Annotated in this window: 27 protein-coding genes (1 of these 27 cut by a window edge); 11 read left to right on the forward strand and 16 right to left on the reverse strand. The window is 70.4% G+C overall.

All coding sequences use genetic code 11. From position 1 onward, the window contains the following. Positions 1 to 376: the 5' portion of an amidohydrolase family protein gene (locus ABZ406_RS09755; protein ID WP_357758082.1), read on the reverse strand. The gene continues 812 nt to the left of window position 1, outside the view; the window shows 376 of its 1,188 coding nt (coding positions 1–376); it begins with the start codon at positions 374 to 376; its stop codon lies off the left edge, out of view. A gap of 105 nt (positions 377 to 481) precedes the next feature. Between ABZ406_RS09755 and ABZ406_RS09760 the strand changes: the two genes are divergently transcribed. Beyond that, on the forward strand, positions 482 to 901 hold the full coding sequence (locus tag ABZ406_RS09760) for a VOC family protein (protein ID WP_357758085.1): 420 nt from the start codon (positions 482 to 484) through the stop codon (positions 899 to 901). A 12-nt stretch (positions 902 to 913) separates the two neighbouring features. Here the strand turns inward: ABZ406_RS09760 and ABZ406_RS09765 are convergent, their stop codons facing one another. The 9 genes from ABZ406_RS09765 to ABZ406_RS09805 all read right to left on the reverse strand — a co-directional run bounded on the left by ABZ406_RS09765 (position 914) and on the right by ABZ406_RS09805 (position 13,211). Then, positions 914 to 1,426 carry a hypothetical protein gene (locus ABZ406_RS09765; RefSeq protein ID WP_357758088.1) on the reverse strand — a complete coding sequence of 171 codons (513 nt, stop codon included), beginning with the start codon at positions 1,424 to 1,426 and terminating at the stop codon, positions 914 to 916. Beyond that, positions 1,423 to 2,442 (reverse strand): hypothetical protein, encoded by a 1,020-nt coding sequence (locus ABZ406_RS09770; RefSeq protein WP_357758091.1) that lies wholly within the window; start codon positions 2,440 to 2,442, stop codon positions 1,423 to 1,425. The genes ABZ406_RS09765 and ABZ406_RS09770 overlap by 4 nt, the downstream gene beginning before the upstream one ends. Positions 2,443 to 2,582: 140 nt before the next feature. Continuing rightward, on the reverse strand, positions 2,583 to 4,712 hold the full coding sequence (locus ABZ406_RS09775; protein WP_357758094.1) for a ThuA domain-containing protein: 2,130 nt from the start codon (positions 4,710 to 4,712) through the stop codon (positions 2,583 to 2,585). A 76-nt stretch (positions 4,713 to 4,788) separates the two neighbouring features. Continuing rightward, the gene (locus tag ABZ406_RS09780; protein ID WP_357758097.1) at positions 4,789 to 7,929 is read right to left on the reverse strand and encodes a carbohydrate-binding protein; all 3,141 of its coding nucleotides are present in this window, start codon (positions 7,927 to 7,929) and stop codon (positions 4,789 to 4,791) included. A 221-nt stretch (positions 7,930 to 8,150) separates the two neighbouring features. Then, positions 8,151 to 8,504, reverse strand: coding sequence for a VOC family protein (locus ABZ406_RS09785; protein ID WP_357758100.1), 354 nt, complete (start codon positions 8,502 to 8,504; stop codon positions 8,151 to 8,153). A 289-nt stretch (positions 8,505 to 8,793) separates the two neighbouring features. After that, a complete protein-coding gene (locus ABZ406_RS09790; RefSeq protein ID WP_357758103.1) occupies positions 8,794 to 9,246 on the reverse strand; it encodes a GNAT family N-acetyltransferase in 453 nt (150 codons plus the stop codon). 249 nt (positions 9,247 to 9,495) lie between these two features. Beyond that, positions 9,496 to 10,710 carry a sigma-70 family RNA polymerase sigma factor gene (locus ABZ406_RS09795; RefSeq protein ID WP_357758106.1) on the reverse strand — a complete coding sequence of 405 codons (1,215 nt, stop codon included), beginning with the start codon at positions 10,708 to 10,710 and terminating at the stop codon, positions 9,496 to 9,498. Continuing rightward, positions 10,710 to 11,093 (reverse strand): YciI family protein, encoded by a 384-nt coding sequence (locus tag ABZ406_RS09800; protein WP_357758109.1) that lies wholly within the window; start codon positions 11,091 to 11,093, stop codon positions 10,710 to 10,712. The genes ABZ406_RS09795 and ABZ406_RS09800 overlap by 1 nt, the downstream gene beginning before the upstream one ends. A gap of 147 nt (positions 11,094 to 11,240) precedes the next feature. Further along, positions 11,241 to 13,211 (reverse strand): translation factor GTPase family protein, encoded by a 1,971-nt coding sequence (locus ABZ406_RS09805; RefSeq protein ID WP_357758112.1) that lies wholly within the window; start codon positions 13,209 to 13,211, stop codon positions 11,241 to 11,243. Between the two features lie 448 nt (positions 13,212 to 13,659). Here ABZ406_RS09805 and ABZ406_RS09810 point away from each other — a divergent pair, with 448 nt between their 5' ends. Both ABZ406_RS09810 and ABZ406_RS09815 read left to right on the forward strand, forming a co-directional pair. Continuing rightward, the gene (locus ABZ406_RS09810; RefSeq protein WP_357758114.1) at positions 13,660 to 14,934 is read left to right on the forward strand and encodes a cellulose-binding domain-containing protein; all 1,275 of its coding nucleotides are present in this window, start codon (positions 13,660 to 13,662) and stop codon (positions 14,932 to 14,934) included. A 266-nt stretch (positions 14,935 to 15,200) separates the two neighbouring features. After that, entirely contained in the window at positions 15,201 to 28,508 is a 13,308-nt protein-coding gene (locus ABZ406_RS09815; RefSeq protein WP_357758117.1) for an amino acid adenylation domain-containing protein, read from the forward strand. A gap of 147 nt (positions 28,509 to 28,655) precedes the next feature. Here ABZ406_RS09815 and ABZ406_RS09820 read toward each other — a convergent pair whose 3' ends face one another. The 3 genes from ABZ406_RS09820 to ABZ406_RS09830 all read right to left on the reverse strand — a co-directional run bounded on the left by ABZ406_RS09820 (position 28,656) and on the right by ABZ406_RS09830 (position 31,809). Continuing rightward, the gene (locus ABZ406_RS09820) at positions 28,656 to 29,084 is read right to left on the reverse strand and encodes a cold shock domain-containing protein (protein WP_357758121.1); all 429 of its coding nucleotides are present in this window, start codon (positions 29,082 to 29,084) and stop codon (positions 28,656 to 28,658) included. 332 nt (positions 29,085 to 29,416) lie between these two features. Further along, positions 29,417 to 30,637 carry an acyltransferase gene (locus ABZ406_RS09825; protein WP_357758124.1) on the reverse strand — a complete coding sequence of 407 codons (1,221 nt, stop codon included), beginning with the start codon at positions 30,635 to 30,637 and terminating at the stop codon, positions 29,417 to 29,419. 83 nt (positions 30,638 to 30,720) lie between these two features. Next, on the reverse strand, positions 30,721 to 31,809 hold the full coding sequence (locus tag ABZ406_RS09830; protein WP_357758127.1) for an alpha/beta hydrolase: 1,089 nt from the start codon (positions 31,807 to 31,809) through the stop codon (positions 30,721 to 30,723). Positions 31,810 to 32,025: 216 nt separating this feature from the next. Between ABZ406_RS09830 and ABZ406_RS09835 the strand changes: the two genes are divergently transcribed. After that, on the forward strand, positions 32,026 to 33,216 hold the full coding sequence (locus ABZ406_RS09835; RefSeq protein WP_357758129.1) for a sensor histidine kinase: 1,191 nt from the start codon (positions 32,026 to 32,028) through the stop codon (positions 33,214 to 33,216). Continuing rightward, positions 33,213 to 33,878, forward strand: a complete 666-nt coding sequence (locus tag ABZ406_RS09840; RefSeq protein WP_357758131.1) for a response regulator transcription factor — start codon at positions 33,213 to 33,215, stop codon at positions 33,876 to 33,878. Before ABZ406_RS09835 ends, ABZ406_RS09840 begins: the two co-directional genes overlap by 4 nt. Here the strand turns inward: ABZ406_RS09840 and ABZ406_RS09845 are convergent. Continuing rightward, positions 33,845 to 34,945, reverse strand: coding sequence for an alpha/beta hydrolase (locus ABZ406_RS09845; protein ID WP_357758134.1), 1,101 nt, complete (start codon positions 34,943 to 34,945; stop codon positions 33,845 to 33,847). The genes ABZ406_RS09840 and ABZ406_RS09845 overlap by 34 nt on opposite strands. A gap of 165 nt (positions 34,946 to 35,110) precedes the next feature. Between ABZ406_RS09845 and ABZ406_RS09850 the strand changes: the two genes are divergently transcribed. Continuing rightward, positions 35,111 to 35,851, forward strand: a complete 741-nt coding sequence (locus ABZ406_RS09850) for an FkbM family methyltransferase (RefSeq protein WP_357758137.1) — start codon at positions 35,111 to 35,113, stop codon at positions 35,849 to 35,851. 106 nt (positions 35,852 to 35,957) lie between these two features. On the opposite strand, the gene ABZ406_RS09855 is transcribed toward ABZ406_RS09850, so the two are convergent. Continuing rightward, on the reverse strand, positions 35,958 to 36,866 hold the full coding sequence (locus ABZ406_RS09855; protein WP_357758140.1) for an alpha/beta hydrolase: 909 nt from the start codon (positions 36,864 to 36,866) through the stop codon (positions 35,958 to 35,960). A 304-nt stretch (positions 36,867 to 37,170) separates the two neighbouring features. On the opposite strand from ABZ406_RS09855, the gene ABZ406_RS09860 reads away from it, so the two are divergent. The 4 genes from ABZ406_RS09860 to ABZ406_RS09875 all read left to right on the forward strand — a co-directional run bounded on the left by ABZ406_RS09860 (position 37,171) and on the right by ABZ406_RS09875 (position 40,909). Next, positions 37,171 to 37,386: an MbtH family protein gene (locus ABZ406_RS09860; protein WP_357758143.1), complete on the forward strand. Its 216-nt coding sequence runs from the start codon at positions 37,171 to 37,173 to the stop codon at positions 37,384 to 37,386. Positions 37,387 to 37,537: 151 nt separating this feature from the next. Further along, positions 37,538 to 39,103, forward strand: coding sequence for a lysine 5,6-aminomutase subunit alpha (locus ABZ406_RS09865; protein ID WP_357758146.1), 1,566 nt, complete (start codon positions 37,538 to 37,540; stop codon positions 39,101 to 39,103). Beyond that, on the forward strand, positions 39,096 to 39,872 hold the full coding sequence (locus ABZ406_RS09870; RefSeq protein WP_357758149.1) for an OAM dimerization domain-containing protein: 777 nt from the start codon (positions 39,096 to 39,098) through the stop codon (positions 39,870 to 39,872). Before ABZ406_RS09865 ends, ABZ406_RS09870 begins: the two co-directional genes overlap by 8 nt. Continuing rightward, the gene (locus ABZ406_RS09875; protein WP_357758152.1) at positions 39,869 to 40,909 is read left to right on the forward strand and encodes a hypothetical protein; all 1,041 of its coding nucleotides are present in this window, start codon (positions 39,869 to 39,871) and stop codon (positions 40,907 to 40,909) included. Before ABZ406_RS09870 ends, ABZ406_RS09875 begins: the two co-directional genes overlap by 4 nt. Before the next feature lie 83 nt (positions 40,910 to 40,992). Here the strand turns inward: ABZ406_RS09875 and ABZ406_RS09880 are convergent, their stop codons facing one another. Continuing rightward, positions 40,993 to 42,189 carry a cytochrome P450 gene (locus ABZ406_RS09880; protein ID WP_357758155.1) on the reverse strand — a complete coding sequence of 399 codons (1,197 nt, stop codon included), beginning with the start codon at positions 42,187 to 42,189 and terminating at the stop codon, positions 40,993 to 40,995. A 241-nt stretch (positions 42,190 to 42,430) separates the two neighbouring features. On the opposite strand from ABZ406_RS09880, the gene ABZ406_RS09885 reads away from it, so the two are divergent. Next, a partial coding sequence (locus tag ABZ406_RS09885; protein ID WP_357758158.1) for an amino acid adenylation domain-containing protein occupies positions 42,431 to 46,149 on the forward strand: 3,719 nt, incomplete at its 3' end.

Here is a 46,149-nt window from a genome sequence, read left to right on the forward strand (position 1 = left end):
CGTCCCGCACCCGCCGACCCCGCCAACGAAGCACCGCGTCACGGCGGTCGCCCAGGTCCCGGACCGTCGTGACGCCGGCCGCCAGGTGGGTACGCAGTGACGCCTCGATGACCCCGTCGAGGTCCGACTCGGGACGCTCGGCGAGCCGGCCGAGCGCGTCGGGCCCGGCGTCGGCGCACAGGTGCACGTGCGCGTCGACAAGGCCGGGCAGCAGGGTGCCGTTCGGCTCCTCGCGTACGGGCCAGCCGTCCGGCGCCTCGGCATCGCCTTGGTGCACTGCCGCGATGCGCCGGTCGTCGAGCAGGACCAGCACCCCGCCGTCGACGAGCCGTTCCCCGTCGAACATCCGGGCCACCCGGACAGCATGCTTCGTCATCGTCACTCCAGCCCTCAGCCACACTTGTTTTCGGCACGCTTTCCGGGGGATACCGACGCCGCCCGACCAACTTGTGCGAGAAGCGGCGACGACAGGAGGACGGCGATGGCGTTGGCCAACCCGGCACCCGACTACTTCGAGCCCGAGGACGGCATGTTCCTCGCAACCCTGCTGATCGTGCGCGATCTGGCCCGTTCCCGGGAGTACTACGAGCGGGTGTTCGGCGCGACCTGCGTCCACGAGAGCAGCCCGCTGATCATGAAGTTCTTCAACACCTACATCATCATCAACGTCGAGGGCGGTCCGACGGACGACAAGCCGACCGTGCAGGCCAAGGCGCCAGCCGACTCGAACACCCTGAGCTGCGCGATGAACGTCCGGGTGCGGGACATCCGGAAACTCTACGAGGAGTGGACGTCCCGGGGGGCGGACTTCCTCACCGAGCCGAAGGACCACGGAACGGAGATCCGCTGCTACCTGCGCGACCCGGACGGCTACCTGGTCGAGGTGGGGCAGGGTCTCTGACCGTCGGGCCGGCTATCGGGACATCACTGCGCGTCGGCCGTAGTCGGCGGCCACGGCGATGACGAGCGGGCCCCACGCGAGCATCGGGGCGTAGTAGCGCAACACCTCCCAACCGGGAGCCGGATGCACCGGTTCGTCGTCGCCGATGCCCACCCATCCGCTGTGCACAAGATGGAACCTCTGGTTCACGAGGAAGTAGACGCCGATGGCGACGAGTGTCCAGCCGCCGACCAGCGCCACGCGTACGACCGGACGGGCGGGTATGCGACGGCCACCCATGCGGGGCACCCGGTGCGGAAGTCGCTGTCCCCACCTGTGCACCAGCCCGAGTGTCGCCAGGGCCAGTCCCATCGACACAGCGGACAGGAAGATCATGTACCACCGGGTGACGGCATTCTCGGTGAACACCAACGACAGTCGCCAGAGAGCCGACGGCAGGACACAGAGCGGTACGGCGTAGGCGGCCCAGACCGCCCAGCGCGGCGGGGCGGCGGTCACGACGTGGGCAGAGCCGGTGGGGCTCATGGTTGCTCCGATCCGTGGAGGTCGGTGATTGCGGTGTCGGCCGAGGTGGCGAAGGCATAGCCGGTGGTGGTGACGGCCAATGCCACTCCCCAGCCGAGGAACACCAGCAGCGTGGCGGTGACGGCCCATCCGTCCCACACGTCGGTCCATTGGGTGGCACCTGTGCGGAGTCGGCTGACGAGAACCGCGATGCTCAGCACGCCGTAGGTGACGAGAGTCAGCGCCACCACGCCGGCCGGGACGACAGCCAGCCATCGGGGCACCTGCCGACCGTGCAGTCCCGGAACCCAGTGCGGGACCTGCTGCCCCCACCGCTGTACCAGCCCGAGGACGAGCAGGCCGGCGAGCGGCGGGACGAGCGTGATCGCCACCCCCGTCCCGGTGGAGAGGTTCCGCTCGATGTCGTTCAGTTCCCGCTCGGAGATGCCGACCGGAACGCCGAGCACCCACAGCGCGTGGGGCACGGCCCAACCGATCACGGGTAGCGCGACGGCGACGTACGCCCAGCGGCGCGTCCATCGGGGCACCGGGCGGTAGCCGACGGTGGCCGGCCCGCGCCGGGGCCCGGCTGCGTTCGCGAGCCCGGCGAACAGGACCCCACCTGCCACCAGCACCAGCCGGGCTCCGAGGTCGCGCCAGTCCGAGGGCCGCCCTGCCAGCGCCGCCGGAATCTCGAAGATCAGGTGCAGTGGGAACGCGACAACCACGAGGAGCGCGGCCGCGGCCCAGCTACCGACCGCCGCCCGGCTGCCGGGAACCCGGACCGTGCACCCGAGCACCACCGCGAGGGCGGCACCGACTCCCACCGCTCCCCAGCCTGACCAGAACGGCAATGACGCGACCTGGTCGGCGCCGCACCCTCCCGTCGGATCGACCAGATCGGTGCGATCGCAGGCGGTGTAGCCCCACCGACCGCCGGCGATCCAGTACAGCCGCTGGGCCACCGCGGCGACGATGAACACGGCACAGGCCAGCGCCCACGGTCTGGTACGTGTCGGTACGTCCTCGACAGCCATGAACACACGATCGCTGGCTGCGGATCGACTCTCCTCCCCGGCAGAAGGGGACATGCTCCCTCCGCCGGGGGACAGGCCGAAGCCCCAGCCGAACCCGGGCCAGGGACCGTGGCATCGCGCCAGGGGGTTCCGGCCCACGGTCAGCTGCCGTACACCTCCACCTCCCACAGCGAGTAGCCGTACGCGGGCAGGGCCCGCTGGGTGCCCTGGACGCGTAGGTAGCGGCCGGTCGCCGAGAGGGCGATGTCGTCCACACCGCCGTCGCCAGTGGTCGTGGTGTGCGCCGGTGACCAGGTGACGTTGTCCGGGGAGACCTGGATCTGGTACGCCCGCGCGTACGCCGCCTCCCAGGTCAGCCGGACCCGGTCAAGGGCGCGGGACGCGCCGAGGTCCACGCTGATCCACTGCGGGTCGGCGTACGCGCTGCCCCAGCGGGTGGTGGTGTTGCCGTCCACGGCGTTGGCCGCCGTGTGCGTGCTGCCCGGCTCGACACTGGACGCGGTGACCGGCCTGCCCCGGGAGAGCAGGGTGCTACCGGCGGCGGTGCCGTAGACGTTGAGATCCCACAGCGAGTAACCCCACTGGGTGGCTCGCTGGGTGCCGTAGACCCGAAGGTAACGGCCGGTGCCGGTGACAGTGAGGTCGTCGACGCCGCCGTCTCCGGTGGTCGTGGTGGACAGCGGTGACCAGGTGACGTTGTCCGGGGAGACCTGGACCTGGTACGCCCGCGCGTGGGCGGTCTCCCAGGCCAGCCGCACCCTGTTGATCGCGTAGGTGGCCCCCAGATCGACGGTGATCCACTGCGGGTCGGCGTACGCGCTGCCCCAGCGGGTGGTGGTGTTGCCGTCCACGGCGTTGCCCGCCGCGTGCGCGCTGCCCGGCTCGACACTCGACGCCGTCACCGGCCGGCCCCGGGCCAGGTCGGTGGCGGGCGGCTCGCTCGGACCGTCGGTCCTGATCCGCACGTTGCGATAGTTGATGTCCATCCCGGCACCGTCGTTCTGCAACCCGATGTAGCCGTTGGCGATGGCCCGGCTGCTGACGTAATCGTTGATCTTGACGCCGTTGAGCCAGATCTCGACCCGCTGGCCGTGCACGCCGATCTCGTACGTGTTCCAGGAGCCGGGTGGGTTGAGCGCCGCCGCTCGCGCGGCCAGGTTGGGTGCCTGGAGGCTGTAGACGCCGCCGGTGGTACGCGTCGGGTCGCCGTCGGTGGCGTCGATCTGGATCTCGTGGCCGGCGGCGACCGGGCCCCACGGGTCGCCCTGCGGATCGGGGAACCCGATGAACACCCCGCCGTTGTCGTCGCCGGGCATCATCCAGTCGACCTTGAGCGAGTAGTTGGCGAAGGTGCGTACCGGGTACCAGAGCAGTCCCATGCCGCCGTTCGACGTGAGGGTGCCGTCGGTGAGCGTGAAACCGCCCGGCCCCGCCTGCCGCCACTGCCCGAGGCTGGCCTGGGTGCCGTCGAACAACGGGGTGTAGCCGGGCTCCGGCCGACAGTCGGCCGCCACCGCCCCGGCCGCCACCCGGATGCCACCGAGCAGCATCCGCGTGAAGTTCGCGTCGGTGTAGCTCTGCTCGGTGTGACCGAGGCCGGTGTACCAGGAGCGTCCGCCGCCGTAGCTGTGGCACCAGGTGATCGGGTGGTCACCACCCATCGACCCACCGGTGTACGACGACTCGTCGAGGCTCGCCAGCACCTTGACTGCCGAGCGGGGGTTGGCCCGGTAGTCGTACCACTCGTCGGTGCGGGTCCACGTCGACGGCAGGTGCGCGGTCGAGGCGTTGGCCCGGTCCTCGACCCGCACTGTCGCCTGCTGGGTGGCGGGGTGCGAGGCGAAGTAGGCGCCGACCAGCCCGCCGTACCACTGCCAGTCGTACTCGGTGTCGGCGGCGGCGTGCACCCCGACGAAACCGCCGCCGGCGGCCACGTACGCCTCGAAGGCACCCTGCTGGCCGGCGTCGAGCACGTCGCCGGTGGTACTGAGGAAGACCACCGCCTGGTACTGGGCGAGGTTGGCGGTGGTGAAGGTCGCCGCGTCCTCGGTGGCCGTGACTGTGAAGCCGTTGGCCGCGCCGAGTTGCTGGATGGCGGCGATGCCGTTCGGGATCGACGAGTGCCGGAAGCCGGCGGTCTTGGAGAACACCAGCACCTTGTCCAGCGGTGCGGCCTCGGCCGGGGTCGAGGCCACCGTCGCCGCACCGGCGGCGAGGGTGAGTCCGGTGACGACAGCGGCGGCGAGTGAACTGATGGTGCGTCTACGCATTGAGGGCTCCTTGTGGGAGGGGTGTGCACGGCAGTTTCGGAGCCGGCGGGCCCGAACGGGCCAGCCGGCTCCGGCGTCAGATGGTGACCAGGTCGAACTTCTCCCACGGGCCGATCGCGTCCCGGTTCGCGATCAGCGCCTCGGCCCCGCCGTTCTCGGCGACCACGTACCTGTTGTTCACCGTCGCCCGCAGGCTGACCGAGCCGTCGCTGTTGCGGACCAGCGCGAAGGTCTCCCACGCACCTGCGGACGCCCGGTTGGCGATCAGCGGGTTGGCACCGGCGTTCTCGGCGCAGACGACCTGACTGTTGACCCGGGCGCGCAGGGCGATGGTGCCGCCGCCGAGGTCGATCTGGTCGAACTGCTCGGAACCACCGACGCTTGTCGCGGACGCGACCAGGTTGCCCGCGCCAGCATTTGTGGCACTGACGTACCGCCCGTTCGCCTGGGCCCGCAGCGCCACCGCCCCGGTCGTCGGCGTGCCGCCGGTGAGGATCCGCAGCGCGTCGACCATGCCCACCGATGTGGTCTTGTTGACGATGCGGATCGTGTGGGAGCCGGTGGCCAGCCCGGTCTTGCGGAACACCACCTGCTGGGCCTGCCGGGCACCGGCGACGTTCAGATTCACGTTCGTCTGCAACACGTTGTCCAGGTAGACGTCCACGTTGCCCATGTCGCTGAACCGCTCGGACAGGTACTCCACCCCGGTGCCGGTGAAGGTGTAGCTGGCCGCCGAGCCGACAGTGGTGCTGTGGTGGGTGTCGTCGTTGTAGTCGCCGTAGCCCCGGGTGGTGGTGTGGTGCCAGTTGGCGTCGTAGGTGAGCATGGTGTCGTTCACCAGCCCACCACCGCCGGCGCCGCCCAGGCCGAGGGTCGAGGCGGTGCCGGCCAGGCTCTTCTCACCCTGGTTGGCGGTGCCGGTGAGCGTGGTGGTCGCGTACGCCGACAGCGGTTTGGCGGTGCGCTCCACCACGTACACAGTGTTCGCCGCGGTGGCGAAGCTGATCTCGGCGGCCGAGGTGGTGGTCAGCACGGCGTTGTCAGAGGTACGACGGACCCGGACCTCCTGGCCGCCCCACGGGTTCACCACCCGGGCCGTCTTGCCGTACTGGCTGCGCAGCCCGACGTACTTGGTCTCGCCGGCCTCGCGCTCCGAGCTGACCAGGAACCCGTCCTTCGCGAGCAGGGTGAACTTCCCGACGAAGCTGGTGTCGGTGGGCGCGGCCGGGAAGACGCGGATCTTGTCGTTGTACGACTGGAGCAACGACTCGTTCATCGCCGTCAGGTGCACGCCCAGGTACTCGAAGACGCCGTTGGTGTTGTTCGTCATCCCGTTGGGGTAGTTCTGGTACTTCTGCAGCATCGTCCGCATGCCCTGGAACGCCTGGTCGCCGAGCCCGAGGCGGGCGGCGTGCACGTGGTCGTTGGACCAGACGTTGCCGTACGGGTGAGGCCGCACGTTCCAGGTGGTGATGGCGGTCTGCTGGTCGGGGTAGCCGATGCCGGTCTGGTCGTACGGCCAGGCCAACTCCAGCGCCACGTTCTCGTTGTTGCGGGTCTGCGCGATCGGTGGGTCGTGCGGCAGGTACGCCCCGTTCTGCACCTGGTACGGGGCCAGGTTGCTGACGATCGTCTGCCAGTTGGCCCGCAACCCGGCGTCGAGGCCGAGTTGCTGGCTCACCTGGATGGTGAGCGGAAAGAGCAGCCGCACCGCAGCCAGGTCGGTGATGGCGTTGCGGACGTCCCAGTACGTCTCGTGGGCGTTCGAGCTGGCCATGTACCACCGGCCGGTGGCGCTGTCGTAGTCCAGCATGTCCTCGTAGAACTTCACCGCCTCCCGCAGGTATGGATAGGCGGTGTTGCGCAGGTACGACTCGTCGTTGCTGTACCGGTACTGCAGGTACATGTTGTAGGCGGCCTCGGTGCCGGTCGAGTAGGTGTCGTTGACGTAGTCGCTGTTGATCGTGCCCCGGGCGTTGCCGTCCCAGCCCATCGTCTCGGGCACCCACAGCCCGTCACTGCCGTACCTGGTGGTGGTGTACGTCTTCAGTGCGGACAGGTTGCGGCTGTAGAGCCGGTTGAAGCCGGCCATCAGGTCGACGTGGTTGCTGGCCAGGAACGAGTTGTAGACGTCCCGTTGGTTCCAGTACCAGTACCCGTTGCTCCACTTCGAGGTGTCCTGGGTCGCCCGGAAGACCCCGTTGATGAAGTGCAGCGGGTAGGTGCCGTAGCCACCCGCGGCGATCATGTAGGTCGCCAGGTAGTAGACGTTCTCCAGGTAGTCGGCGTCACCGCCGGCGTTGGAGTACTGGACGAACGATTTGGCCCAGAAGTCGTGCCACCAGTTGCGGTAGTTGGTGAGCGTGGTGGCGTAGCCCGCGCTCTTCACCGCCGCCAACTGGTTCTTCGCCTGGGCCACCGAGTTCAGGCCCGGCGAGTTGACCCGGCTGGCCGCGGTGAACCACACCGTGTAGCTCGACGTGGGGGTGATCGTCAGCCGGACCCGGGTGCCGTTGACCACCTGCGAGGAGTACGAGGCCCCCTCGACTGTGGCCGCGAGGGTGTACCCGAAGTTGTTAGCGTCGGTCTGCCCACGGCTCAACCCGACGCCGCTGGCGTCGGCGAAGGTCGACACGGTACGCCAGGTGTTGAGGTCGGGGACGTCAGCGATGTTCTGGACCGTGTTCATGTCCCACAGGCTCAGGTCGAGCCCGACGCTGCTCACCCCGGGTCGAGTGTCCTCGACGTGGATGCCCATCACCTCGGAGTTGGGCGCGCCCAGCACCGTGACGGTGCGGTTGTTGTCGTATCTCGTGGTCAGAGTGCCGTCGTACAGCGAGAGGCGTTGCTGGAAGGTGGTGTAACCGGTGTCGAGCTGCGGGTTGCTGTAAAGGTTGACCAGCCCGGCGGCGTAGGTCGACTGCTGCGCCAGGTCGACACCGGAGACCTGGGCGGTCAGACCGTTGTCGTTCCACACCATGGCGCCGGTGCGGCCGTTGCCGACGGTGAGCCCGTGCAGGGGGTTCGTGTTCGGGCGGTTGTAGACGATGTCGTGCTTCGACAGGTAGGCGGCCCGGTCGACGTTCACCGTCCCGGTGCCGGACCCGAACGCGGTGTCAGTGGGTGCCGCGGTCGCCGGCACGCCAGGGCCGACGGCGACGACACCCCCGGCGAGCAGGACGGCGAGCGCAATTCGTAGCGGCGGCGTCAACGTCATCGACACGATCTCCTCTGGATCGTCGCGGATGCAGGTCTCGCACCCCGGAAAGCTTCCCGGGGTGCCCACGTCCGCCGAAACGAGGGCGATGTCGAGACGACGCGGAGCGGTGCCACCGCGCTGCCTTGACGGCAAACGGATGAACATCGATCCACATCGTTGATGTGCAGTTAACATCGGGTGTCCGTGAGGGTCAATCCCTCGGGACTGCCGAGGTCGCCTCAGGGGCGGTGGGCCGCCACGTTGATGACGTTGCCGTCCGGGGCGCGGACGAAGAACCTGCGCACCCCCCACTGCTCGGTGGTCAGCGGGTGCACGATCTCGCAACCGAGCCGCTGTGCCTCCGCGTACGCGCCGTCCACGTCGTCGACCTGCACCGAGATGACCGAGTCCTCGGGTGCGGTCGCGTCGCCGGAGACGAGCTGCACGGCCACGTCGGGGTCGGATGAGGTGTAGCGGGCCACCCAACCCAGGTTGAACGCCTCGGTGCTCAAACCGAGAAAGTCGGTGTAGAAACCCTTCGCGGTGCTGACGTCAGCCACCGGAAGGTTGGGCAGGATGCGGATGACGCGCATGCGGACCCCCAGCTCAGACGAATTGACCCCGTCCGATTATCTGCCTGACATGACCTTCCCCGCGCACTCCGAATCTCGGAGCGGCGGCGGATGGTCCCAAGGCTCCTCGTTGGGCGACGGATCTCTACCGACCGGTGCGCAGCTCGCCAAGAACTCGTACAGCCTCGGCGCGGACCTGCGCCGGGCAGCCCCAGTCGTCGTTCGTCAGCGGCGGATGTCGGCGGCCGAGGCTCGACTTCGTCGACGGGGAATACCGGTCGGCCGCACTCGACGGCCGACCGGTATGCCGTCAGAGGGTCATGTAGTAGCGGACCAGCGGCAGGGCGGTCATGCCGAGACTGTCGTAGAAGGCCCGGGCCGCGTCGTGGAACCGGTCGCCTCCCGTGGCGATCGACACGACATCGACATCGGCGTTCTTCATCGCTTCGAAGGCGTGTGTGCACAGCGCCGTGCCGACGTGGTGCCGACGTTGATCATCCGCCACGGCGATGATGTCGATTTCACCGCTGCGCTTGTCCTGGTTTATCTTCCACGCGACAAACCCGAGGAGCATGTCGCCATCCTCGACGACGACAACGTGCTTGTTGTTCTGTGGGTCGTGCAAACCGACCCACATCTCGCGGTAGTCCTCACGCCAGGTGCCGTGCTGGTTGGCCATGATGGCGTCACCCACGATCGACCGGAATGAGTCCTCGTAGAACGGGCCGAAGGTGGCAATGGTCAGTTCGAGTAGTGGCTCCATGTCGGATGACCGAAACGGACGTAGGTTCATGGTGTTCAGTGCCTTTCGTCTGAGGGTGGGTCGAACAGCCCGACCTGATCGCCAGGTCGGGCAACTCGCGGCTCAGATCGAGCCGCCCCTCAGAAGCGGGTGCGCTCAGCGGCGAAGCACTGCATGATCCGGACCATACTCGACCCGGCACCACCTGGCCATCCCGGACTACTGGATTGACTTGACGTGAGCTGACCTCGCTCAGGAGCGCTGAAACAGTCAGCTCAGCGCGGCTGCCTTGCCGAGCAGCACCGAGCGTTCGCGCTGGTTGGCACAGAGCCGGGCCGCCAACTCCAGGTCGGCGCGCGCCTCGGGCAGCCGGCCGAGGCGGGTCAGCAGCTCGCCGCGTACGGTCGGGACGAGGTGCGAGCCGGGGAGCCGGTTGGAGGCGATCAGCTCGTCGACGATGGCCAGAGCTGGCACCGGACCCGAGGCCATGGCGACGGCGACGGCCCGGTTGAGGTCGACCACCGGCGAAGGTGCGACCCGGCCGAGCGCCTCGTAGAGTCGGACGATCCGGGCCCAGTCGGTCTGCTCGACCGAGGGTGCCGACGCGTGGGTGGCCGCGATAGCGGCCTGTAGACAGTAGGGGCCGAGGCTGCGCCGCGATGCCCTGGCCAGCGCGGCCAGCCCACGGCGGATCGCCGGAAGGTCCCACAACCGGCGGTCCTGGTCTTCGAGGAGGATCGGGGTGCCGTCCGGGTCGGTGCGGGCCGGGAACCGCGCGGCCGTCAACTCGCACAACGCGAGCAGGCCGTGCACCTCCGGCTCGTCCGGCTGGAGCGCGGCGAGTGTGCGGGCCAGCCGGATCGCCTCGTGCGCCAGGTCGGGGCGCAGCAGCCGGTCGCCCGACGTGGCCGTCGACCCCTCCGTGAAGATCACGTAGAGGACGCTGAGCACGCCGCCCAGCCGCTGCCGGCGCTCACCGACCGGCGGTAGTTCGAACGGCACCCCGGCTGCCGCTATCGCCTTCTTGCCCCGGGTGATGCGGGCCTGCACTGTCGACACGGGCACCAGGAACGCGCGGGCGATCTCCTCGCTGGACAGGCCGCCGACGACCCGCAGGGTCAGCGCCACCCGTGCCTCGCGGGAGAGCAGCGGGTGGCAACTGACGAACATCAACGCCAGCACGTCGTCGTCGATCCGGTCGGGGTCGATCTCCTGGTCGAGCGCGGGATCGGCAGCCAACAGGGCGTATCGGGCCTGGAGGGCGGCCCGGCGGCGGATCGCGTCGATCGCCCGCCGCCGGGCCGTGGCCATCAGCCAGCCGGCCGGGTTGGCCGGAGAGGCACGCGGCCAGGACACCAGCGCCTCGGCCACCGCCTCCTGGGCGGCGTCCTCGGCCAACCCGAAATCACCAGTGAACCGGGTGAGTGCGGCGACGATCCGCGCCGACTCGATGCGCCAGACGGCCTCGACGTCGGCCGTACCCATCAGATCTGGCCGTTGCTCTCGCCCTGCGGGACCTCGTCGGCCTCGGCCACCCGCCGCACCTCGATCTTGGAGCCGGGGACCGCCGGAACCCGCGTGGCCCACTCGACAGCCTCCTGTTTGGTGGCGACCTCGAGCAGGAAGTAGCCGCCGAACAACTCCCTCGTCTCGCCGTACGGACCATCGGTGACCAGCGGTGCGTCGCCGCCGAAGTCGACCACGGCGCCCTGACGCGGATCGTCGAGTCCTTCGGCGGCGAGGAGAACACCGGCCTTCATCATGTCCTCGATGAATCGGCCGGTCGCGGCCATCGCCTCGTCGATCGAGGCCATCAGGGCCTTGTTCGTCTCATCGGTGCCCCGCATGATCAACATGTACTTCGACATCGCGTTCTCCTCGTCCGGCAGGGTCGCCTCACGACCCTCGCACGCACTCGTCGAATGAGCGGCCCGCGAAATCGACACCGCCCGGAGAATTTTCCGCCGCGGTCGAGTCCGCTCACCGCGACGTCATCCGGGTGGGCTGATCGGGCTTCATGATCGGGTTCTCGGCTGGGCGAGGAACCGCAGGTACTCCGTCCGATCGAACGGGTTGCCGTCGGTGCGGGGCCGCCGCGGCGGGTCACCGGAGATCGGGCGGTCTCCGCCGGGGACCGACGACCACAGCCCCTCCCCACTGGACAGGTCCGGCAGCCGCCGCTGCGCCTCCGGCTCGAACCGCACCGGCAGCAGCCCACCGATCCGCCAGCCGGCCGCGACGTGGTCCGTGCCGTCGATCCGGGCACCGAGCCGGATCAGGTACGAGGTGACCGGGCCCAGCCGGTCGGCCGGCACCTCGGCCTCGAACCGGCGGCACGGCTCGGACACCCGGGTGCCGGCCTCGGCGAGCGCCTGCATGAGGACGTACGGGGCCAGGTCCCGGAAGTGCCCGGCCGTGGTGATCGGTGACCAGTAGCCGCTGTGGGTGAGGGTGACCCGGATGTCGGTGACCGGCCACCCGTGGCATCCCTGGTCGAGCGCGGCTCGGGTGGCCTCCTCGATGGCCTTGTGGAACGACAGCGGCAGCGAGCCGAGTTCGACCCCCAGCCGGTAGTCCACCCCGGTTGCCGGCTCGACCCGGAAGCCGACAGTGCCGAAGAAGCCCTGCCCGATGATCTCCACCGCCGCGCCGACACCGGTCGGCCGCTCGACGTGCATGAGTCGACCCGGCCCACACTCGATCTCGATCCCGTACGCCTCGGCCAGCGTGGCGGTCAGCACCTCGCGCTGCACCTCGCCGTAGAGCAGCACGCTCGTGGCGCCGTCCGGGGTCACCCGGACCCGGAGGAACGAGTCGGCGTCCGCGATGTCCAGCAGCGCGGAGTGCAGCGCCAGCGTCCGCGCCGGGTCCCGAGGGCGAACCACCACCTCCACTGTCGGTGCCGGGAAGTGCGACCGCCCGTCGAGGCCGGCCGGGCTGCCGAGCTGGTCACCAAGGCGTACCCCGGTCAGGCCGGCGACCCGCGCGATGTACCCGCCGGTCAGCGCGGTCGCCGCGTGCTGCCGTCCGGTCGGCTCGGCCTGGTCGCTCGTCGCGCCGACCACGTCGAGCCGGGTGATCCGGGCGCGGGTCGCGGTGATCCGGCCGTCCGGTTCCCGGCGGTACGCGGTGACCCGCTGCCGCGCCCGCAGCTGCCCGCCGTAGGAACGCACGTACGCCACCCGCTCCCCGGAGGCGTCGCGCTCGACGGCGAAGACCCGGGCCCGTGGCTCGGGCTCCGTCTGCGGGGACGCGGGCAGCAGGGTCGCGATGCTGTCCAGCAGTTCGGGTACGCCGGCACCGGACAGTGCCGAGCCGAACAGCAGCGGATGAACCTGGCCGGCGGCCGCCTGCACCCGAAGTGCCGTGTCGAATTGGTCTGGGTCGGGTGGCAGGTCGTCCACCAGGGCGGCCAGCAACTCGTCGTCGTGTTCGGCGAGGGTCTGGGCAGTGGCGCCGTCGTACCACGTGTCGAAGAGCCGGAAGGCGGCGCCGGGCGTGCCGGGCGCGCGAACCGTTCCCAGCGGGGCGACGGCCGGGGTCAGGAGCCGGCGCACGTCAGCGACCAGTTCGTCGGTGCGGGCGCCCACCCGGTCGATCTTGTTAACGAAGATCAGCGTGGGTAGCCGGAGAGACCGGAGGATTCGCATGATCCGCCGACTGTGTGGTTGGACTCCCTCGACCGCCGACAGCACCAGGATCGCCGCGTCGAGGACCCCGAGCGCGCGTTCGAGCTCGGCCACGAAGTCGCTGTGCCCGGGAGTGTCGAGCAGGTTGACCTGGCGGTCACGGATCCTGAACGCGGCGACCGCGCTGCGGATGGTGATGCCCCGGCGCCGCTCGATCTCGCCGGTGTCGGTCTGGGTGGTGCCCGCGTCGACGCTGCCGAGTTGGTCGATGACGCCGGTGGCGTGCAGCAGGCGCTCGGTCAGGCTGGTCTTACCGGCGTCGACGTGGGCGAGAATGCCAAGATTGACGGTCTGCATGGGCTGACGGGTCCTCGAAAGCTCGCGTCCGGATGGGCGGGAAGGTTTCGAGTCCTCGCATGGCCGTGCTCCCGTCGGTGCGGTTCCGTGCTGGCACCGGGTCGATGGTGGCCCGGCTCCGTCTCGCTCAGGCTGGCACAGGCGGACCGGGCCCTGCCACCGAATAAAACGCTCCGCAGGTCATCACCTGCCTGCACCCCGCGCGTCGACGCTTGATTAGATAGCCGAACATCAATAGATTGAGGTTGGGCGTCGCCGAGGTCCGGGAGACCGGATCGTCGGCGGCTGACAGGTCCACCCCGAGCCGGGGCACGTCGGTCGTACGCACCGACCAGTCGCTGTGGCGCACCGCAGCGCCACACCCAGGGCAGGTTGTCGCACCGCACCCGTTCAGGGCGCACGACGACGCGCCGCCTCCGTCCCAGCTCGATGGCAGAAGGACCCTTTCATGACGAATCTTCGCGCCCGCCGCACGTCGACAGTGCTTGTCGTCGCCGCGCTGGCCGCCACCGCGACCACCACCGGAGCGGCCCTGCTCAGCGGCCCGGCCGCAGCCGCCCAGGGCTGCCGGGTCGACTACACGCCCAATCAGTGGCCCGGCGGGTTCACCGCCACCGTCAAGGTCCTACCCGGGGACGCGGCCGTCTCCAGTTGGACAGTCACCTGGACGTACGTCGGGGACGAGCGGGTCACCAACGGCTGGAACGCCACTGTCAGCCAGTCCGGATCGACGGTGACCGCCCGTAACGCGTCCTACAACGGCAGCATCCCGGCCGGCGGCTCCACCGAGTTCGGGTTGCAGGGCACGTACGGCACCAGTGGCGGCACGCCGACCGGGTTCAGCCTGAACGGCGTACCGTGCAACGGCGCCACCCCGCCGCCGACCACGCCGCCACCCACGACCCCACCACCCACGACGCCCCCGCCGACCACCCCACCACCCACGACGCCCCCGCCGACCACCCCACCACCCACGACGCCCCCGCCGACCACCCCGCCGCCGACCACCCCGCCGCCGACCACCCCGCCTCCGACCGGGTGTGCCGGCGCGGTGCTCTGCGACGGCTTCGAGGGCCAGACCGGTTCGACGCCGTCCGGTGACTGGGCCGTGGTGAGCCCGGACTGTTCCGGCGCCGGCACCGCCACCATCGACACGACCACCACGCACAGCGGCAGCCGGTCGGTGCGGATCAACGGCGCCGCCGGGTACTGCAACCACGTCTTCGTCAGGTCCACGAAGAACCTCAGCGGCGTGGGCAGCGTCCGGTACGGCCGGATCTGGGTACGGCACACCACCGCGCAGCCTACCGAACACACCACGATGATGGCGATGACCGATGCCGCCGACGGCAACAAGGACCTGCGACTCGGCGGCCAGAACGGCGCCCTCCAGTGGAACCGCGCCTCGGACGACGCGACACTGCCCGAGCAGAGCCCGGCCGGCGTCGCGCAGAGCCTGCCGCTACCCACCAACCGGTGGACCTGCGTGGAGTTCATGGTCGACGGTGCTGCCGGCCAGCTGCGGACGTGGGTGGACGGCACCGCCGTCCCCGGGCTGACCGCTGACGGCACACCGACGCACGACATCGACGGGCAGTGGTACAACCGCACCTGGCGGCCGCAGCTCACCGACCTGAAGCTGGGCTGGGAGAGCTACGGCGGTGGGGCCGACACGCTCTGGTACGACGACGTCGCGGTGGGGGCCAGCCGGATCGGTTGCTGACCTCTCTCGACATCCGCGACGAGCACCGTCACGCGGGCGGCAGGGGTGTGACCCGTCAGGTGGTCACACCCCTGCCGCCCGTTGTCGGGTGCCCGCCACTGCCGCTGAGCTGGTTGGTCCGTGCAACTGCCGTGCTTCGGCACTTGAACGAATGCACGTGGGCGGATGGGCCCGCCAGGCCTTCCGCCGGGCTTGTCCAACACATGGATCAAACACCTGCGGTCGGCGATAGTGGCCAGCGTCCCGGCATCGCGAGGAGGAGCCTGATGATCCCGTTGTCGTACGCTCAGCGCCGACTCTGGTTCATCGAACAGCTCGAAGGCCCGAGCACCCTCTACAACCTCGCCCCGACGGTGCTGCGACTGCACGGCGACCTCGACCGGGTCGCGTTGGGCTCGGCGCTGCGCGACACCCTCGACCGGCACGAGGTTCTGCGCACGCTGCTCACCGTCGTCGACGGGGAGCCCCAGCAGCGCATCGTCTCCGTGGACGAGCTGGGGTGGCAGCTCACCGAGGTGACGACGGCCCCGGACGAGCTGGACGCCGCCCTGGCCGGCGCGCTGGGCCACGTCTTCGACCTCGCGCGCGAGGCGCCGATCCGCGCCTGGCTGTTCACCACCGCCCCGGACGAGCACGTTCTCGCCATCGCGATGCACCACATCGCGTCCGACGGCTGGTCCCTCGGCCCGCTGATCCGCGACCTCGCCACCGCGTACACGGCACGCCACACCGGGCAGGAACCCGGCTGGTCCGCGCTGCCGGTGCAGTACGCCGACTACGCGCTGTGGCACCAGGAACTGCTCGGCGACGAGCGCGACCCGGAGAGCCTCGCCGCGCAGCAGCTCGCCTTCTGGCGCCAGTCGCTCGCCGGGATCCCGGAGGAGCTGACGCTGCCGTTCGACCGGCCTCGCCCGCCGGTGGCCGGGCACGACAGTCACGTTGTCGCACTCGACGTGCCCGCCGACGTCCACGCCCGGCTGGCCGAACTCGCCCGGGCCGAGGGCGTGACAGTCTTCATGGTGGTGCAGGCCGCTGTCGCGATCCTGCTGTCCCGGCTCGGGGCCGGCACCGACATCACCATCGGCACCCCGGTCGCCGGTCGCACCGAAGTGGCCCTGGACGACCTTGTCGGCTTCTTCGTCAACACCCTCGTCCTGCGTACCGACCTGACCGGCGACCCCACCTTCACCGAGACGTTGGCCCGGGTCCGGCGGTCCACCTGGGACGCGTTCGAGCACCAGGACCTTCCGTTCGACCGCCTCGTCGAGGACCTGTCGCCGACCCGTTCGCTGTCGCGCCACCCGCTGTTCCAGGTGATGCTGACTGTCAACAACGTGGATCAGGGCGCCCAACAGGCCGCCCCGTTCCTCCCCGGTCTCCACGTCGAGTGGGACGACATGGCCACCTCGTCGGCCAAGTTCGACTGCGAGTTCACGTTCGCTGAGGTCAGCGACCCCACCGGTGCCCCGGCAGGGTTGCGGGGCACGCTCGTGGTCGCCGCCGACCTCTTCGACGCGGCCTCCGCCCGGCGGATCGCCGACCGGTTCGTGCGCGTGGTCAGCGCCGTCTGCACCGAGCCGCACCGCCGTCTGAGCGTCATCGACCTGCTCGACGACACCGAACGGCGGCAGCTCCTCGTGGAGTGGAACGGCAGCCCGGTCGAGCGGCCGGCCGCGACCCTGCCCGAGATGTTCGCCGCCCAGGTCGCGCGTACGCCGGACGCCGTCGCGGTGCTGATGGGCGACACCACACTGACGTACGCCGACGTCGAGACGCGCTCGGACCAGGTGGCCCAGGTCCTCCTGGCGCGGGGGGTGGGCCCGGAGTCCGTGGTGGGCGTGTGCCTGGAGCGTGGCATCGACCTGCTCGTCGCCCTGCTCGGCATTCTCAAGGCCGGCGGTGCCTACCTGCCGATCGATCCGGCCTACCCGGCCGACCGGGTGGCCTTCATGATCGCCGACGCCGTTCCGGTAGCCGTGATCACCTCGCCGGGGACGGAGGACGTGCTGCCACTCGGCGTCGCGCGGCTGTCGGTGCACGACCGGGCCGCCGCCGGGACGCCCGTGCCGCGCCCACCGTTGCGCCCCGACAATCCGGCGTACGTCATGTTCACCTCCGGGTCCACCGGCCGCCCGAAGGGCGTCGTCGTCGAGCACCGCAGTGTCGCGAACCTCGTCGCCTGGGCCCGGGAACGGTTCGGCGGTGCCAGCTTCCACCGGGTGCTCGCCTCGACGTCGTTGAACTTCGACGTGTCGGTGTTCGAGCTGTTCGGGCCGCTTGTCAGCGGAGGCAGCATCGAGGTGGTAGCGGACCTGCTCGCCCTGGCCGACCAGGATCGCGAGTGGGACCTCAGCCTCGTCAGCGCCGTTCCGTCCGCGCTCGCCCAGGTGTTGACCGGTGGCATCCGGGCGACGGTCGGCACTGTCGCGTTCGCCGGCGAGGCGCTGACTCCGCGGGCCGTCGCCGACGTGCGCCGAGCGCTGCCGGGCGTGCGGGTGGCGAACATCTACGGACCGACCGAGGCGACCGTCTACTCCACCGAGTGGTATGCCGACGGTGACCTCCACGGCACGCCCCCGATCGGCCGCCCGGTCACCAACGCCCGCGCCTACGTCCTCGACGGCGGGCTCGCTCCCGCTCCGGTCGGCGTCGCCGGCGAGCTGTACCTCGCCGGAGCCGGACTGGCCCGCGGCTACCTCGGACGCGCCGCGCTGACCGGCGAGCGGTTCGTGGCCTGCCCCTACGCCTCCGGCCAGCGGATGTACCGCACCGGGGACCTGGTGCGCTGGAATGGTGACGGCCAGCTCGAGTACCTCGGCCGGACCGACGACCAGGTGAAGATCCGGGGCTTCCGCATCGAGCTGGGCGAGGTCCAGGCGGTGGTCGCCGACCACCCGGACATCGCGCACGCCGCGGTCGTCGCTGTCAACCGGCACGCCGACGACGACACCGACAAGCGGCTCGTCGCGTACCTCGTTCCGGTCTCCGGCACCGACCGCGACGCGCTGCCCGGTGCCGTGCAGGCGTACTGCGCCAGCCGCCTACCCGGGCACATGGTGCCCTCGGCCTGCTGCGTCCTCGACGCACTGCCGCTCAACAGCAGCGGAAAGCTCGACCGCGCCGCCCTACCGGCGCCCGAATTCGCCGCCGCCGCAGGGAGTGGCCGCAGCCCGGCGGACGCCCGCGAGGAGTTGCTGTGCGCCGGCTTCGCCGAGGTCCTCGGGGTGGACCAGGTCGGCCTCGACGACGACTTCTTCGCCCTCGGCGGCCACTCGCTCCTCGTCGTCCGGCTCGTCGACTGGCTGCGACAGCGCGGTGTGACCGTCTCGGTCCGGGCGCTGTTCCAGACTCCGACCCCGGCCGGTCTCGCCACCGCCGCCGGGGCCCGGCCCGTCGAGGTGCCGCCGAACGCCATACCGGAATCCGCCGACCGGATCACCCCCGAGATGCTGCCGATGGTGGCGCTGACGCAGGACCAGATCGACCGGATCGTGTCGACAGTGGACGGGGGCGCCGCGAACGTGGCGGACGTCTATCCCCTCGTACCGCTGCAGGAGGGCATTCTCTTCCACCACCTGCTCAGCGAGGGTGGCGGGCAGGACGCCTACGTCCTCCCCACCGTCCTGGAGTTCGCCGGACGTGACCAGCTCGACCGGTTCCTGGCGGCGTTGCAGCGCGTGGTCGACCGCCACGACGTCTTCCGCACCGCGGTGCTCTGGCAGGATCTGCCCGAGCCGGTGCAGGTGGTACGCCGGCACGCCCGCCTGCCGATCACCGAGATCAGCCTGCGGCGGGGTGATCCGGCCGAACTGGTAGCCGCAGTGGGTTCGGTGATGGACCTCGGCCGGGCACCGTTGATCGACACCCATGTCGCCGCTGTGCCCGGCACCGCCACCTGGCTCGCGCTGGTCCGGATCCACCACCTGGTCCAGGACCACATGGGTCTCGACCTGGTCGTGGCCGAAGTGCGGGCATTCCTCGCCGGCCGGGGCGCCGACCTGCCGGCCCCGGCGCCGCTGCGCGACTTCGTCGCGCGGACCCGCGTCAGCGGCACCGAGCACGAGCGGCACTTCGCCGACCTCCTCGGCGACGTCACGGAGCCAACCGCGCCCTACGGCCTGCTCGACGTCCGTGGTGACGGCTCCGGCCAGGTCCACGCCGGTATCCGGCTCGACGACGAGCTGACCAGCCGGCTACGCCAGGTCGCCAGCGGGCTCGGCACCAGTCCGGCCACCGTCATGCACGTCGTGTGGGCCCGCACGGTGGCCACCCTCGCCGGCCGCGAGGACGTCGTCTTCGGCACCGTCCTCCTCGGACGGATGAACACCGGCTCCGCGGCCGCCCGCGTCCCCGGCCCGTTCATCAACACACTGCCCGTCCGCGTCGACGTCGGGCGGGGGACCGCCCGGGAAGCCGTCGCCGCCATGCGCGACCAACTCGCCGGCCTCATCGAGCACGAACACGCCTCCCTGGCGGTCGCGCAGCAGGCCAGCGGAGTCGCCAGCGAGGTCCCGCTGTTCACCGCCCTGTTCAACTACCGGCACAACGAGGCACCGGCCGGCGACCCGGAGCCCGACCTCGACGTCGACGTCGACGGCCCCCGAATCGTCCTGTCCCGGGAGTACACCAACTATCCGCTCATGCTCTCCGTGGACGACTTCGGCGACGGGATGAGCCTCGCCGTCGAGGCAACGGCGCCGATCGACCCGGCCGCCGTCGCCGCCCTGGCGCGGACCGCGACCGTCGGGCTCGTCACCGCGCTCCAGGCCGAGGACGACGCCGCCCTCGCGGACGTCGCGGTGCTCGACCCCGACGAGCGGCGGCGGGTGGTGGAAACCTTCAACGACACGACAGTGGCGTACGAGGGCGGGACGTTGGGGGAGCTGTTCGAAGCGCAGGCGCTCCGTTCGCCGGACGCGCTGGCGGTCGTGTTCGAGGGCGTGGGGCTGACCTACGCCCAGCTGGATGCGAGGGCGTCGGCGGTGGCCCGGTTCCTGGTGGCACGCGGTGTGGGGCCGGAGTCGGTGGTGGGCGTGCGGATGCCCCGCGGCGTCGACCTCGTGGTGGCGTTGCTGGCGGTGGTGAAGGCGGGCGGGGCGTACCTGCCGATCGACACCGACTATCCGGCGGAACGGGTGGAGTTGATGACCCGGGACACGGCACTGGTGTTGGAGTCCGTCGAGGGCCTGGACGGCCCACCGGCATCGGTACGGGTCGACCCACGACACCCCGCGTACGTGATCTTCACGTCGGGTTCGACGGGTCGCCCGAAGGGCGTGGTGAATTCCCACGAAGGGATCGTCAACCGGCTGCGGTGGATGCGGGACCGCTGCCGCTCCGGCGTGGGCGACCGGGTGTTGCAGAAGACGCCGTTCACGTTCGACGTCTCGGTCTGGGAGTTCTTCTGGCCGTTGGTCACGGGCGCCACGTTGGTGGTGGCCCGGCCGGGAGGCCATCAGGACCCGGCCCATCTGGCGGAACTGATCCAGACCGAGCGGGTCACCACCGCGCACTTCGTGCCGTCGATGCTGGAGGCGTTCCTGCCGCACGCGGCAAGCTGCGCGGGGCTGACCCGGGTGATCTGCTCGGGGGAGGCGTTGCCGCAGGGCGTGCAGGACCGCTTCCTCGCCCTGCTGCCCACAGTGGAGTTGCACAACCTGTACGGCCCGACCGAGGCTGCGGTGGAGGTGACGGCAGCGCACTGCCTGGCCGGTCGCCCGGTGACGATCGGCGGGCCGGTTCCCAATACGCGCACCTACGTGCTGGACGCGCGGATGCGGCCGGTGCCGGTCGGCGTGGCGGGGGAGTTGTACCTGGCCGGGGTGCAGGTGGCGCGGGGTTACGCGGGTCGACCGGGGCTGACCGCCGAACGGTTCGTGGCGTGTCCCTTCGGGGGGCGGATGTACCGCACGGGTGACCTGGTCCGATGGACCATCGGCGGGGAGCTGGAATATCTCGGGCGGACCGACGACCAGGTCAAGATCCGTGGCATGCGCGTCGAACTGGACGAGGTGCGGGCTGCGGTGGCCGAGCACCCCGGTGTGGCCAGCGCAGCGGTGGTGGTCCGCGACGGGCGGCTGGTGGCGTACGTCGTCGGTGTGGATGACGGGGTGCGCGAGTTCGTCGCGGCACGGCTGCCGGACTACATGGTGCCGACAGCGGTCGTCGTCCTTCCCGCGCTGCCGGTGACCGCCAACGGAAAACTCGACCGCGCGGCGTTGCCGGCACCCGAGTTCCGCACGGGGCGCGGACGCGCGCCGGCCAACCCGCGCGAGGAACTGCTGTGCGCGGCGTTCGCGGAGATCCTGGGGGTCGACGACGTCGGTGTCGACGACGACTTCTTCGCCCTCGGTGGTCACTCCCTGCTGGCGGTGCGGTTGATCAGCCGGGTCCGGACCCTCCTCGGGGTCGAGGTGCCGCTTCGGGCGTTGTTCGACGCGGCAACCCCGGCACGCCTGGCCGCCCGGCTCACCGGCGCCGACCGGGCCCGCGCACCCCTCACCGTCACCGAACGCGCCGGCCGGGTGCCGCTGTCCTACGCCCAACGTCGGCTCTGGTTCATCAACCGGCTGGAGGGGCGGAACCCCTCGTACAACATGCCAGTGGTCCTCGACCTCGAAGGCGTGCGACCGGAGGTGCTCGAAGCCGCGCTACGGGACGTGATCGGCCGTCACGAGGTGCTCCGGACGACGTTCCCGACCATCGAGGACGAGCCCTACCAGCATGTGATCGACATGGACGCCCTCGACTGGTCGGTCACCGTCGCCGACGTACCGGACCTCGACGCGGCCATCGCGCAGGCGGCGGCGCACCCGTTCGACGTTGCGGGCGAGGTGCCGATCCGGGCCTGGTGGTTCAACGACACGGTGCTCGTCGTCGTCGTGCACCACATCGCCGCCGACGGCTGGTCGATGGCACCACTGGCCACTGACTTCTCCACCGCGTACGCGGCCCGGCTCGCCGGTCGGGCCCCGGGCTGGGCGGCGCTGCCCGTCCAGTACGCGGACTACACGGTGTGGCAGCGACGTGTGCTCGGCGACGAGAGCGCCCCGGGCAGCCTGGTGTCGCAGCAGGTCGCGTACTGGCGGCAGGCACTGGCTGACGTCCCGCAAGAGCTGGCGTTGCCGTTCGACAGGCCACGCCCGTCGGTGGCCACCCACGGCGGGCACGTGGTGCCGATCGACGTTCCCGCCGAGGTTCACGCCCGGATGATCGCGCTGGCGCGGGCGCAGGGCGTGACCGTCTTCATGGTCATGCAGGCCGCTCTCGCCCTGCTGCTGTCCCGGCTCGGCGCCGGCACCGACGTACCGATCGGGTCGGCGCACGCCGGGCGTTCGGACGACGCCCTCGATGACCTGGTGGGCCTGTTCGTCAACACGATCGTGTTGCGCGCCGACCTGTCGCTCGACCCGACCTTCGCCGAGCTGCTGCTGCGGGTCCGGTCGCGGGTGCTGGCCGACGCGGAACACCAGGACGTGCCGTTCGAGCGGCTCGTGGAGGAACTCGCCCCGACCCGGTCGGTCGCCCGGCACCCGCTGTTCCAGGTGGTGCTCACCAAACTGAACACGGTGGAGGCCGCCCTCGACCTGCCGGGAGTGGTGGTGTCCGGCCGGGAGGGCGGCACGTCGACGGCGAAGTTCGACCTCGACGTGCTCGTCGGCGAGGTGTTCGACAGCGACGGCGCCCCCGCCGGACTGCACGGCACCGTCACCGTCGCCGCGGACCTGTTCGACAGGCCCTGGGCGCAGCGGATCGCCACCTGGTGGACGCGGGTCCTCGACGCCGTGACCAGCGACCCGCAGCAGCGGCTGCACGCAGTGGACATCCTCGGCGACGACGAACTGGCCACGCTTCTGCGAACCTGGAACGACACCGCGGTCCCCGCCGCACCGACCCCGATCGTCGAGCTGTTCGAGCGGCAGGACCGCGCCGCGGTCGCCGTCGTCGTCGATGGGACCCCGACCACGTACGGCGAGCTGGATGCGCGGGCCAACCGCATCGCCAACTACCTGCGGGCGCAGGGCGTCGGCGCGGAGACCGTCGTCGGGCTGTGCCTGCCGCGCGGTGTGCAGATGGTCGCCGCGATCCTCGGCGTCTGGAAGGCCGGCGCGGCGTACCTGCCCGTCGACGCCCATCAACCGGTCGCCCGGATGGCACACCTTCTCAAGGACAGCATGGCGGTGCTGGTCCTCACCGACCATGACCTGTTCGACGAGCTGCCCGCCGGCCGGGTGCGGATCGTCGCCCTGGACGACGGGATCCTCGCCCGCCACGCCGAGACGACGCCGCAGGTCACCGTCCACCCCGACAACACCGCCTACGTCATCTACACCTCCGGGTCGACGGGCCGCCCGAAGGGCGTCGCCGTGAGCCATCGGGCCCTGGCCAACTACGTCGCCTCCGTCCCGGACCGGCTCGGCTTCGCTGCGCGGGGTGGCCGCTACGCCCTGCTCCAGGCGCAGGTCACGGACCTGGGCAACACCATCCTGTTCGCCAGCCTCACCCGTGGTGGGGAGCTGCACATCCCCGCCGAGGACGTGGTCACCGACCCGGTGAAGGTGGACGCGTTCCTGCGGGAGCACGCGATCGACTACCTGAAGGCGGTGCCGTCGCACCTCGCGGCCCTCACCGCGGCCGGTGCCGACGTCATGCCGCGACGCGCCCTGGTCCTCGGCGGCGAGGCGGCCGAGCCCGGGTGGGTCCGCGAGATGATCGCCAAGGGCACCGTCTACAACCACTACGGCCCGACCGAGACCACCATCGGCGTCCTCACCACCCGGCTGGAGCCGGGCGACACCGTTCCGATCGGCACGCCCATCGGCGACACCCGCGCGTACGTCCTCGACGCCGCGCTCCGGCCCGTCCCCGCCGGTGTCGCCGGTGAGCTCTACATCAGCGGCCCGGGAGTGGCCCGCGGCTATGTGCGACGCCCGGGGCTGACCGCGGAGCGTTTCGTCGCCTGCCCCTACGACGGTGGCGGCCGGATGTACCGGACCGGTGACCGCGCCCGCTGGAACACCGCCGGGCAGATCGAGTTCCGGGGCCGCACCGACGACCAGGTCAAGATCCGCGGCTACCGCGTCGAGCTGGGCGAGGTGCAGGCCATCGTCGCCGCCCATCCCGAGGTGGATCAGGCCGCCGTCGTCGCCCGCACCGATGACGGCGGTGAGCAGCGCATCGTCGCCTACGTCGTCAGCGAGGACGCCGAGGACGACCTGCCGGCCTCGGTGTCGACGTTCGTGGCCGCCCGGCTGCCCGCCCACATGGTGCCGGTCGTCGTCGTGCTCGACGCCCTGCCGCTGACCAGCAACGGCAAGCTCGACCGGAAGGCACTTCCGGCCCTCGGCCGGACCGCCACCGCCGACGCCCGCCGACACTCGACCGACGTGCGGGAGGAAATCCTGCGCGTCGCGTTCGCCGAGGTGCTGGGCCTGCCCATGGTGGGGCCCGACGACGACTTCTTCACCCTCGGCGGCCACTCCCTGCTCGCCGTGCGTCTCATCAGCCGGATCCGCACCCTGCTCGGCGTCGAGATCGAGGTCCGGGTCCTGTTCGAGTCGCCGACGCCGGCCGGGCTGCTGGCCCGGCTCGCCGAGGCCGACGAGGCCCGCGCGCCGCTCACCCCCCGCCCACGCCCGGACCGGGTGCCGGTCTCCTACGGACAGCGGCGGCTGTGGTTCATCGCGCAGCTGGAGGGGCGCACCTCCACCTACAACATCAGCAGGTCCGTCCGGCTCACCGGCACCGTCCACCCGGAGGTCGTCGAGGCCGCCCTGCGTGACGTCCTGGACCGGCACGAGGTGCTGCGTACCGTCTATCCGGTCGTCGACGGCGAGCCGTACCAGCTGATCCGCGACGTCCGCGACCTCCCGCCGCTGCTGACCACCGCCACCCGTCCAACCGAGACCGCTGCCGCCGTCGCGCTCGCCGAGGCCCACGAACTCGACCTTGCCGCCGAGGTGCCACTGCACGCCTGGCTCTTCACCGAGAGCCCCGACGACCACCTCCTCGTCGTCGTCGTGCACCACATCGCCACCGACGGTTGGTCGTGGGCGCCGCTGGCCCGCGACTTCGCCACCGCCTACGCCGCGCGCAGCGAACACCGCGCTCCCGACTGGGCGCCGCTACCCGTGCAGTACGCCGACTTCGCCATGTGGCAACACGAGGTCCTCGGCGACGTCACCGACCCGGGCAGCGTCATCGCCCGGCAGGTCGCGCACTGGCGCGACGCGCTGGCCGGCGCCCCCGAGGAGCTCTCGCTGCCATTCGACAGGCCCCGCCCGGCGGTCGCTGGTAATCGGGGCCATGCCGTGCCCGTGCACATCCCGGCCGAGGTGCACGCCCGACTCACGGAGATCGCCCGCTCCGAGGGCGTGACACTGTTCATGGTCCTGCACGGGGCGCTCGCCACCCTGCTGTCCCGGCTCGGCGCCGGTGACGACATCTCGATCGGCTCGGCCATCGCGGGACGTACCGACGAGGCGCTCGACGGACTCGTCGGCTACTTCGTCAACACCTTCGTCCTGCGTACCGACCTGTCGGGCGACCCGTCGTTCGGCGAGACCCTACGCCGGGTACGAGAGACCAGCCTGGCCGTGTTCGGCAACCAGGACGTGCCGTTCGAGCGACTCGTCGAGGAGTTGGCACCCACTCGCTCGCTCGCCCGACACCCGCTGTTCCAGGTGATGCTGCTGCTGGAGAACACCGCCGAGGTCACCGTCGACCCGCCCGAGGTCGACACCGACCGGGGAGCACCGGGCGGTGCGGCGACTGTCAAGTTCGACCTGGACTTCAGCGTGGCCGAAACCCGCACCGCTGACGGCTCACCGGCCGGACTCGTCGGTCGGCTCACCGGTGCCGTCGACCTGTTCGAGGCCGCGTCGGTGGAGCGCATCGCCGAACGGTGGGCCCGGCTGCTGCGGATGCTCGCCGCCGACCCCGCGCTGCGCCTCGCTGCCGTCGACCTTCTCGAGGAGGCCGAACGCCACCAGGTTCTCCACGACTGGAACGACACCGCCCTCGACCGGTCCGGCGACACCGTCGTCGAGCTGTTCGAGGCGCAGGTGGCGCGGACACCGGACGCCACAGCGGTGGTGTTCGGCGCCACCGAGCTGACGTACGCACAGCTCGACGCGCGGGCGAATCGGCTCGCGAGGTATCTCGTGGAACGCGGCGTCGGCCCGGAGTCGATCGTCGCCACGGTCTTCGAGCGGACCGACGACCTGATCGTCGCGCTGCTCGGTGTCATCAAGGCCGGCGGCGCCTACCTGCCGATCGATCCGGCCTACCCATCGGACCGCACCGCCTACGTCATCGCCGACGCGGGGGTCGTGTGTCTGCTCACCAGCACCGATCTGCGCGATCACCTGACCGGCTTCGGCATCGAGCCCGCCGGCGGCGTGCCGGTGGTGTTCGTGGACGCTCCGGACGTCGCCGCCGACCTGGCCGAACGTGATCCGGCCCCACTGGGTGTGGCGCTGCGCCCCGAACACCCGATGTGGGTCATCTACACCTCTGGCTCCACCGGGCGGCCGAAGGGCGTCCTCGTCGAACACCGCGCGATCGAGAACTTCCTCGTCGCGATGCAGGACCGGTTCCGTCTGAGCGTCGACGACCGGCTCCTGGCGGTGAGCACCGTCGGGTGCGACATGGCCGGCTTCGAGTTCTACCTGCCGCTCGTCACCGGTGCGCGGATCGTGCTCGCGTCGCAGGACCAGGTGCTCGACCCGTGGGAGCTGCGCCGGCTCGTCCGTGACTCCGGGACGACGATCGTCCACGCGACGCCCAGCCTCTGGCGTGGCCTCGTCGCCGACACCAACGATCCCGTCGACTGGGCCGGCGTCCGGGTGATGGTCGGTGCCGAGGCGCTGCCGACCGACCTCGGCCGCACGCTCGTGGAGCGGGCCGGACGTTTCGACAACCTCTACGGACCAACCGAGACGACGGTCTGGTCGACGGCACGGCACACCACGACGGATTCGGTCGACATCGCAGCGATCGGCGGACCGGTCGGCAACACGCAGGTCTACGTGCTCGACGCGCGTCTGGCCCCGGTGCCGCCGGGAGTGGCCGGCGAACTCTACATCGCCGGGAACGGGCTGGCCCGCGGCTATCTCGGCCGGCCGGGCCTCACCGCGGAACGGTTCGTCGCGTGCGCCTACTCCGACACCGGCGAGCGGATGTACCGCACCGGCGATCTCGTCCGTTGGAGCGCCGACGGTGAGCTGTCCTTCGTGGGCCGCGCCGACGACCAGGTGAAGGTGCGCGGGTTCCGGGTCGAGTTGCGGGAGATCGAGGCCGTGCTCGCCGCCCACCAGGGCGTCGGGCAGAGCGCCGTGCTGCTGCGGGAGGACACCCCGGGGGATCGGAGGCTCGTCGGGTACGTCGTCCCGGCGGACGGTCGCGACGCCGACCCGGAGCTCGGGTCGTCGGTGCGCGCCGCGGCACAGGATCGGCTGCCGGGGTACATGGTGCCGGCCGCGATCGTGGTCCTCGACCGGTTCCCGCTCATGCCCAACGGCAAGCTGCACCGCAAGGCGCTGCCGCAGCCCGAGTACGACACCGGCGACGTCGCCCGCACTCGCAGCGACGCGGTGATCGAGGACACCCTCTGCGAGGTGTTCGCCGAGGTGCTCGGCGTGCCGAAGGTCGGGGCCCACGACGACTTCTTCGCCCTCGGCGGCCACTCGTTGCTCGCGGTGCGCTGGGTGGAGCTGCTGCGCGAACGGGGCCTGACGTTCGCCGTCCGCGACCTGTTCGTGGCGCCGACCGTCGCCGCGCTCATCGAACGGATGGACCTGTCCACGATGGCGGACGGGCTGGACGTCCTGCTGCCGATCCGTACCAAGGGTGACCAGCCGCCGGTCTTCTGCCTACCGCCCGCCGGCGGGCTCAGCTGGAGCTACAGCCCGCTCTCCCGGTTCGTTCCGAAGGACACCCCGCTGTACGGGCTGCAGGCGCCGGGTCTGGACGGCAAGCGTCCTCCGTCGACGTCGCTGCGCGATGCCGCCACCGTGTCGCTCGAGCACATCCGTTCGGTGCAGCCCACCGGGCCGTACCACCTGCTCGGCTGGTCCTACGGCGGTGTGCTCGCCCAGGAGATCGCGGTGCAGCTCCAGGCCGCCGGTGAGACAGTCGGAGCGCTCATCATCCTGGACCAGTACCCGAAGGACCCGGGAATCCGGGCGGTCATCGGCGACGAGCCCGCACCCGACGAGGAAACCCAGCTCGCCGCGCTCACCGAAGTCGTGCGCAAGGAGGCCGGTGCCGTACTCGGCAACGCCTCCGACGAGGAGCTACGCCGCTTCGCCGTCCTCTGGCGCAACAACTTCACCTGCATCGACGCCCACCAGTACGGGCGGTTCGACGGCGACGCGCTGCTTGTCGTCGCCGACCGGAACATCCCCGAGGGCGCGCCGACGGCCGAGCTGTGGAAGCCGTACATCACCGGCGAGATCAGCGAGGTCCGACTGCCCTGCGGGCACGAGGACATGAACACTCCGGCCATGTTGGGCCAGATGTGGTCGGCCGCCGCAGAGTGGCTGGGTCGCAACGGGGACGCCCCCAGCAGTTGACCCGCGGCCGGAGATCGGCGCGGCACGCGCCGCGCCGACCGGAACCCTCCTGCTGGTGGTCGCACAAACGCCAACGACGGCTGGTCCCGGGCAACCGTGGCCCGGGACCAGCCGTCGCTTACGCGTCGACGCAGATCACGCTGCGCGTCAGCCGTCCACCCATCCATGGGACCGGCTGAACTCGATGAACCTCTTGCGGACGTCGATGATCTGGGAGCCGGTCAACGGCGGCGCGCACTGCAGGAGCATTTCGGTCACGGCCCCGACGAACTCGGCGGACGCGAGAACGTCGCACATCTCGTCGTCGCCGTCCGCGCGGACCCGGGAGCGGAACTCGTCTCCGTTGGTCGACGCGCGCGGTGTCTCGGCCGTTTCCAGCACCCGGACCGACTGTGCGCGCAGGCCGCGGTCGCCATCTATGACGTCATACTCGATCGGCAGGCCGATCCGCACCAGTTGGCGTTGCTCGCCGAAGTCATTGGCATGGAAGAAGACGTCCTCACCGCCGCCCGTCGGGGCGATGAACCCATAACCACGTACATCATCGAATCGGATGATCTTACCCACAGAAGACATCACACCACCACATATGCTCAAACGCCTGAACGCTTACCGACAAGGGTGCCATCCGAGGTTCACGCAGGTGAACCGGTTGGATTCACCACCTCAACCACGCCCGGAGACCCGATGGTCGGGAGTCACGCGGCAACGCATGGCGGCATCATCGTACGTCGGCGGACCGGAACCGTCTGCGACGGAACACGCGCGAGTGCCGTCGCGGCCCCATGGCGGCAACCGCCGACCGGTCCGGCGGGCCGCCACGCCGGCGTGTTCAACTGCGGACCACGTCGGTTGTACGAGCGCGGCACGCGCGGGGGAGGCGGACGCCGCGCTCATGATCGTTTCCGCTACCCGCGCCGGCCGCCACTGTCGCCGGGCAGCGCGCGATCATGCTCCTCCGGCAGGATGGTCTCCCCGCTGTGTCGAGGCTTCGGTATCGTCGCCAACGCGTCCGGCTCGTTCGACCCCCCGGTCGGCGCATGCCGTGGCGGAGCCCGGTGGAAGATCGCCACCAGGCCGGCCAGGGTCAGCAGGAACAGCGGCACCCACACCAGGCGGTGCAGCGGCCACAGACCGTCGGGAGTGTCGAGCAGACCGGGCAGATGTCGTCCCACCAGCAGGCCGGCGAAGACCACCAGCAACATCGCGGTCTGGTGCCAGCAGAACAACTCCATCGCGGTCCGGTTGAGCAGTGTCACAGTCCTCGCCAGTCGGGGGCGACGCAGCGGCCGGTCCAGCCTCGCCCGCAGGAGCAGGAAGACCCCGAGTTGGGCGAACGCCAGTGACACCGTGAAGAGCGACGGCGGGTCGAGATTGGACCACCGGTCTCCGGGAACGCCGACGGCGCTGGCGGGATAACCGACAACGAGCACCAGAAGCGCCCCGGCCGTGCTGCCGAGGGCCAGCAGGACCGCGCCCGCGTACCGGGGCAGTCGGCTCTCGGCCATCGCGATACCCAGCAGATAGGGCACCGACCAGCCGATCACGGTGACCGCGATCTTCCACCCGAGCGGCAGACCGTTGGCGCGCAACCCGTCGGTGATCCCGACGACGCAGATCGCCGGCAGGATCGCCCACAGCCCCCACCGGGCCACGAGCTTGATCAACGGCGTGGTGAGCGCCACCAGCGCGAGGTACACCGGCAGGAACCACAGGGGGTGGGTGACGAGCGACGTGACGACGTGCTGGGTTCTCGCGGGTGCGTCGATGGCGTCCAGGAGCAGCAGAGCCGGCACCCACACCGCGGCGAACAGCAGCAGCGGCCGGACCAGACGGTGGTACCGCGCGCCCAGCCGTGGCGCCCACGGCCAGCGGGCCCGGCGGCTTTCCCGCGTGCGGGTCGGGTCCGCCTTCGCCCGCCGCCGCGACCGGGCGGCCGCGTAACCGCCCGCGAAGAAGAACAGCCCGAGGGTCTGCAGGAACCAGCTCGCCGGCGCGAACTGCGGGATGTACGACAACGGGCTCTCGCCGTGCAGCGTCGACGGCAGGTAGGGGTCGCTGACGATCGCGGAGACCATCCAGTGCCCGAGCACCACGCCCAGGATGGCGACAGCCCGCAGAGCATCCACCGTGTGGTCTCGATGGGCCGGTGTCGACGTTCCGTCTGTCCGCTCAGGTGCCACACCCGGGATGGGCCGTCTACAGGTATCGGTCATGGTGTCTCCCGTGTGTCGGTGCCGAGCAGTGCGATCGCGGTGAGGCTGGCCTGCGAGCGGGTCCCCACCGCGAGGTAGTGGTCGTGGTCCGGAACGTCGTCGGCGGGGAAGATGCTGGCCCCGAATCCCGGGGCGGCCGGCTGGGTGCCGTGGCCGAGGCCGCGCAGGCGCGCACCCGGCACCCAGCGCATGTTGTCGCGCGGGGAGAGCGCCGCCCAGACGCGAGCCTCGGTACCCAGATCCGTTGCCCTGTCCACCCCCATGCCCGGGCTGCCGAAGGCCGCTATGTCGGTCACCTGGACCGGCAGCCGGTGCGCGGCGAGGCCTATCACCGTCGATCCGTAGCTGTAGCCGAGCAGGGCGATCGTGGCGTGCGGACGGAGCAGGGTCAAGCCGGTTACGAAGCGCTCCAGGGCGGCCGCTCCGGTCTCGGCCAGGTCCTCACGCGCGGCGGAGAGGTCCACCCCGTCCGGGGCGTCGTACCCCAGCCAGACCACCACCGCGAACCTCTCCGCCGGAACTCGGTAGCCGTGCGCGGACTGGTACAGGTCCTGGCCCTGCGTCGAGGGGGACCGGACGGGCTTGCCGCCGACGCCACGCCAGAAGTTGCCGGCTCGGTTGCCGGCCCCGGGCACCAGGACGGCGATTCGATCCGCGTGGTCGAGGTCGCCGAAGACCTGGGCGACCTGGCCCTGCCCCCGAGGGTCGAACAGGAGGTACTGTCCCGCCCGGTCCAGATACGGCGGGCCCGCCAGCGCCATGGCCCGCCGGTTCGCCTCGTACCGCAAGCTCGGCGGTGCGCCGTCCAGGTTGCCGACCACACCCGGGTACGCGGCCGCCAGCCCACGCTGCTCCTCGGCGTCGAGGGTGGCGAGGAACGTCCGGATCTCGGCCGGCTCGGCCCGCGTCGGATCGGGAAGCTCCCGGGGATCCGCGAGCCAGACCGCGGCGCCCACCGGCGGGGTCACCCGCACGGCGCCGGACGGTGGAAGCAGGTTGGCGGCGGTCGGTGCGAGAGACACCAGGACGCCGGTCAGCCAGGTGAGCAGACTCCTTCGCCAACGGCGGGGAACAGAACGGGTCACCGCTGGGTCCGGTCGGTAGGGTTCCGGACTCCGGTGACCGGACGTGCGGTATTCACGCCTGACTGGTCGACAACTCGGTGCATACCTGTGACGGTGTCAAGGACAGGAAGTGATTGTCATCGGTCCGTCGATGACGTTGAGGTGCCCCGGGTTAGACCACTGGCTTAGGTCCGCGGACTGATGATAACGGCTGACGGCGCCGGATAAGATCGGCCCATGTCGGTCGTTGCCCCTGCTCAGCTGCCCAAAAGGCTCGTGGGGTGGTCCCCTTCCTGGCTCGTCTGGGGCAGCTGCGCCCTCTCACCCCTGTTGCTGTTTCTCTGGGTGAACACCGGCAATCCGGCGAACTGGCCCCTTGGCCTCCGCTTCATCGTGCCCAGTCTGCTGATGGCGCTGCCGGTCGTCGGGCTGCGTCGCCGCCCGTTCGTCGCGCTGGCGGTGATGCTGCTCGACGTGGTGTTGGTGGAGCTGTTGACCTCCTCGGCGGCGCTCTACGACCCGCAGTTCCACGGCGTGCTACGCACCATCCAGACCGCAGCGCTGGACGTGGCGGTCGGTTACGTAGCCGCTCTCCGGAGCCGCCGCATCTCGGTGGCCACCGCGGCCTTCGTGCTTGTCGTGCAGATGGTGGTCGCGGTCGCGCTGCAGATCGGTCCGGCGGACCTCAACGAGCGGGTGACACAGAACCTCCTCGCCGTGGCGGTCGCCTGGATGATCGGCAACTCGGCGCGGCAGCGCCGGTTGTTCGCCGAGGCGCAGCGGGCCGAGGCCGCGGCGAGCGCGGTACAGGCCGAACGGCTACGGATCGCTCGGGAGTTGCACGACGTGGTCGCGCACTGTGTGGGGGTGGTCGCGATGCAGGCCGGCATGGCTCGGCGGGTGTTCGACACCCAGCCGGAGGAGGCCCGCAACGCGCTGACCGAGATCGAGCAGACCGGCCGGGAGACCCTGGCGAGTCTGCGTCGGATGCTCGGTTCGTTGCGTCGCGCCGACCTCACCTCCGGTTCCGCGCCGCTGGATCCGGCGCCGCGCCTGAGTGACCTCGACCAGTTGGCCGAGCGTTCCAGCGCCCTCGGCTTGCAGGTGGAGGTCCGGTCGCGCGGCGAAGATAGACCCCTGCCGTCGGACATCGACCTGTCCGCGTACCGGATAATCCAGGAAGCGGTGACCAACGTGGTACGGCACGCCGGCGCACAGCATTGTGAGGTCGTCGTCGACCGGCGCCCGGACGAGTTGTCGATCCAGGTGACCGACGACGGCCGCGGTGCGGTCGGCACGGGCACCGGCTTCGGCATCGTGGGGATGCGCGAACGGGTCAGCCTGCTCGGCGGGCAGTTCGATGCCGGCCCCCGCCCCGAGGGTGGGTTCCGAGTGGCGGCCCGGATCCCACTGGTTCCCGTCCGATGACCGTCCGCGTGGTGCTCGTCGACGATCAGCCCCTGATCCGCAGCGCGTTACGGATACTCATCGCCGACAGCGGAGACCTGACGACGGTGGGGGAGGCCGGCACCGGAGACGAGGCCGTCTCCGTGGTGAGCCGGACACGGCCGGATGTGGTGGTCATGGACATCCGGATGCCGGGCATGGATGGCATCGAGGCGACCCGGCGCGTGATGGCCGCCCCCGACGCCCCCCGCGTACTGATCCTCACCACGTTCGACGACGACGAGTACGTGTACGCCGCCCTGCGCGCCGGTGCCAGCGGTTTCCTGGTCAAGGACACCGGACTGGACGAGATACTCGGCGCCATCCGCGTGATCGCCGCCGGCGAGGGCCTGATGGCGCCACGGGCGACCCGGCTGCTGATCGAGCAGTTCGTCAGTCGACCGCAGGCCGTCCCGCAGCCCGTTTCGAGCCGCAGCGCCGACATCATCACCGAGCGGGAACGCGAGGTGCTGACGTTGATCGGTCAGGGCAAGGCCAACGGCGAGATCGCCAGCGAGTTGTGGATCAGTGTGGCCACGGCCAAGGCGCACGTCGGCCGACTCTTGACGAAGCTCGACGCCCGCGACAGGGTGCAGCTGGTGATCATTGCCTACGAGATGGGGTTGGTCTCCACGTCGCGCTGAGGCGCTGCCGCCGACCCTGGCTCGACACCGGCGACCACGGCCGCCAGGTGCGCCAGCGAGGCCGCGCCCTCGGCCAGGTAGTAGTCGTGACCGGCGACCCCGGCGATGGGCACCGGTCGAGCGCCGAACGCGGGGTGCGCCGGTCGCTGCCCGTGGCCCAGACCGAGCACCCGGACGCCGGGCACCCGACGTGTCCAGTCGGCCGGCGCCTCGGCCGCCCACAACCGGGCCCGCGAGCCCAGCTCCGCTGCCCGGCGTACGCCCATCCCGGGGCTGCCGAACACGGCGATGTCGGTGACCTGCGCGGGCAGCCGACGGGCGGCCACCCCCACCACCGCCGAGCCGTAGCTGTGCGCCAGCACGGTGATCGCCGCCCGAGGGCGGACGGCGGTCAGACCGTCGACGAAGTGCAGCAGCTCGACGGCACCGAGCGTGGCCAGCCGTTGTCGGGCGGCAGCCAGACCGAACCCGCTGGGCGGCCGGTAGCCCAGCCAGGCGATCACGGCGATCCGGGTGTTCCGACCCTCGGCTGCGGCGACGGCGGCCCGGTGCAGGTTGCCGGCCTGCTGCGCCGGTGCCCGGTGTTCCCGCCCGCCCAGGCCCCGGCGGAAGTCGGCGACCCGCGTGTTGGCGCCCGGCACCAGAACGGCGATCCGATCGGCGTGGCACAGGTCGCCGTACACCACGGCCATCCGGCCGGCGTCCTCGTCGAACAACAGGTACTGCCCCTCCCAGGAGCGGTACGGCCCGAGGCGCATCTGTCGACGGTTCGCGGCGTACCGCAGTGCCGGTGGCGCGCCCTCGAGCTGCCCCACGACCTTCGGGTGACGGCGGACGAACTCGGCGCCCTCCACGGGACCGAGATCGCAGAAGAAGCGGCACACCGCCGCCGGGCTGGGTCGGGACGACGTCCACTCTGGTCGGTCGGCCGCCGCCCGTGGGGTGGCCTGCCGGAGCGCGTCCAGCAGGTCGGGGCCGGCGGCCTTCCCGGCGGCCGGGTCCGCGGTGGCGGATTCCGGGCGGACGGAAGGCGGCCGCGAAAATTTCGACGGCACTGTGGAAGTCACCAGCTGACAGTGCCGTACGACAGTTGGTCTGGGCATCCACCCGGTGAAGAACATCCTCGATGAGATGTCACCCGGGGACGTAAGCCCCCGAGGGGTGCCGCTCCGGTAGGCGATTGTCTAGTGTCTTGCGTGATCTCACCACCCCTGAATGTTGCGGAGAACTGGATGCCCGGCCTCGACCGACCGGCCCTCACCCATGCCCTGACCAACCTGGTCGCCCGTCACACGCGCTTCCTGGACAATGAGTTGCCGACCATGCGCACGCTTGTCAAGCGCGGCGACGTCTGCGTCGACGTCGGGTCCGCCGCTGGCGTCTACACGCAGGCGCTCTCCCACCTTGTCGGCCCCAGCGGGCTGGTGCACAGTGTGGAACCGCTGTCGTTCTCGCACCCGCTGTGGACTCGGGTCCTGGCCGCCAAGGAGCGGCCCAATGTGCGTTACCACCCGATCGCCCTGGGTGCCGAGCCGGGCCGGATGGCGATGCGGGTGCCCTTCGGTCCGGGCGGGGCGGCGACGAGCCGCTCATTCCTGGACTGGCACTCGCAGGGTGTCGGCTCGAACGACGAGTTCACCCACCACGCCGACGTCATGGTCGATGTGCTCACGCTCGACGACCTGGCGGAGAACGTCGGCCTCACCACCCTCGACTTCCTCAAGATCGACGTGGAGGGCGGCGAGCTGCACGTGCTTCACGGTGGCGTGCAGACCATCGAGAAGTACCTGCCGAAGATGTACATCGAGATTGAGGAACGGCACACGGCCCGCTACGAGTACGGGCCGGATGACATCGTGAAGTGGCTGCGCGAGCGTGGCTACACCATGTATTCGTGGCGCAACGGTTGGCACGCGACAGATCGGGTGCACGATCACGTCAACAACTACGTCTTCCGGGTGCCACCCCGCTAGGACCGGTCGGCGTGGCGGTGACACCCACTGACGGCTGCCGGCGAGGAACGGTAGGACACCTGGCAACTGCCGTCCGCCGGCCCTCGCCGGTCGGCCGTGCCGTCGTTCAGGCGCCTACGCGGGCCGGCGCCTCGCCGGCCCGCTCGCAGACCCGGACGAACGGCAGCTCCTCGATCGGCAGCTCGTCGAAGTGGGCGAGGAACAGCTCGGCGGTTTCGCGCGGTCGTTCCAGGTGGACCATGTGGTCCGCGTCAGCGATCAGCGCGAAGACGCCGTGCGGGCTGGTCCGGGCGACCCGCCGCGAAATCTCGGGCGGGGTGTACGTGTCGTGTTCTCCTGTGACGACGAGCAACGGGGTCCGGATCGCCGGCTCGGGTTCGAGGTGGTCACGGGCCATCAGACGCAGGGTGTTCTGCGTGTACTTCTCGGCCTCGTCCGCCGTGATGGTGCTGAAGCGGCGATTGAGGATCCGGTCGACCCCGACGCGGTGCACCACGGTCCGGTCGGTGTCCGAGCACATGAACAGCGCCACCGTCGCCGCCGCGAACTCTTCCATGCGCTGTTCCCGCAGGAGCGTCAGGCTGTGCTCGACAGCGGGACGGATGGCGTCCGGGATCGAGGTCAGACAGGCCAGGACGACGAGGTGGCCGACCAGTTCGGGATGGCGTTGGGCCATCCGGTATCCGATCATCGCCCCGTACGAGCCGACGCCCATGTCGACGTATGTCACACCCAGTTCGTCGAGTCCCTGACGGAGGGTGTCGACGAGGAAGTCGGTGTCGTAGTCGGCGGGCAGGGTGTCCGCCGACCCGGAACCGGGCAGATCCACTGTGATGACGGGGCGCGCATCGAGGAGGAACTGCTCCAACCTGCCCCACGACTCCTTGCGTTGGAACGCGCCGCCGACCAGCAGGACAGGGACAGCGTCGGAAACCCGCCCGACGACCGAACGAGTCTCGAAAACGAAGCCATCCCGAATGTGCTGACGGACAGTTACATTCTGCGTGCTGTTCATGCTTATTCCTCTCTGACGACGACGGCAAGAGGGATGCGGCTCCTGGATGCCGATCGCTTTCAGCGGTGTCGAAGCGTCCGCGGACGTGGTAATGAGCCGCTCAAGCGGATGGGTGCGACGCGGCGGACCGTCTCGTTCAATTGCCCCCGCTCGCCAGTTGAACAGCGTCGTCGGAGCGTCTGCCAGGTGTTCGGCCACATGCGTCCACACGATTGATCGGCCATGGCGGATGCCCCATAGTCGTCGGCGACGTCCCTGAATTGTCGTTTCGGCGATCAGTTCGCGGTGAAGAGGAGACTGCACAGTGACGAATCCGTTCGAAGACCCCGACGCCAACTATCTGGTACTCGTCAACGACGAGGGGCAGCACTCATTGTGGCCGGTCTTCATCGAAGTGCCCGCCGGCTGGGAAACGGTTTTCGGTGAGGCGGGTCGACAGGACTGCCTGAACTACATCGAGAAGAACTGGACCGACATGCGCCCGAAGAGCCTGATCAAGGCCATGGAGGGCGACGGCTGAGGTCTACCGACCCGACCCACTGCGTTCCCGGGGCGCCGGGCTGACAACCCGCGCGCCCCGGCCCTGGTGCGCCTCGGACGTCCGGCGACTCGTCGCCGGACAGCCGCGCACCGTACTGATGGCGTCTCCTCGATCTGCCCCGGGAGGGTGCATGCGTTCGAAGCTCGGCCTTGATGTCGGCCTGGCCGACTCGTGCCGTGAGGTGGCTGCGGAAATCGCCCGTGACGTTGGCCAACGGACCGCCGGTAGGACCACTGTGTCGGTGGAGCGCACCATCGCCCGTCTACTCGGTGTGGACGGCGTCGATGCGCTCGACGTGCCGCTGCCCAACGTCCTCGTCGACCAGATCGAGGAGCACGGCGGGCTGGCCAGGGGCCTGGCCTACTGGCTCGGCAACGCCATCATCGCCACCGGTGCCGAACCGTTGGAGATCGCCAAGCTGGTCGGCGCGGGCGAACTCGACTTCCTCAACCTGCCCCTCGCCGAGGACCACCGGATCCGGCAGACCATCCGACAGCACGCCGCCGCGGCGCTGGAGAAGATTCGTGGCACCCGGGCCGAGCGTGCGACGTTCCGGGCCAGCCTGGACAGCGGCACCGCCGCCCCGGTCGAGACCTACGTGCTGACGGCCACCGGCAACGTCTACGAGGACGTCGCGCACGCCGAGGCCGTCGCGGAGAACGGCGGAGACATCGTCGCCGTCATCCGGTCCACCGCGCAGAGCCTGCTGGACTACGTGCCCTTCGGCCCGACCACCGAGGGGTTCGGCGGCACGTTCGCCACCCAGGCGAACTTCGCCATCATGCGCGAGGCGTTGGACCGTTGGTCCCGGGCGAATGGCCGCTACGTCAAGCTCTCCAGCTTCTGTTCGGGCCTCTGCATGCCGGAGATCGCCGCGATGGGCGCCATCGAGGGCCTGGACAACATGGTCAACGATGCTCTCTACGGCATCCTGTACCGGGACATCAACCTGCGCCGGACGCTCATCGACCAGCGATTCTCCCGGATGATCAACGGCTACTTCGGCGTCGTCATCAACACCGGCGAGGACAACTACCTCCGGACCGCCGACGCGGTCACCGCGGCCCCGTCAGTCGTGGCCTCCCAGATGATCAATTATTTCCTCGCCCGGGACAGCGGCCTGCCACCCGAGCAGATCGGTGTCGGCAACGCCTTCGAGATCCACCCGGACGTCACCAACGGCCTCCTGTACGAGTGGGCGCAGGCGCAACTCACCCGGGAGCTGTTCCCGGACTGCCCGGTCAAGTACATGCCGCCCACCGTGCACATGAACGGCAACCCGTTCCGCACCCACGCCGTCGACAGCCTGTTCAACCTGGTCACCGTCGCCACCAAGCAGGAGATCCAGACCATCGGCGTACCCACCGAAGGTGTCTTCACCCCGCACATCCACGACCGTGTCCTCGGGTTGGAGAACACCCGCTACGTGGCCAACTTCGCCCGGGATCTCGGCGACGACATCGAGTTCCGCCCCGGCGGGATCATCCAGACCCGTGCCGCGCAGGTGCTCGCCGAGGCACACCAGATGCTGCTGGAGATCGCCGAGATCGGGCTGTTCGACGCGATCGGCAAGGGCTACTTCGGCAACGTGTCCCGGCACTACGACCACGGCCGTGGCGCCGAGGGCATCGTCGAGGTCGACACCGGCTACTACAACCCGTTCACGGAACTGATGGGGGTCGACCTCGATGCGTGAGACCGCTGACCTGTCCGCTGTTCGGCCGTACGGTGACCACCTCAACGACGGCCTCGTGCAGGTGACCTTCACCCTCCCCGTGCCCTACGGCCTGGCGGCCCGGCACGCGGCCCTGGAACTGGCCCGCACGATGCGGCTCACGGAGCCGGAGGTCGTGCACTACCAGCGGCTCTGCGACGGCTACACGTACTTCGTGGTGATCGGCCAGTGTCGGCAGTCGGTCGACTTCGCCACCCTCCGCGAGGGCGCGTTCGACATCCAGTACCTCACCGAGCCCGAGATCGATCGGTTGATCGAGGAGCAGATCGGCCGCCGGGTCGTCGTGATCGGCGCCAGCACCGGCACCGACACCCACAGCGTCGGCATCGACGCGATGCTCAACCTCAAGGGTCTCGACGGCCGGCACGGACTGGAGGCCTATCACGGCTTCGAGGTGCACAACCTGGGAAGCCAGGTGCCCAACGCCCGACTGGTGGAGCAGGCCATCGCGGTGAACGCCGACGCCATCCTGGTGTCCCAGACGGTCACCCAACAGAACCTGCACCTGCACAACCTCACCGAGCTGGTGGAGATCGCCGAGGCTGAGGGGATCCGGGACCGGACGCTGCTGATCTGCGGCGGGCCGCGCGTCTCGCACGAACTGGCCAAGGAGTTGGGCTTCGACGCCGGGTTCTCCAAGGGCACCTACCCGGACCACGTCGGCACGTACATCGCCAAGGAGATGGTGGCCCGTCGCGCCATCGCCTCGACGACCGCGACCGCGGGGTGAGCGCCGACCACCTTGCCGACCTTGTCGCCGAGGCGCAGCGCGTCGCGGTCATCGGCCTCGCCAAGAACACCGGCAAGACCCGTACCCTGGTCGCTCTCCTGGCCGAACTGCACCGCCGCGACCGTACCGTGGGGCTGACCTCGGTGGGACGCGACGGTGAGGCCACCGACGTGGTCGACCCGCGGATCACCAAGCCGCGCATCCCCCTACCGCCGGGTGGCCTGGTCGCCACCGCGGAGCCGCTGCTGCGCGCCGCGGGACTGCCGTACGAGGTGGTGAGCCGCACCGGCTACTCGACGCCGCTCGGGCGGACCATGATCGCCCGGCTGCCGGCCGGGGGCGCGGTCGAGGTGGCGGGCCCCAGCTCCAACCAGGGCACCGCCGAGGTGACAGCGGCCATGCGGCGACACGGCGCCGACATCGTGCTCGTCGACGGCGCGATCAACCGCCGGGCGGCCTCCTCACCGGCCGTCGCCGACCTGGTGCTCCTGGCCACCGGTGCCGCCCTGCACACCGAGTTCGAGCAGGTGGTGGAGCAGACCGTGGCTGCGGTCGAGGTCTTCGCCCTGCCCTGTTCGGGCGACCCGGCGGTGTACGACGCCGCCGCGACGATGACGGGCAGCGTCGCGATCACCGGCTCCGGAGCGGTAGTGCCCGTCGACCGGGCGCTCACCCTCGGCGGCGCCGGCGCCGACCTGAGCCGATTGTTGGCGGGCCCGGACGGGGCACAGCACGTCGTCCTGAGTGGCGCGCTGTGTGAGGCGTTCGCCGAGGAGACCCGGCGCGCCGCACGCGGTCGCAAGGTGTCCCTCGTCGTGACGGACAGTTCGAAGGTCTTCCTGGCCCAGCGCACCAGCGACTGGTACCGCCGGCAGAACGTGTCGATCGAGGTGCTGAAGCCGACAGTGCTCGCCGCGGTCACTGTGAACCCGGTAATGCCGTTCTCGCACCGGTTCGACTCCGTCGCGCTGCGTACCGAGTTGTCCGCCAGGCTGCCCAACCTCTACTTCTGCGATCTCGGGCCGCACGTCGACTGATCGCCGAGCGGCAGGCGGCACCACCCAGCTCCGGGCGACCGCGCGGCGCCGCTCGCGACTCGTCGACGCCGCCCGGCCGCGGCTCAACCGCGGAGGCGCACGGGCATCCGCTCGGGGCCGTTGACCACTATCGAGCGCAGGAGCTCCGGCTTCTCGGCCAGGTCGATCCGCACCGACCGGTTGATCAGCTCCTGGTAGAGCAGCCGTAGCTCGACGCGGGCCAGTACGTTGCCCACGCAGAAGTGCTCGCCGAAACCGAGCGCCAGGTGCCGGTTCGGCTTGCGGGTGACGTCGAAACGGTCCGGGTCGGCGAACACGCTCTCGTCCCGGTTGGCCGACGGCAACCACAGGGTCACCAGATCGTTCGCGGCCAGCGTCGTACCCCGGATGTCGACCGGGCGGGTGACGGTCCGCACGATGTGGGTGGCCGTGGAGGTCCACCGCAGCACCTCGTCGACGGCCGACGGCAGAAGGCTGTGGTCGGCGGCCAGCATCGCCCACTGGTCGGGGTGCTCCAGCAACGCCAGCATGCCGCCGGACGCCGCGATCCGAGTGTTCTCCGTGCCGCCGACCAGGAGGTTGTCGCAGTTCAGGATCACGTCGTCGGCGGGCAGTCGCTCACCGTCGATCTCCGCCGTGGCCAGCACACTCACCAGGTCCTCGCCGGGCCGTCGCGCCTTGGCCATCCGCAGGTCGTCGAAGTACGACATGATCTGCAGGTGGGCGATCCGCTGGCTGCCCGCGTCGGCGGCGCCGAACGCCTGACTGGTCAGGCCGTAGAGCAACTCCCAGTCGCCCTCCGGAATGCCCATCATGTCGCAGATGACGTACAGCGGAAGCCGGCCGGCGATGTCGGTGACGAAGTCGCAGCTGCCCAGCTCCAAGGCCCGATCGACGACCGTCTGTGCGATCTTCTCCAGCTTCGGTTCCAGGCTGCGCATCGCCCGTACCGCGAACCAGGAGTCGACCAGGTTGCGTAGCTGACGGTGCCGGGGCGGGTCGGTCAGCGCCAGCGTCCGGCCCCCGCCGGGATCCGCACCGTGCCCGGCCGGCCGCAGCAGGATCCCCTTGGCGGAGCTGAACGTCTCCGGGTCCCGGTACGCGGCGCGTACGTCGTCGTAGCGGGTCAGCGCCCAGAAGCCGGGCAGGTCGGTCGCGGGGTGTCGATAGACCGGCGCGTGGGCGCGCAGCCACCTCCACTGACTGAACGGGTCGCCGCTGCGATACAGCTCGGGATCGACCAGATTGATGGTGGGGCGCGGCTCCAACTCGACGGGCATGCCGAAACCTCACCACCACCCTGGCGGGGCGTCGATACCGGTTCAACCGGCGCGTCGACGCAGTTGAACAGGCGTTGGTCATCTGGTGCCGGCGAAGGGCTACCGGCAGCATGATTCGCGGCCCACGCCTGCGAGCCGGATGTTGTGGTGCCACGTCACGACCAGACGGTGCAGCGGATGAAGCCAGATTGCCGTTATGCCCCACCGTTCCGGTCGTTCGTCGAGCGATGGGAGAGTGCGGATGCCTGCAGCTGAGGGTGAACTCCGGGAACTGATGGCTGGTCAGCTCGGCATCTGGTACCTCCAGCAGTTCGCACCCGAGAGCCCGGTCTACCACGTCGGGGAATACCTCGAGATCCGTGGTCCGCTGGACGCTCCCCGCTTCGTGGAGGCGATGGGACGGGCGATCCGGGAGATCGACTCGCTGTCCATCCGACTCCAACCGGTGGCCGGCGACCCGCGACAGTACGTCGACCACGCCCGACCGGCACCCACCGGCTTCGTCGACCTCAGCGACGACGTCGACCCGGAGGCCGCCGCCGACCGCCTGATGCGGGCGGACCTGGCACAGCCGCCCGAACTCGACGGTGGGCCGCTGGCCAACTTCCAGCTCATCAAGCTGGCCGAGGACCGCTTCTTCTGGTATCAGCGGGCGCACCATCTCGTCGCCGACGGATACGCCGGCGGCCTGATCGCCAGCCGTACCGCCACCGTCTACGCCGCCCTCGGTGCCGGCACCGATCCGGCCGAAGGCGCTCCCGACTCCGTCACGGTGCTGCTGGACGCCGACCGCGAGTACCGGGCCTCCGAAGAGTTCGCCGCGGACCGGGCGTACTGGCGCGACGTCCTCGCCGATCTGCCCCGTCCGGCCGGGGCCGAGGTGGCGTCGGGCCGACGGCTCGCCGGCCGCGCCGCCCGACACACCGACACCCTGCCCGGCGCGGCGTCGGTCGAACTCAAGGCCGCCGCCCGCCGGCTCGGCACCAGCCTCGGCGGTCTGATGATCACGGCCGCGGCGCTGTACCGGCACCGGGCCACCGGCGAGAACGACGTGGTGATCGGCGTACCCGTGCGTGGTCGCAACGGCCGGCAGACGCTCGCCATCCCCGGCATGACCTCCAACGTGATGCCGGTGCGCTGCCGGATCCGCCCCGACATGCCCGTCGGCGACGTGGTCCGGCAGGTCTCCCGAGCCGTCCGCGACGGGTTGCGCCGCCAGCGGTACCGCTACGAGGACATTCTGCGCGACCTGAAGTTGCTGGACAGCAACGGCTTGTTCGGCCTCGAACTCAACTTCGTGTCGTTCCTCTTCCCCGTCGAGATCGCCGGCTGCACTACCACCGCGCTCAACCTGTCCAGCGGTGCCGTCCCCAGCGTCCGCATCAACGTCTTCGACGTCCCCGCGGCTGAGGGCACCCAGGTCACCGTCGAGGTCAACCGGGAGGCGTACCCGTCCCTGGCCGAAGGGGACGTCTCCCGCCGCTTCACCGCCGTGCTGGACTGGCTGCGCGGTGCCGAGTCGGACGAGCCGGTCGCCCACATCGACATCCTCGACGCCGAGGAGCGGACCCGACTGCTCGACACCTGGAACGCCACCGACGCAGCGCTACCCGAGGCCCTCGTGCCCGAGTTGGTGGCAGCCCGGGCGGCGGCCACCCCGGACGCTGTCGCGGTGGTGTGCGGCGACGAGCGCCTGACGTACGCCGACCTCGACGCACGAGCCACCCGGCTGGCGCGGTTCCTCGTCGCCCAGGGCATCGGCGTCGAGTCGGTGGTCGCGCTGTGTCTACCGCGCGGCGTGGCAGCGGTGGAGTCGGTGCTCGCCGTCTGGAAGGCCGGCGCGGCCTTCGTCCCGGTCGACCCGGACTACCCTCCGGACCGGGTGTCGTTCATGGTCGCCGACAGTGGTGCCGCGCTTGTCCTCGGCGTCAGCGACGTACTCGACGAGCTGCCCGCCACCCGGGTCCGGGCGGTCGCTGTGGACGACCCCCGCACTGCCGCGTCGGTGGCGGCCTTCGCCGCGGAACCGATGCCCCTCCCGACGCACCGCGACATGCTCGCCTACATCATCTACACCTCGGGGTCGACCGGGCGGCCGAAGGGCGTCGCGGTGACCCACTCTGGTCTCGCCAACTACGTCCTCTGGGCGGCCACCGCGTACCGTGCCGCCGAGACCGGCGGCAGTGCGCCGCTGCACTCCTCACTGGCGTTCGACCTGACCGTGACCAGCCTGTTCGTGCCGCTGATCTCCGGCGGCACGATCTGGGCCAGCCCGGCCGGCGGCGCCGACGGCCTCACCGATCTGGTCCGCGACGCGGGCGGCTTCGGGCTGGCCAAGGTCGTGCCCGCCCACCTGCCGCTGCTGACCGCCGCCCTCACCGACACCGAGGTGGCCAGCGCCGCCCGCACCTGGGTGGTCGGCGGCGAGGCACTGGCCGGTGCGGACGTACGTGCCCTGCTGGACCGCGCCCCCGACTCGGTGGTGGTCAACGAGTACGGTCCCACCGAGACCGTGGTGGGCTGCTGTGTGTACGAGGTCGCCGCCGGCGAACCGGTCGCCGCTTCGGTACCGATCGGCCGACCGATCGCCAACACCCGGATGTACGTGCTCGACGGCGCGCTCAGCCCGGTGCCGGTCGGCGCCGCCGGTGAGCTGTACATCGCCGGAACGCAGCTCGCCCGGGGGTACGTCGGACGACGCGGCCTGACCGCCGAGCGCTTCGTGGCCTGCCCGTTCGGCAGGGCGCAGCGCATGTACCGCACCGGTGACGTGGCCCGCTGGACCACTGACGGCCAACTGGAGTTCCTCGGCCGCGCCGACGACCAGGTCAAGATTCGCGGCTACCGGATCGAACCCGGTGAGGTGCAGGCTGTCGTCGCCGCCCACCCGTCGGTCGACCGCGCGGCAGTGGTGGCCCGCGAGGACATCGCCGGCGACCTGCGGCTGGTGGCGTACGTCGTCCCGAACGACCAGGACGACCTCAACGACGTCGATCTGCCGGCGGCGGTCCGGAAGTTCGCCGCCGTCCGGCTGCCCGAGCACATGGTGCCGGCCGCCGTGGTGCCGCTCGCCACCCTGCCGCTCACCGCGAACGGCAAACTCGACAGTGCTCTGCTCCCGGCCCCGACCTACGGTGCGGGTGGCATCGGGCGACGTGAACCTGCCGATGCTCGTCAGGAAATCCTCTGCGCCGCGTTCGCCGACGTGCTCGAACTGCCCACAGTGGGAGTCGACGACGATTTCTTCACGCTGGGTGGGCACTCGCTGCTGGCCGTCCGGCTGATCAGCCGGATCCGGACGCTCCTCGGCGTCGACCTGGAGATCCGGCAGCTCTTCGACGCTCCCACCCCGGCCAGTCTCGCCGCTCGGCTGGCCGGCGGTGGCCCCGGACGACCGCCGCTGCGTGCTGGTGTCCGCCCCGATCCGATCCCGCTGTCCTACGCCCAGCGTCGGCTCTGGTTCGTCGCGCAACTGGAGGGACCGGACGCTACCTACAACAGCCCGGTCGCCCTGCACCTGAGCGGCCCGGTGGACGCGGCGGCCCTCGACGCGGCACTGCGCGACGTGATAGGCCGGCACGAGGCGCTTCGCACCGTGTTCCCCACCGTCGATGGCGAGCCGTACCAGCGGATCCTCGAACCGGGCGACCTGCACTGGGAACTCGCTGTCCGCGCCGTCGCGGCCGACGATCTCGAGGCCGCTGTCGCCGCCGCGGCGGTGTACCCGTTCGACCTCGCCACCGAGGTGCCGATCCGGGCCTGGTTGTTCACCACCGCGCCCACCGAGCATGTTCTGCTGCTGGTGGTGCATCACATCGCGAGCGACGGCTGGTCGGTCGCCCCGATGTCGCGTGATATAGCCACCGCGTACGCGGCTCGTCGGGTGGGTGGGGTTCCGGGGTGGTTGCCGTTGCCGGTGCAGTATGCGGATTTTGCGGTGTGGCAGCGGGGGTTGTTGGG

Origin of the sequence: Micromonospora sp. NPDC005710 (genome assembly GCF_040630995.1) — a bacterium.
Taxonomy (GTDB): domain Bacteria; phylum Actinomycetota; class Actinomycetes; order Mycobacteriales; family Micromonosporaceae; genus Micromonospora.

Bases quoted from the DNA above. Each gene is read 5' to 3' on its own strand.
- ABZ406_RS09795 (WP_357758106.1), bottom strand. From the start codon at position 10,710: ATGGGTACGGCCGACGTCGAGGCCGTCTGGCGCATCGAGTCGGCGCGG.
- ABZ406_RS09820 (WP_357758121.1), bottom strand. From the start codon at position 29,084: ATGTCTTCTGTGGGTAAGATCATCCGATTCGATGATGTACGTGGTTAT.
- ABZ406_RS09790 (WP_357758103.1), bottom strand. From the start codon at position 9,246: ATGGAGCCACTACTCGAACTGACCATTGCCACCTTCGGCCCGTTCTAC.
- ABZ406_RS09835 (WP_357758129.1), top strand. From the start codon at position 32,026: ATGTCGGTCGTTGCCCCTGCTCAGCTGCCCAAAAGGCTCGTGGGGTGG.
- ABZ406_RS09760 (WP_357758085.1), top strand. From the start codon at position 482: ATGGCGTTGGCCAACCCGGCACCCGACTACTTCGAGCCCGAGGACGGC.
- ABZ406_RS09880 (WP_357758155.1), bottom strand. From the start codon at position 42,189: ATGCCCGTCGAGTTGGAGCCGCGCCCCACCATCAATCTGGTCGATCCC.
- ABZ406_RS09770 (WP_357758091.1), bottom strand. From the start codon at position 2,442: ATGGCTGTCGAGGACGTACCGACACGTACCAGACCGTGGGCGCTGGCC.
- ABZ406_RS09805 (WP_357758112.1), bottom strand. From the start codon at position 13,211: ATGCAGACCGTCAATCTTGGCATTCTCGCCCACGTCGACGCCGGTAAG.
- ABZ406_RS09865 (WP_357758146.1), top strand. From the start codon at position 37,538: ATGCGTTCGAAGCTCGGCCTTGATGTCGGCCTGGCCGACTCGTGCCGT.
- ABZ406_RS09775 (WP_357758094.1), bottom strand. From the start codon at position 4,712: ATGCGTAGACGCACCATCAGTTCACTCGCCGCCGCTGTCGTCACCGGA.
- ABZ406_RS09855 (WP_357758140.1), bottom strand. From the start codon at position 36,866: ATGAACAGCACGCAGAATGTAACTGTCCGTCAGCACATTCGGGATGGC.
- ABZ406_RS09850 (WP_357758137.1), top strand. From the start codon at position 35,111: ATGCCCGGCCTCGACCGACCGGCCCTCACCCATGCCCTGACCAACCTG.
- ABZ406_RS09785 (WP_357758100.1), bottom strand. From the start codon at position 8,504: ATGCGCGTCATCCGCATCCTGCCCAACCTTCCGGTGGCTGACGTCAGC.
- ABZ406_RS09800 (WP_357758109.1), bottom strand. From the start codon at position 11,093: ATGTCGAAGTACATGTTGATCATGCGGGGCACCGATGAGACGAACAAG.
- ABZ406_RS09780 (WP_357758097.1), bottom strand. From the start codon at position 7,929: ATGACGTTGACGCCGCCGCTACGAATTGCGCTCGCCGTCCTGCTCGCC.
- ABZ406_RS09840 (WP_357758131.1), top strand. From the start codon at position 33,213: ATGACCGTCCGCGTGGTGCTCGTCGACGATCAGCCCCTGATCCGCAGC.
- ABZ406_RS09765 (WP_357758088.1), bottom strand. From the start codon at position 1,426: ATGAGCCCCACCGGCTCTGCCCACGTCGTGACCGCCGCCCCGCCGCGC.
- ABZ406_RS09815 (WP_357758117.1), top strand. From the start codon at position 15,201: ATGATCCCGTTGTCGTACGCTCAGCGCCGACTCTGGTTCATCGAACAG.
- ABZ406_RS09870 (WP_357758149.1), top strand. From the start codon at position 39,096: ATGCGTGAGACCGCTGACCTGTCCGCTGTTCGGCCGTACGGTGACCAC.
- ABZ406_RS09810 (WP_357758114.1), top strand. From the start codon at position 13,660: ATGACGAATCTTCGCGCCCGCCGCACGTCGACAGTGCTTGTCGTCGCC.